Source organism: Nocardia sp. CWNU-33 (genome assembly GCF_046764895.1).
GTDB lineage: Bacteria > Actinomycetota > Actinomycetes > Mycobacteriales > Mycobacteriaceae > Nocardia.
Genome location: NZ_JBKOQN010000001.1, coordinates 576,715 through 627,226 on the forward strand (window position 1 = coordinate 576,715; position 50,512 = coordinate 627,226).

Annotated in this window: 49 protein-coding genes and 1 tRNA gene (1 of these 50 cut by a window edge); 24 read left to right on the forward strand and 26 right to left on the reverse strand. The window is 65.7% G+C overall.

What is annotated here, in order from left to right:
* A protein-coding gene (locus ACLMAL_RS02030) for a M23 family metallopeptidase (RefSeq protein WP_411997490.1) crosses the window boundary here: on the forward strand, nt 1-818 show its 3' portion. It extends 145 nt beyond the left edge of the window; 818 of the gene's 963 nt are visible here — the last part of the coding sequence; the start codon falls outside the window, past its left edge; its stop codon occupies nt 816-818.
* Between the two features lie 6 nt (nt 819-824).
* Here the strand turns inward: ACLMAL_RS02030 and purD are convergent, their stop codons facing one another.
* The gene (gene purD / locus ACLMAL_RS02035; protein ID WP_411997535.1) at nt 825-2,093 is read right to left on the reverse strand and encodes a phosphoribosylamine--glycine ligase; all 1,269 of its coding nucleotides are present in this window, start codon (nt 2,091-2,093) and stop codon (nt 825-827) included.
* A 182-nt stretch (nt 2,094-2,275) separates the two neighbouring features.
* On the opposite strand from purD, the gene ACLMAL_RS02040 reads away from it, so the two are divergent.
* Nucleotides 2,276-2,653, forward strand: coding sequence for a PH domain-containing protein (locus ACLMAL_RS02040; protein WP_328408737.1), 378 nt, complete (start codon nt 2,276-2,278; stop codon nt 2,651-2,653).
* A gap of 29 nt (nt 2,654-2,682) precedes the next feature.
* On the opposite strand, the gene ACLMAL_RS02045 is transcribed toward ACLMAL_RS02040, so the two are convergent.
* Nucleotides 2,683-3,768 (reverse strand): alpha/beta fold hydrolase, encoded by a 1,086-nt coding sequence (locus ACLMAL_RS02045; protein ID WP_411997491.1) that lies wholly within the window; start codon nt 3,766-3,768, stop codon nt 2,683-2,685.
* Between the two features lie 119 nt (nt 3,769-3,887).
* Here ACLMAL_RS02045 and ACLMAL_RS02050 point away from each other — a divergent pair, with 119 nt between their 5' ends.
* On the forward strand, nt 3,888-4,313 hold the full coding sequence (locus tag ACLMAL_RS02050; RefSeq protein ID WP_406235860.1) for an HIT family protein: 426 nt from the start codon (nt 3,888-3,890) through the stop codon (nt 4,311-4,313).
* 309 nt (nt 4,314-4,622) lie between these two features.
* Here the strand turns inward: ACLMAL_RS02050 and ACLMAL_RS02055 are convergent.
* From ACLMAL_RS02055 to ACLMAL_RS02065, 3 genes are all read right to left on the reverse strand, one after another.
* A tRNA-Thr gene (locus ACLMAL_RS02055) sits at nt 4,623-4,694 on the reverse strand.
* 109 nt (nt 4,695-4,803) lie between these two features.
* Nucleotides 4,804-5,046, reverse strand: a complete 243-nt coding sequence (locus ACLMAL_RS02060) for an MbtH family protein (protein WP_011207082.1) — start codon at nt 5,044-5,046, stop codon at nt 4,804-4,806.
* A gap of 131 nt (nt 5,047-5,177) precedes the next feature.
* Complete coding sequence (locus tag ACLMAL_RS02065) at nt 5,178-6,011, reverse strand: alpha/beta fold hydrolase (protein ID WP_411997492.1); 834 nt, start codon at nt 6,009-6,011, stop codon at nt 5,178-5,180.
* Nucleotides 6,012-6,176: 165 nt separating this feature from the next.
* Between ACLMAL_RS02065 and ACLMAL_RS02070 the strand changes: the two genes are divergently transcribed.
* From ACLMAL_RS02070 to ACLMAL_RS02100, 7 genes are all read left to right on the forward strand, one after another.
* On the forward strand, nt 6,177-6,347 hold the full coding sequence (locus ACLMAL_RS02070; RefSeq protein WP_328408728.1) for a hypothetical protein: 171 nt from the start codon (nt 6,177-6,179) through the stop codon (nt 6,345-6,347).
* Nucleotides 6,348-6,448: 101 nt separating this feature from the next.
* The gene (locus ACLMAL_RS02075; protein WP_411997536.1) at nt 6,449-8,017 is read left to right on the forward strand and encodes an alpha,alpha-trehalose-phosphate synthase (UDP-forming); all 1,569 of its coding nucleotides are present in this window, start codon (nt 6,449-6,451) and stop codon (nt 8,015-8,017) included.
* Between the two features lie 434 nt (nt 8,018-8,451).
* A complete protein-coding gene (locus tag ACLMAL_RS02080; RefSeq protein ID WP_328408727.1) occupies nt 8,452-9,186 on the forward strand; it encodes a response regulator transcription factor in 735 nt (244 codons plus the stop codon).
* A gap of 53 nt (nt 9,187-9,239) precedes the next feature.
* Entirely contained in the window at nt 9,240-10,688 is a 1,449-nt protein-coding gene (locus tag ACLMAL_RS02085; RefSeq protein ID WP_411997537.1) for a sensor histidine kinase, read from the forward strand.
* 533 nt (nt 10,689-11,221) lie between these two features.
* Nucleotides 11,222-12,730: an acyl-CoA synthetase gene (locus tag ACLMAL_RS02090; RefSeq protein WP_411997493.1), complete on the forward strand. Its 1,509-nt coding sequence runs from the start codon at nt 11,222-11,224 to the stop codon at nt 12,728-12,730.
* Between the two features lie 33 nt (nt 12,731-12,763).
* The gene (locus tag ACLMAL_RS02095; RefSeq protein WP_411997494.1) at nt 12,764-14,713 is read left to right on the forward strand and encodes an SDR family NAD(P)-dependent oxidoreductase; all 1,950 of its coding nucleotides are present in this window, start codon (nt 12,764-12,766) and stop codon (nt 14,711-14,713) included.
* Between the two features lie 42 nt (nt 14,714-14,755).
* Nucleotides 14,756-15,706, forward strand: a complete 951-nt coding sequence (locus ACLMAL_RS02100) for an SDR family NAD(P)-dependent oxidoreductase (RefSeq protein ID WP_411997495.1) — start codon at nt 14,756-14,758, stop codon at nt 15,704-15,706.
* Nucleotides 15,707-15,745: 39 nt separating this feature from the next.
* Here the strand turns inward: ACLMAL_RS02100 and ACLMAL_RS02105 are convergent, their stop codons facing one another.
* From ACLMAL_RS02105 to ACLMAL_RS02160, 12 genes are all read right to left on the reverse strand, one after another.
* Entirely contained in the window at nt 15,746-16,234 is a 489-nt protein-coding gene (locus ACLMAL_RS02105) for a h domain protein (protein WP_328408720.1), read from the reverse strand.
* Nucleotides 16,231-17,064, reverse strand: a complete 834-nt coding sequence (locus ACLMAL_RS02110; protein WP_411997496.1) for a hypothetical protein — start codon at nt 17,062-17,064, stop codon at nt 16,231-16,233. The genes ACLMAL_RS02105 and ACLMAL_RS02110 overlap by 4 nt, the downstream gene beginning before the upstream one ends.
* Nucleotides 17,061-18,488 (reverse strand): MCE family protein, encoded by a 1,428-nt coding sequence (locus tag ACLMAL_RS02115; protein ID WP_411997497.1) that lies wholly within the window; start codon nt 18,486-18,488, stop codon nt 17,061-17,063. The genes ACLMAL_RS02110 and ACLMAL_RS02115 overlap by 4 nt, the downstream gene beginning before the upstream one ends.
* The gene (locus ACLMAL_RS02120; RefSeq protein WP_411997498.1) at nt 18,485-19,735 is read right to left on the reverse strand and encodes an MCE family protein; all 1,251 of its coding nucleotides are present in this window, start codon (nt 19,733-19,735) and stop codon (nt 18,485-18,487) included. Before ACLMAL_RS02120 ends, ACLMAL_RS02115 begins: the two co-directional genes overlap by 4 nt.
* A complete protein-coding gene (locus ACLMAL_RS02125) occupies nt 19,732-20,994 on the reverse strand; it encodes an MCE family protein (RefSeq protein ID WP_411997499.1) in 1,263 nt (420 codons plus the stop codon). The genes ACLMAL_RS02120 and ACLMAL_RS02125 overlap by 4 nt, the downstream gene beginning before the upstream one ends.
* Nucleotides 20,991-22,055, reverse strand: coding sequence for an MCE family protein (locus tag ACLMAL_RS02130; RefSeq protein WP_411997500.1), 1,065 nt, complete (start codon nt 22,053-22,055; stop codon nt 20,991-20,993). The genes ACLMAL_RS02125 and ACLMAL_RS02130 overlap by 4 nt, the downstream gene beginning before the upstream one ends.
* Nucleotides 22,052-23,080 (reverse strand): MCE family protein, encoded by a 1,029-nt coding sequence (locus tag ACLMAL_RS02135; RefSeq protein WP_411997501.1) that lies wholly within the window; start codon nt 23,078-23,080, stop codon nt 22,052-22,054. The genes ACLMAL_RS02130 and ACLMAL_RS02135 overlap by 4 nt, the downstream gene beginning before the upstream one ends.
* Nucleotides 23,077-24,297 carry an MCE family protein gene (locus ACLMAL_RS02140; RefSeq protein ID WP_411997502.1) on the reverse strand — a complete coding sequence of 407 codons (1,221 nt, stop codon included), beginning with the start codon at nt 24,295-24,297 and terminating at the stop codon, nt 23,077-23,079. The genes ACLMAL_RS02135 and ACLMAL_RS02140 overlap by 4 nt, the downstream gene beginning before the upstream one ends.
* A gap of 6 nt (nt 24,298-24,303) precedes the next feature.
* Complete coding sequence (locus ACLMAL_RS02145) at nt 24,304-25,155, reverse strand: MlaE family ABC transporter permease (RefSeq protein WP_411997503.1); 852 nt, start codon at nt 25,153-25,155, stop codon at nt 24,304-24,306.
* Between the two features lie 4 nt (nt 25,156-25,159).
* Nucleotides 25,160-25,924, reverse strand: a complete 765-nt coding sequence (locus ACLMAL_RS02150) for an ABC transporter permease (RefSeq protein WP_328408710.1) — start codon at nt 25,922-25,924, stop codon at nt 25,160-25,162.
* Between the two features lie 301 nt (nt 25,925-26,225).
* Nucleotides 26,226-27,125, reverse strand: coding sequence for a 3-oxoacyl-ACP reductase (locus ACLMAL_RS02155; RefSeq protein ID WP_411997538.1), 900 nt, complete (start codon nt 27,123-27,125; stop codon nt 26,226-26,228).
* Nucleotides 27,126-27,266: 141 nt separating this feature from the next.
* Entirely contained in the window at nt 27,267-27,455 is a 189-nt protein-coding gene (locus tag ACLMAL_RS02160; protein WP_328408708.1) for a ferredoxin, read from the reverse strand.
* Between the two features lie 156 nt (nt 27,456-27,611).
* Between ACLMAL_RS02160 and ACLMAL_RS02165 the strand changes: the two genes are divergently transcribed.
* Both ACLMAL_RS02165 and ACLMAL_RS02170 read left to right on the forward strand, forming a co-directional pair.
* Nucleotides 27,612-28,805, forward strand: a complete 1,194-nt coding sequence (locus ACLMAL_RS02165; RefSeq protein ID WP_411997504.1) for an acyl-CoA dehydrogenase family protein — start codon at nt 27,612-27,614, stop codon at nt 28,803-28,805.
* Nucleotides 28,806-28,834: 29 nt separating this feature from the next.
* Nucleotides 28,835-29,944, forward strand: a complete 1,110-nt coding sequence (locus ACLMAL_RS02170; protein ID WP_411997505.1) for an acyl-CoA dehydrogenase family protein — start codon at nt 28,835-28,837, stop codon at nt 29,942-29,944.
* Between the two features lie 147 nt (nt 29,945-30,091).
* Here ACLMAL_RS02170 and ACLMAL_RS02175 read toward each other — a convergent pair whose 3' ends face one another.
* Together ACLMAL_RS02175 and ACLMAL_RS02180 are read right to left on the reverse strand one after the other, a co-directional pair.
* Nucleotides 30,092-30,295 (reverse strand): DUF397 domain-containing protein, encoded by a 204-nt coding sequence (locus ACLMAL_RS02175; protein WP_411997506.1) that lies wholly within the window; start codon nt 30,293-30,295, stop codon nt 30,092-30,094.
* A complete protein-coding gene (locus ACLMAL_RS02180; RefSeq protein WP_411997507.1) occupies nt 30,292-30,579 on the reverse strand; it encodes a Scr1 family TA system antitoxin-like transcriptional regulator in 288 nt (95 codons plus the stop codon). The genes ACLMAL_RS02175 and ACLMAL_RS02180 overlap by 4 nt, the downstream gene beginning before the upstream one ends.
* Before the next feature lie 111 nt (nt 30,580-30,690).
* Between ACLMAL_RS02180 and ACLMAL_RS02185 the strand changes: the two genes are divergently transcribed.
* Entirely contained in the window at nt 30,691-30,951 is a 261-nt protein-coding gene (locus ACLMAL_RS02185) for an AbrB/MazE/SpoVT family DNA-binding domain-containing protein (protein ID WP_406235833.1), read from the forward strand.
* The gene (locus tag ACLMAL_RS02190) at nt 30,941-31,378 is read left to right on the forward strand and encodes a type II toxin-antitoxin system VapC family toxin (protein WP_411997508.1); all 438 of its coding nucleotides are present in this window, start codon (nt 30,941-30,943) and stop codon (nt 31,376-31,378) included. The genes ACLMAL_RS02185 and ACLMAL_RS02190 overlap by 11 nt, the downstream gene beginning before the upstream one ends.
* 13 nt (nt 31,379-31,391) lie before the next feature.
* Here ACLMAL_RS02190 and ACLMAL_RS02195 read toward each other — a convergent pair whose 3' ends face one another.
* Nucleotides 31,392-32,063 (reverse strand): TetR/AcrR family transcriptional regulator, encoded by a 672-nt coding sequence (locus tag ACLMAL_RS02195; protein WP_411997509.1) that lies wholly within the window; start codon nt 32,061-32,063, stop codon nt 31,392-31,394.
* 100 nt (nt 32,064-32,163) lie between these two features.
* Here ACLMAL_RS02195 and ACLMAL_RS02200 point away from each other — a divergent pair, with 100 nt between their 5' ends.
* A complete protein-coding gene (locus ACLMAL_RS02200; RefSeq protein WP_411997510.1) occupies nt 32,164-33,354 on the forward strand; it encodes an FAD-dependent oxidoreductase in 1,191 nt (396 codons plus the stop codon).
* A 61-nt stretch (nt 33,355-33,415) separates the two neighbouring features.
* On the opposite strand, the gene ACLMAL_RS02205 is transcribed toward ACLMAL_RS02200, so the two are convergent.
* The gene (locus ACLMAL_RS02205; protein ID WP_411997511.1) at nt 33,416-34,246 is read right to left on the reverse strand and encodes a thioesterase family protein; all 831 of its coding nucleotides are present in this window, start codon (nt 34,244-34,246) and stop codon (nt 33,416-33,418) included.
* Nucleotides 34,247-34,375: 129 nt separating this feature from the next.
* The gene (locus tag ACLMAL_RS02210) at nt 34,376-36,025 is read right to left on the reverse strand and encodes an acyl-CoA synthetase (protein ID WP_411997539.1); all 1,650 of its coding nucleotides are present in this window, start codon (nt 36,023-36,025) and stop codon (nt 34,376-34,378) included.
* 61 nt (nt 36,026-36,086) lie between these two features.
* Between ACLMAL_RS02210 and ACLMAL_RS02215 the strand changes: the two genes are divergently transcribed.
* Entirely contained in the window at nt 36,087-36,869 is a 783-nt protein-coding gene (locus ACLMAL_RS02215; protein ID WP_328408695.1) for a crotonase/enoyl-CoA hydratase family protein, read from the forward strand.
* 58 nt (nt 36,870-36,927) lie between these two features.
* On the opposite strand, the gene ACLMAL_RS02220 is transcribed toward ACLMAL_RS02215, so the two are convergent.
* The gene (locus ACLMAL_RS02220; protein ID WP_411997512.1) at nt 36,928-37,347 is read right to left on the reverse strand and encodes a VOC family protein; all 420 of its coding nucleotides are present in this window, start codon (nt 37,345-37,347) and stop codon (nt 36,928-36,930) included.
* Between the two features lie 217 nt (nt 37,348-37,564).
* Between ACLMAL_RS02220 and ACLMAL_RS02225 the strand changes: the two genes are divergently transcribed.
* Entirely contained in the window at nt 37,565-38,563 is a 999-nt protein-coding gene (locus tag ACLMAL_RS02225; protein WP_411997513.1) for a sigma-70 family RNA polymerase sigma factor, read from the forward strand.
* 68 nt (nt 38,564-38,631) lie between these two features.
* Here the strand turns inward: ACLMAL_RS02225 and ACLMAL_RS02230 are convergent, their stop codons facing one another.
* Together ACLMAL_RS02230 and ACLMAL_RS02235 are read right to left on the reverse strand one after the other, a co-directional pair.
* The gene (locus tag ACLMAL_RS02230; protein ID WP_411997514.1) at nt 38,632-40,188 is read right to left on the reverse strand and encodes an acyl-CoA synthetase; all 1,557 of its coding nucleotides are present in this window, start codon (nt 40,186-40,188) and stop codon (nt 38,632-38,634) included.
* A gap of 21 nt (nt 40,189-40,209) precedes the next feature.
* Nucleotides 40,210-41,247 carry an LLM class F420-dependent oxidoreductase gene (locus ACLMAL_RS02235; protein WP_411997540.1) on the reverse strand — a complete coding sequence of 346 codons (1,038 nt, stop codon included), beginning with the start codon at nt 41,245-41,247 and terminating at the stop codon, nt 40,210-40,212.
* A 142-nt stretch (nt 41,248-41,389) separates the two neighbouring features.
* On the opposite strand from ACLMAL_RS02235, the gene ACLMAL_RS02240 reads away from it, so the two are divergent.
* The 5 genes from ACLMAL_RS02240 to ACLMAL_RS02260 are packed head-to-tail and all read left to right on the forward strand — an operon-like array spanning nt 41,390 to nt 45,887.
* Nucleotides 41,390-42,367 carry a Zn-ribbon domain-containing OB-fold protein gene (locus ACLMAL_RS02240; protein ID WP_411997541.1) on the forward strand — a complete coding sequence of 326 codons (978 nt, stop codon included), beginning with the start codon at nt 41,390-41,392 and terminating at the stop codon, nt 42,365-42,367.
* 10 nt (nt 42,368-42,377) lie between these two features.
* Nucleotides 42,378-43,409, forward strand: coding sequence for a thiolase domain-containing protein (locus tag ACLMAL_RS02245; RefSeq protein ID WP_328408687.1), 1,032 nt, complete (start codon nt 42,378-42,380; stop codon nt 43,407-43,409).
* Nucleotides 43,406-44,572 (forward strand): thiolase domain-containing protein, encoded by a 1,167-nt coding sequence (locus ACLMAL_RS02250; RefSeq protein WP_328408685.1) that lies wholly within the window; start codon nt 43,406-43,408, stop codon nt 44,570-44,572. Before ACLMAL_RS02245 ends, ACLMAL_RS02250 begins: the two co-directional genes overlap by 4 nt.
* A gap of 11 nt (nt 44,573-44,583) precedes the next feature.
* The gene (locus ACLMAL_RS02255) at nt 44,584-45,474 is read left to right on the forward strand and encodes a TIGR03619 family F420-dependent LLM class oxidoreductase (RefSeq protein ID WP_411997542.1); all 891 of its coding nucleotides are present in this window, start codon (nt 44,584-44,586) and stop codon (nt 45,472-45,474) included.
* The gene (locus tag ACLMAL_RS02260; RefSeq protein ID WP_406235816.1) at nt 45,471-45,887 is read left to right on the forward strand and encodes a nuclear transport factor 2 family protein; all 417 of its coding nucleotides are present in this window, start codon (nt 45,471-45,473) and stop codon (nt 45,885-45,887) included. Before ACLMAL_RS02255 ends, ACLMAL_RS02260 begins: the two co-directional genes overlap by 4 nt.
* An 81-nt stretch (nt 45,888-45,968) precedes the next feature.
* Here the strand turns inward: ACLMAL_RS02260 and ACLMAL_RS02265 are convergent, their stop codons facing one another.
* Nucleotides 45,969-47,279 carry a cytochrome P450 gene (locus ACLMAL_RS02265; RefSeq protein WP_411997515.1) on the reverse strand — a complete coding sequence of 437 codons (1,311 nt, stop codon included), beginning with the start codon at nt 47,277-47,279 and terminating at the stop codon, nt 45,969-45,971.
* 99 nt (nt 47,280-47,378) lie between these two features.
* Here ACLMAL_RS02265 and ACLMAL_RS02270 point away from each other — a divergent pair, with 99 nt between their 5' ends.
* Nucleotides 47,379-48,542 (forward strand): steroid 3-ketoacyl-CoA thiolase, encoded by a 1,164-nt coding sequence (locus ACLMAL_RS02270; protein ID WP_328408679.1) that lies wholly within the window; start codon nt 47,379-47,381, stop codon nt 48,540-48,542.
* A gap of 363 nt (nt 48,543-48,905) precedes the next feature.
* Complete coding sequence (locus tag ACLMAL_RS02275; protein ID WP_011207048.1) at nt 48,906-49,322, forward strand: helix-turn-helix domain-containing protein; 417 nt, start codon at nt 48,906-48,908, stop codon at nt 49,320-49,322.
* Nucleotides 49,323-50,512 lie beyond the last annotated feature (1,190 nt).

Here is a 50,512-nt window from a genome sequence, read left to right on the forward strand (position 1 = left end):
TGCACAACCTGCGGCAGCGACCGCGGCCCGACCCGCGCAAGCTCTGGCAGCGGCGACTGGAGCCCGACTACCGCGCGCTCTTGCGCAAGCATCGGATCCTGATCGCCGGTCTCTGCGCGACGGCGCTGTTCGCCGCCGCCGATTCGTCGTTCACCTGGGGGGTCACCGACCGGGTTCCCGGTCCGGGCGAAGCCCAACGCGTTGCCTTCGCCTATCCGCAGCAGATGCAGTCGACCCCGCCGTCGGCGCGCAGGTACCTCAACGCGATCGCCAACGGCGAGCTACTCCGCGAGCAGGCGGTGGTCGCCGCCGCCGCGCGCAGCACCCTCGAACGCGCCAAGGCCGAGGCCGCCGCCGCGGTGGCCGGGGAACGGCAGCCGTGGATGACCGGCAGCGCACCGGTGTACCCCGGCTCGATCGTGCCGGACGGCACCGGCTTCGTGTTGCCGACCCGAGGCATCTTCACCTCTGGATTCGGTTCCCGGTGGGGCACCTTCCACAACGGCATCGATATTGCGGGACCGATCGGCACGCCGATCTACGCCGTCGCCAACGGCACCGTCATCGACGCTGGCCCGGCCCAGGGCTTCGGGCTATGGGTGCGCATCCGGCACGACGACGGCACCATCACGGTCTACGGGCACATGTACGACTTCTTCGTGTCCGTCGGCGAGCGCGTCCCGGCGGGCATGCAGATCGCGCGCATGGGCAACCGCGGCGATTCTTCTGGTCCGCACCTGCACTTCGAGGTCATCGCCGGCGGCCAGCACGTGGACCCCCAGCAATGGCTGGCGGTCCACGGCCTCACCTTCGGATAACTCGCCTCAGACCGTGATCCGGTCCTCGACCGCAGCGAGGCCGATGTCGGTGCGGTAGTGACTGCCGGGGAGTTTGATCGAGGCGACGCGCTCGTAGGCGTGTGCGCGGGCCTCCGACAGGTCCGCGCCGACGCCGACGATGCTGAGGACCCGGCCGCCCGCGGAGACCAGGGCACCGTCCTCGCGCTGCGCGGTGCCCGCGTGCAGGACCGTGGAGTCCTCGCGCGGGCCGTCTCCCGTGCCGGTGATGACGTCCCCGATGCGCGGGCGGCCCGGGTAGTTTTCGGCGGCGACCACCACGGTGATGGCGGAGCCGTCCCGCCAGCGCGGTGCGGCGACATCGGCAAGGGTGCCGGTGGCGGTGGCGTTCAGCAGCTCGGCCAGCGGGCTCTCCAGCAGTGCGAGCACCGCCTGCGTCTCGGGGTCACCGAAGCGGCAGTTGAATTCCACTACGGCGGGGCCTGCCGCGCCGATCGCCAGACCCGCGTAGAGCAGGCCGGAGAACGCGCTGCCGCGCCGCACCAGTTCGGCGGCGACCGGCTTGACCACGTCCTCCACGATCTCGGTGACGGTCTCCGCGGGCAGCCACGGCAACGGCGTGTACGCGCCCATGCCGCCGGTGTTGGGTCCGGTGTCGCCGTCGCCGACGCGCTTGTGATCCTGCGCGGGCAGCAGCGGAACCACGGTTTCACCGTCGACCAGGCAGAACAGCGAAACTTCCGGTCCGTCGAGGAAGGATTCCAGCAGCACCGGATGACCATTTTCGAGCAGTTCGGCGCCGTGGTCGCGGGCCGCGAGCCGGTCCGCGGTCACCACAACGCCCTTGCCCGCGGCCAGTCCATCGTCCTTCACCACCCAGGTGGGGCCGAAGCGGTCGAGCGCGGCGTCGAGTTCGGCCGGGGTGTCCACGATCTCGCTGTGCGCGGTGCGCACCCCCGCCGCCGACATGACGTCCTTGGCGAAGGCCTTGGAGCCTTCGATCCGCGCGGCAGCGGCGGAGGGACCGAAGCAGGCGATACCCGCCGCGCGGACCGCGTCGGCGACACCGAGCACCAGCGGCACCTCGGGGCCGATCACCACGAGATCCGCCGCCAGCTCGGTGGCCAGCGCCACCACCGCCTCAGCCGAGCACGGATCGACGGGGCGGATCTCGGCGTGCTGGGCGATCCCCGCATTGCCTGGCGCCGCGTAGAGCGCGCTCACCGCGGAGTCCCGGCGCAGCGCAAGGACGAGGGCATGTTCACGGGCTCCGGAACCGATGACGAGTACTCGCACGGCCATCAGCTTAAAGTGTGCCGATTCCCGCGCGCCCGGTAGTCGGCGGAGTGAACATACGACATCAGTTGTCGCCTTCCCCGCCGCCGGTGAAACAGACAGGGATGATGGTTGGAGAGAACCGGTGTGGGCCCGGTTGTGCCCGCATCTCGCACCCAGACTGCGCAAAGGACGTGCTTACGATGGGTCTGATCGACGGACTGATGGGCAATGCCGGGCGTATCGATCCCGGCCAGGCACAGACGGAGTACGCGAAACTTCTCGGCAACGGTGAACAGATCTATGCCGCGTATCTGCTTGTCCGCGATGCCATCCTGTTCACCAACCGACGCTTGATCCTCGTCGACAAACAGGGTCTCTCGGGCCGGAAGGTCAGCTACCACAGCGTCCCCTACCGGGCGATCACCCACTTCTCGGTGGAAACCGCGGGCACCTTCGACCTGGATGCCGAACTCGCCATTTGGATCTCCGGCTCGCACGAGCCGATCCAGAAGCGGTTCAACCGCCAGGTCGATATCTATGAGGTGCAGGGCATCCTGTCGCATTTCGTCGCGGTGTAGGTCGCACGCGCCCTACACCACTGAAAGGCCTACGCGGGCAGCCGCGTCTGATCACCGGTCACCACCGGACGCACCCGGGTCAGCAGCAGCTCGAGGAATTGCGCGGGCTGCCAGCACGACGCGAAGTGGGTGGCGTCGGTGATCAGCGCGAACTCCTTGTGCGGGGCCTGCACGTCGTCGAAGTAGCGGCGGGCCCGATCGGCGGGCATCAGGGTGTCGTGTTCGCCCTGGAAGATGAAGAACGGGAGCTCGAATCGCGTTCCGTCGCGCCAGGAATCGAAGTGCACGGACTCGACGCCGAGCTGCTCGGAGAACTTCATGCCACTCGCGCCGTCTTTGAGATCGCGCAGCCCATGCTGGGGTGAGAACCACATCGACGGGAGGATCAGCTTCTTCAGCATCTCGACCAGGAACGGGTCGGAGCTGGTCTTCAGTTTGGCGTGCAGGCCCCAGTCCGCCGCCGACCACTTGGTTTCGTCCGGGCCGATCTGCTCCAGCTTCGCTGCGTCGGAACGCTTTCCGTTGTCGCGCAGTCGCTGCACGGTCGCATAGAACACGCTGTCGTCGCGCTCGCCGCCGAGGATGTTCTGGTCGGTACCGACGTATGCCGAGTACAGCTCGGGGTGGTTTCGCGCGAGGCGAAGTCCGAGCACCGATCCGAAGGAGTTGCCGAGCAGCACCACCTTGCCGGTGCGCAGCCTGCGCTGTACGTACCGGGTGACCTCCAGCGCGTCGGTGCACAACTGCTGAAAGCTCATCTCACCCTGGTCGCCGCGACCGAAGGTCTTGCCGGTGCCGCGCTGGTCCCAGCGGACGATGGTGAAGTGCCGCTCCCACTCCCGGGTCCGGTTGGCGAAGTAGATGTTCGTGGCGCCGGGACCGCCGTGCAGGTCGAGCAGGACCGGGTTGGCCAGGTCCTCGCCGCGGATCTCGATCCACTGGTCGATGCCGCCGATGCGCACGAAGCCGGCTTCGGAGATGCCGTTCGGGGTGTCGATACGCAGCGCCTTCGCGTTGCTTCGGCGACGCAGTTGGCGGTGACCGAGCAGGCCGGCGGGGGCGGCGGAGATTGCGGCGGCAGTGGCGGCAGTGGCGGCGAGCGCGATGGTGATCATGTCGTTCCTAAATTGTGTCCGTCGGAAACTGATATGTGTATGTTAGACACAGTTTCAAGGCAGTGTCAACCTCCAGCTGCCGCCGCACCGACCCGAGGGCCTGCGCGTAGCCTGCGGGCATGGCTTCTGTTTTCAGTGCGATCATCGACGGTCAGCTGCCTGGCCGATTCGTTTGGGAGGACGAGGAATTCGTCGGTTTCCTCACCATCGCCCCGATCACCCCCGGTCACACCCTCGTGGTGCCCCGCAAGGAAATCGACCAGTGGCAGGACGTCGACGCCGAGATCTTCGCCCGGCTCAACGGCGTCGCCCAGAAGATCGGGCAAGCAGTCCGCCAGGCTTGGGACGCGCCGCGCGCCGGCCTGCTCATCGCCGGCCTCGAGGTGCCACACCTGCACGTGCACGTTTTTCCGGCATTCACCATGGGCAACTTCGACATCTCCGGCGCCGACCACCACCCTTCCCCCGAGTCACTCGACGAGGCCCAGGCCAGGATCAAGCAGGCGCTGCGCGACCTCGGCCACGGCGCACACGTCCCGGACTGAGCTCGTCGTTCACGAAAAACGCCGAAGGGCGGTCACACGCAAAGATGCGCAGTGACCGCCCTTTTTCGTTGAAGCGGCTGGAAGAGTGGCCGAGCCTCTACCACTGAGCTCAGCCGCGCAGCGGCTGGAAGAGCCCCCTGTCAGGATTGAACTGACGACCTTTCGCTTACAACAACGGCCGAGCCTCTACCACTGAGCTCAGCCGCGCAGCGGCTGGAAGAGCCCCCTGTCAGGATTGAACTGACGACCTTTCGCTTACAACAACGGCCGAGCCTCTACCACTGAGCTCAGCCGCGCAGCGGCTGGAAGAGCCCCCTGTCAGGATTGAACTGACGACCTTTCGCTTACAAGGCGAGTGCTCTACCACTGAGCTAAGGAGGCGGGAAAACGGTGACCATCATAACCGGGCGCGCCGACTGCGTGACACCGGATTACGGTGTCACGCAGCGGCAGTTCTATCGAACGTCCCGGCGCAGTATCTAGCCGCGGGTCAGGACTGGGCGCCCTGTCGGGCCGCATCGTCGGCGGCCATCGCGTCACGCAGGCTCTTCGGACGCATATCCGTCCAATTCTTTTCGACGTATTCGACGCAGGCAGCGCGGCTGTCCTCGCCGAAAACGACTCGCCATCCGGCCGGAACCTCCGCGAAGGCCGGCCACAGCGAATGCTGCTCTTCGTCGTTGACCAGGACGAAGAAGCGGCCGTCTTCGTCATCGAAGGGGTTGGTGCTCAATTTCACCTCACTGGATACTGGCGCATGTACGGGATCGACTCTTGGACCCATCCGCCGCTACTGGAGCGTCGGAAGATCCCCGAGCGTTGTGTCGACCCTAGCAAGGTAGACGTTACGTGTTGGCAGTTACCTCAGGCCCCGAAGAAATCGAGCAGGATCTTGTTGACCGCCTCGGGCCGCTCGAGGTAGCCGTAATGGCCCGCATCGGGAATCTCCTGGTAGCGCGCGCCCGGAATCACGTCGGCGACCTCGCGTGACAGATAGGGCGGAATCATCCGATCATCGGCGAATCCGATGGACAGACACGGCACCTTGATCCCTCGATAGGCCTGCACCCTGTCGAAGTCGTGGTCCATCCGGCGCTGCGCGCGGATACCCGGCGTCACCGGGCCACCGGTGAACTCGAACAGGTCGAGCCAGTCGCGGGCAGCGTTCGGATCGGCGAGGGTCGCGGGCGACAGGTTCATCACCGCGGTCACCGCGGCTTCATATTTCGCGGGCAGCTGCACACCGCTGGCGTCGAGGTCGTGCTCGCCGAGCGAGAGCGTCTTCTGAAATTGGTCGAGGCGGCCGTGACCGGCCATGAACACGGCCTTGCGCACCAAATCGGGACGGGCGAGCGCCAATTCCTGGGCCACCCGCGACCCCATCGAGGTGCCGACGACCAGCGCGGGACCCTCGCCGAGCAGTTCGATGAGTCCCGCGGTGTCGGCGGCCAGCTCGTCGATGGTCATGCCGTTGGCGGCCTCGAAGGACGGCGCGATGCCGCGATTGTCGAAGGTGCACACCCGATATCCCGCGGCGACCAACGCGGGAACCTGATGCAGTTCCCAGACTCGTCCCGGGCTGCCCGTCCCCATGATCATCACGACCAGCGGCGCCGATCCCGGCGTGTCTGTTCCCTTGGTTCGGTCGCCCTTGACCTGGTAGTTGAGGGAAATTCCGTTCACCGTGGCCAACGGCATCTTCGAACCCTTTCGTGGAGTTGTGCTGGGCCCCCACGGTATAGGGACCGACGTGGCGGCGCACCGACCGGGCGAACAGGTATCCGGGTGCGGCGCGCGCGCACCAGGTCCGGATACCATTGACTACTCGCACGTACGAGCGTACCGAGCCGGGAGGACAAGAAGATGGCCGCGAAGGGCAGCGCGAACGACATCGCGGACGACGATCTGGAACCACTTGCCGATGAGACCGCCCGCCAAGCGCAGCGCGTCGTCGCCGCGTACGCGGAGGACGCGGACGAGTGCCGGATGCTGTTGTCGATGCTCGGCATCGGACCCGGCGGCCGAGGCGAGTAGCGACCGAGTCGACCAACTCGAGCTCGACGACAACGGCGCCGTCGATAGACCGATAACCACAGCGGGAAAATCGACGCGCAAAGGATGCGTGAGTGGACCAGATGACTGACCAGCCGTCCGACGACTCCGAGCACGCCCTTCCAGACCCATCGCCCGATGGTGCCGTGTTCACCGCAGCGACAACCGATCGCGCCGAGACGAACGGCGCCGGTTCCGGCTTCGTCGTCGTCGCCAATCGACTTCCTGTCGACCTGGAGCGACTGCCCGACGGCTCCACCCGCTGGAAACGCAGCCCCGGTGGCCTCGTCACCGCATTGGAGCCGGTGCTGCGCAACAACAAGGGGGCGTGGGTCGGCTGGGCGGGCGTGCCCGACATCGATGTCGAGCCGATCATCGAGGACGGGCTCGAGCTGCACCCGGTGCCGCTGACCGCCCAGGAGGTCTCCGACTACTACGAAGGCTTCTCCAATGGCACGCTGTGGCCGCTCTACCACGATGTGATCGTGCGGCCGGTCTACGACCGCAGCTGGTGGACCGCGTACGTGCAGGTGAACCGTCGTTTCGCCGAGGCGACCGCGAAGGTGGCCGCCGAGGGCGCAACCGTGTGGGTGCAGGACTACCAGCTGCAGCTGGTGCCCAAGATGCTGCGCATGCTGCGCCCCGATCTGACCATCGGCTTCTTCCTGCACATCCCGTTCCCGCCGGTCGAGTTGTTCATGCAGATGCCGTGGCGGGCCGAGATCATCGACGGACTGCTCGGCGCGGATCTGATCGGGTTCCACCTGCCCGGTGGCGCGCAGAACTTCCTGTACCTGGCCAGGCGGCTGGCCGGACAGCCGACGTCCCGAGGGACCGTCGGCGTGCGTTCCAAGCTCGGTGTCGTGCAGGTCGGGTTCCGTACGGTCCGGGTCGGCGCGTTCCCGATTTCGATCGCCTCCGCCGAACTCGACGAACATTCCCGGCGCAGGTCGGTGCGGGAACGTGCCGCGAAGATCCGCGCCGAGCTCGGCAACCCGAAGAACATTCTGCTCGGCGTCGACCGGCTCGACTACACCAAGGGCATCGATATCCGGCTGGGGGCGCTGGAGGAACTGCTGGTGGAGGGCCGGATCGATCCGGCGGAGACGGTCATGGTGCAGCTGGCGACACCGAGCCGGGAGCGGGTGGAGAGCTACATCCAGATGCGTGGCGACATCGAGCGCCAGGTCGGCCGGATCAACGGCGAGTTCTCCCAGGTCGGCCACCCGGTGGTGCACTATCTGCACCGCCCCATCCCACGCGACGAACTCCTCGCCTTCTTCGTGGCCGCCGACGTCATGCTGGTGACCCCGCTGCGTGACGGCATGAACCTGGTAGCCAAGGAGTACGTGGCCTGCCACAGCGGCCTCAACGGCGCCCTCGTGCTGAGCGAATTCACCGGCGCCGCAGCCGAATTGCGTCAGTCCTACCTGTGCAACCCGCACGACCTGGATAGCGTGAAGGACGCCATCAGCTCCGCACTGGAGGACGACCGCGACACCAAACGCCGCCGCATGCGCTCACTGCGCCGCCAGGTCCTCGCCCACGACGTAGACCGCTGGGCCCGCTCCTTCCTCGACGCCCTGGCCCAAGACCAGGTCGCAGGCAGCGCCCTGCTCACCGACGACGACGTATACCCGGAATCCCGCTAGTTTTTTGGCAGCGCCTGTGTTTTTTGGCAGCGCCTTCGGCGCTGCGTGTTCGCGGCCCCCTTGGTCTCGCTTCGCTCGGAAGGTGTCATCGTGCCGAGTGGGGGCGTTGGTAGTTGAGCTTGCGACTTTGGTGGTTGTGCTGCGTGCTGTTGTGAGGGTGGGGACGGGCTGCGAGGTCTGGGGCTGGGTCTGGCGTCGCGCGGGGGGTGTCATCGTGCCGAGTGGGTGTGTTGATAGTTGTGCTTGCGACTTTGGTGGAAGCGCTTCGGCTGGTGCGGAAGAGGGACGGGCTGGTGCTGGGTCTCGCTTCACTGGGAAGCCGTCATCGTGCCGAGTGGGGGCGTCAGCAGGGATTGTCGCGACCTTGTTGGATACACAGGAATCACCCAGTAAAGGTCCAGCGAGTTCCCAGGCAGGTGTCGGACGATGAAACAATGAGCGCGCCTGCGGAGAGCACACCCGAGGCCCGGGTCCTTGTGGTGGACGACGAGCCGATGATTGTGGAACTGCTGTCGGTGAGTCTGCGCTACCAGGGTTTCGAGGTCGATACCGCGGCTGACGGCGCGCAGGCGTTGGACAAGGCGCGCAGCTTCCGGCCGCAGGCCTTGATCGTCGATGTGATGATGCCCGGCATGGATGGCTTCGGGCTGCTGCGCAGGCTGCGCGCCGACGGCATCGACGCGCCGGTGCTGTTCCTCACCGCACGTGACGAAGTGCAGGACAAGGTCGCCGGACTCACTCTCGGCGCGGACGACTACATCACCAAGCCGTTCAGCCTGGAGGAAGTTGTTGCGCGGCTGCGGGTGGTGCTGCGCAGGTCCGGTCACCACGCGCCGGTGCGGGAGAGTTCGCGCATTCGGTTCGAGGACATCGAACTCGATGACGACACCCACGAGGTGTGGAAGGCGGGCGAGCCGGTTCCGCTGTCCCCCACCGAATTCACGTTGCTGCGCTACTTCATGGTGAACGCGGGCACCGTGCTGAGCAAGCCGCGCATTCTGGATCACGTGTGGCGCTACGACTTCGGGGGTGAGGTCGGTGTGGTGGAGACCTATGTGTCGTATCTGCGCAAGAAGGTCGATACGGGAAACGAGCGTCTGATCCACACGCTGCGAGGTGTCGGCTATGTGATGCGCGCGCCTAATCGCGCGCGACAGGCCGAGAAGTGACGGACGCGCGCCGTCGGAAAGTCCGCAGCAGGCTCTCACGGAGGTGGTCGGCGATCCCACTCCGGGTGACATTGGTGCTCGCCCTTGTTGTCCTGGCCGGGCTCGGTCTGCTGGCTTCCGGAATGGTGGTCACCTCCGTCTTGGAAGATTCGCTGATGCGCCGCACCGATCAGCAATTGCGGGACGCCTCGACGGCGTGGATGCGGCCACCACGGCCTGCACCACCCGGCCCACCGCATTTGCCGAGCGTCTTCTACATCCGGTCCGAACCGAGCGCGGGCAACGGCATCCGGCTCGAGACCCCTTCGTTCATTGCGGATGCCGAACCTGCGCTGCCGGATCCGCCGCCGTGGCGGACCGACCGCGATCCCCCGCCGGGGATTGTCGCCATCACCAAGCCCACCACGGTCGGTTCCAAGAACGGCGCGTCGGTTCAGTGGCGGGCCATTACCGTGCGAACACCGGACGCCACCACGACGGTGGCGGTGCCGCTCACTCAGAACATCGAGACCGTCCGCCGGCTGATCATGCTCCAACTGATCGTCGGCGCCGCGGTCCTCGCCGCACTCGCGGTGGCCGCCTACTTCGTGATCCGGCGCAGCCTGCGGCCGCTGCGCGGGGTCGAGAAGATCGCCGCCGCGATCGCCGCGGGGGATCTGACTCGCCGAGTTCCGGTGCGCGGCACCAATACCGAGGTCGATCGACTGTCGCAATCACTCAACGGCATGCTCGCCCAGATCCAGAGCGCCTTCGCGGCGACCGAGGCGTCGGAGTCCGCGGCACGCCGCTCCGAGGCGAAGATGCGTCGCTTCGTCGCCGACGCGAGCCACGAACTGCGTACACCGCTGACCACGATCCGCGGCTTCGCCGAGCTCTACCGCCAGGGTGCTACCACTGACCCGGCCCTGTTCATGGACCGGATCGAACGCGAGGCCCAACGCATGGGCCTGCTGGTCGAGGATCTACTGATGCTGGCCCGACTCGACGCGCAGCGCCCGCTGGAGCAGGGCCCCGTCGATCTGCTCGCCGTCGCAAGCGATGCCGTGCACAACGCCAGGGCGATGGCGGCCGCCGACGGCTCGGACGGCCCGCATCGTTCCATCGAACTGGAAATATGTTCCGGCGAAGGCACATTGGAGGTGAACGGCGACGAAGAGCGACTGCGCCAGGTGCTGGCCAATCTGCTGAACAACGCACTCACCCACACCCCGCCGGATGCCTCGGTAAAAGTACGCCTGACGCCCGAGCTCGACGAGATCCTGCTCGAAGTCGCCGACACCGGCCCCGGCTTGCCCGCCGACGAGGCCGAGCGCATCTTCGAACGCTTCTACCGCACCGACAACTCCCGGACGCGCGCCAGCGGCGGCACCGGCCTCGGGCTATCGATAGTCCAAGCCCTGGTAGCCGCCCATGGCGGAACGGTTACCGCAGACAGCGTGCCAGGATCGGGCACCACTTTCACGGTGCATCTTCCGCGATCGACGCGACGAGCGGGCGCGTAGGACTGCCACATCTCGTAATCGACTGCCAGACTTCGTATTCGACGTGATCCGTGGCGCTCGGTCTTGTTACGTCGAAATGGAAACAGCCGGGTAAGCCCCCGCCGTGCCACCAACTCCGGAACCGTGTGCACGACAAGCACTTTCATGATCACTTCGCGGCCCGCCACAGAACCACCCCGCGAGCAGATGACACAGGCCGCAGGCAATTGAATGAAACCTGTACTAGTTCTAGTTCACAAATTCTCGCCCCACATCATCAGCCTCCACATATTCACTGGTAAAGCCCGTGTCCGCGCCGATACTCCCTAAAGTATTGACGGTAGAACATGTTCTAGGTAAATATGGACCACGGGACCGGCGCCCTCCGCTGATACAGCGACGGCGCCGAACGAAGGGGATTTGCCGCACCGTCGCAGCACTATCGATGCACGCCGCGATCGGTCCGCTCGGCCGCACGAAAGGCACTGCGCACCAACGGATCAACGGATCAACGGATCAACGATGCCTGGTCGCTGACCACAGGGGGTTACCGCATGTACTCGACGCACGCACTGCACCGTGCACTCCAGCAGACGCCGGACCTCCCGATGACCGTTTCGGGGAGCCGCACACGCACCGTCCGGGAGTCGTTCGAGCGGATCTCCCGTCTGGCAGGCGCCTTCCGGGAGCTCGGCGTCCGGCCGGGAGATCGGGTGGCGATTCTCGCGCTCAACTCCGACCGGTACCACGAGATCTTTTTCGCGACATGGTGGTGCGGCGCTGTGGTGAATCCGATCAATATTCGATGGAGCCCGGCCGAAATCACCGGCGCACTGCGGGATGCGCAACCCAGCCTGCTGCTGGCCGACGACAGCCGGTTGTCGCTCGTCACCGAGCTGACCGCAGGCGCACTCATCGGTGTCTACTGCGGTGACGGATCGCCCCCTGACGACATGCTCGGCTATGAGGACCTGGTGGCGAACACGAAACCGGTGCCGGATCTGCGTACGGGTGAGGACGCGCCCGCGTCGCTGCTGTACACCGGCGGCACCACCGGGTCGGCCAAAGGCGTTCTCATGACACACCGCAACCTGATGACCTCCGCGGTGAGCCACGAAACCGCGCAGGCGGGGGGCGTCTCGCTGCTGACGGCGCCGATGTTCCACATCGCGGCCCTATCGTGCTGGCTCACCCAGAATTACCACGGCGGCACCGTTGTCTTCCTCCCCTCCTTCGAGCCGGGATCGGTGCTGGCTGCCATCGAGAAATACCGGGTGACCAGCGTGACGCTGGTGCCGACCATGATCGGCATGCTGCTCGACCACCCGGACCTGGGAAGCTTCGACACCAGCAGCCTGTGGGCGCTCGGCTACGGCGCGGCGCCCATGCCCGCGACGCTCCTGGAGAGGGCCCGCCGTGCCCTGCCCGGCGCGGGCTTCGTGCAGGGATATGGCACCACGGAGACCGCCATCGTCACCGCGCTGACGCGCAAGGATCACGAAGTAGGCGGAACAAGGCTGCGCTCGGCGGGCCGGGTGGCAGCGCACTGTGAAGTGCGGATCGCGACCGGAGACGGGAGCGAAGCACCCCGCGGCGAGGTCGGCGAACTGCTGGTACGCGGCGACGGCTGTATGCGCGAATATTGGCGACAGCCGGAACAGACCGCCGCGGTGCTGCGCGATGGCTGGTTGCACACCGGCGACGCCGCATACATGGACGACGACGGCTTCGTCTACATCGTGGACCGGCTCGCGGACATGATCATCACCGGCGGCGAGAACGTCTACTCCAGCGAGGTAGAGAACGCCCTGGCCACACATCCGGCGGTGGCGGCGTGCGCGGTGATCGGCCTGCCCGACCAGCGGTGGGGCGAGCGGGTGCACGCGGTGGTGGTGCTGGCACCCGGCGCGCGGGCCACCGAGGCCGAATTACGCACGCACGCAGCCGCTTCGATTGCCCGATACAAGGTGCCGCGCGCCATCGACTTCGTCGCCGCGATGCCGCTCTCGGCCGCGGGGAAGGTGCTCAAAAGTCTGCTGCGCGACCAACTGGTCACGGGTTGACCGATTTTCGTTTTCAGAAGGGTAGGGGAATCAATGCACTCGACGATCGACACTGCGCGACCCGGCCGGCGGGCCAAACTGCGAGCCGGACTGGAGAACGGATTCGAGGTGCTCAGGCACGGCCGCCTCCGGGGCGGGAACGAGCCGTTGCCGTTCGACATTGCCGAGCAGCGGGCGATGTACCGACTGCGCCGCTATCAACCGCCGGAATCGGCTGGGGGCAGCAATCCCCCGGTGGTCCTCATGATTCCGACGCTCATGCTGTCGGCCGATCTCTACGACCTCGATGCACACCACGGCGCAGTGGCCACGCTGCGGCAGGCGGGCGTACATCCGTGGGTCATCGACTTCGGTTCGCCCGCCGAGGAAGAACACGGCTGGCAGCGCACGATCGCCGATCACGTGATCGCAGTGAGCGATGCGATCGCCACCATGCACCGTGACACCGGCCGTGACGTCCACCTGCTCGGTTTCTCCCAGGGCGGTATGTTCGCCTACCAGGCCGCCGCGTACCGACGCGGTACACACGTGGCGAGCATCATCACCTGTGGCAGCCCGGTGGACACCGAAACCGCCGCGCTGCCCTTCGGCCTGCCACCGGAGATCATGGCGAATGCGGCAGACTTCTTGGCCGACAATGTGATCGGCAGGATGCGCATCACCGAGGGCATGCTGCGCACCTGGTTCAAGATGCTCGATCCGATGAACACCGTGCGCCGTCGCCGGGCGTTCCTGCGGCAACTCCACGACCGCGAGGCGCTGCTGCCCGACGAGCGCAGGCGGCGCTTCCTCGCCAAGGACGGGTGGGTCGGTTATCCGGGCCCGGCGGCCGCGGATCTGGTGCGCGAGTTCATCGGCAGGAATAGACTGCTTTCCGGCAGCATCGTCATCGGCGACCGGCTGGCGACACTGGCCGAAATCACCTGCCCCATACTCGCTTTCGCCGGCAAGTACGACACCATCGCGACACCGGCGGCGGTGCGCGCGGTAGGCCGCGCCGCGCCGAAAGCCGCCGCATACGAGGTCTGCGCCGTGGCGAGCCACTTCGGTCTGGTCGCGGGTAGCGGAGCAACCGGAGTGACCTGGCCGACCACGGCGCGGTGGATCACCTGGCTGGAGAACGGCGGACCACGCCCGGAGCTGGTCCAGGAAATCGAGGGGGCGCAACCAGCATCCGATGCCGAAGGTCGGCCGCAACCACCGGCCGGGGCGTTGGCGGACCGTCAGGTCTTGATCACCGGGGCCACCTCCGGAATCGGACGGGCCGCCGCCCTCGCGGTCGCCGCGGAGGGCGGCACCGTGCTGCTGATCGGCAGGCGCGGCCCCGAACTCACGCAGGTGGTCGAGGACATCCGAACCGGCGGCGGCAGCGCGTACGGATACCAGTGCGACATCACCGATGCCGCGGCCACCGGGCAGATCGTCGAGCAGATCCTCGAAAACCACGGCCACGTGGACATGCTGGTGAACAATGCGGGCCGCTCCATCCGGCGCTCACTCGGGCAGTCCACCGACCGCTTGCACGACTTCGAACGCACCATGGCGGTCAACTACTTCGGCGCGCTGCGGCTGACGCTGGCCTTGCTGCCACAGATGCGGGAACGCAAGTTCGGCCATATCGTGAACATCAGTACCGGAGCCGTCCAAGTGAGCGCACCGCGATTCGCGGCCTATCTGGCCAGCAAGGCGGCGCTGAACAAATTTACCGATGTCGCCGCCGCCGAAACCTCCAGCGACTGCGTCACTTTCACCACGATCCACTTGCCGCTGGTGCGCACACCGATGATCGCGCCCGGCGACTACCGGGCCTTCAAGGTCCGCACACCCGAATGGGCGGCGGGTCTCATTGTGAAAGCACTTGTCAAGCGCCCCAAGCGAATAGTGATGGCCAAGGCCGCGCTGTGGGAAGCCTGGGGATTGATCGCGCCACGGCACAAGGACCGCGTCATGCACCAGCGCTACCTGGCCACCGCCGAGCGCTGACCCATCCCGTGATCCGGAAACTCGAGAGCTGAGGACAGCGCATTGAACCTCGACAGATACCGCACCTTGATGGCCGATGTCGAAGCGGGTAAGAACGGCAAGGTCGGCAAGGCCATCCAGGCCGGAACCATCCGATGGTTGCTGCAACCGATGGCCAAGGGCGGTCGATCACCTGGTGGCGCGAGACCATCCGGCGCGAACTTCACCGGACTGCGAATCCTGGTGACCGGCGGCTCGTCCGGAATCGGCAGGGCCGCGGCGCACCGGTTCGCCGGACTCGGCGCGGAGGTCGTTGTCGTGGCGCGCCGGATCGCGGAATTGGACCGGCTCTGCGCCGAGATCACCGAGTCGGGCGGCATGGCGCACGCGATCGCCTGCGATCTCACCGACCCCGAGTCGGTCACCGCGCTCGCCGCGGAGGTGCGTACCCGGTGGAGCGGCATGGACGTCCTGGTCAACAATGCCGGCCGATCGATCCGGCGCAGCATCACCGACTCCTTACAGCGCTACGAGCAGGGCGAGCCGGGCGACCGGCGGATCCTGCACGACTTCGAGCGCACCATGGCGATCAACTACTTCGGCGCTGTCGCGCTGACCATGCAACTGCTGCCCGCCATGCTCGAGCGCGGCACCGGCCACATCATCAATGTCGGTACCGCGGGCGCGCACATGGGCAGCATGCCGAGGTACTCCGCCTATGGTGGTTCCAAAACGGCGCTGACCGCCTTCGGCCGCAGCCTCGGTGCGGAGCTGAGCAGCCGGGGCATCGCCGCGACAACGGTTCAGTTTCCGCTGGTGCAGACGCCCATGATCGATGAAACCGAGGATTACCGTGGTGTTCCGACTCTCGCCCCGGAGGCCGCGGCGGAATGGCTGGTGCGGGCAATCCGCACCAGACCGATCGCGCTGTATCCACGCTTCGCCGCACTGATGCGGGCCTACAGCGCGCTGTTTCCGACCGCAGCCGACCGCGCCCTGCTCATGGCATCGTGAACTGCTGCCGGTGCACCGACAACAGGGTGGTGCACCGGCTCAGATCGGCGTGACCTGCGAAACCAGCCAGTGGTCGTCGCTCTTGTCCAGGGTGACCCGGACCCGGCTGCCGGTGGAAGTGCCCTGCGGGGATTCCTGACTGGTGGTGACCTGGTTGAGGAAGATCAGGACAACCGCACGCGAGCGATCGGCCGAAACCACGCCGCGCGCCTCGGTGGTCGCCTTGACGCTGAGCTGTTTCTCCTTGGCACCCGGCGCGATGGCCTGCTTGATCAATTTCAGGTAGTCGTCGCGGAAGCTCGCCGAGAGCTGATCGGCCGCCTTCGGCAGCTCGGTGTCCACGGTCTTGTAGTCGTAGGTGAACATCGCCGACACCGTGCGGTCGGCCGCGTCGACCGCTTCGGTGCGTGACTGCTCCGATCGCCGATCATCCCAGTACCGATATCCGTTGATACCGGCCACGATTCCCGCCACGACCACGATCACGGCCGTGACGAGCAGCAGGATCTTGCCTCGTAGTCCACTCATCCCACGAACTCCACGTTGGACGCGGACAGCCCGGAATCGTTGCGGGTCACGGTGACCCGGAACCGGTAGAACCGCGTCTGCGGCTCGGCCTGACCCGCATTGGTCAGTGTCTGTTTTGCGGCGACGAGGATCTTTGCCGAGCCCTCGTCGTCGCTCTCGACCGCGGCCTCCACGATCTCGCCGTTGGAGACGACCTTGGCCTCCTTGACGATGTTGAGGAACGGGTCGACCCGACCGTCGAATTCGGTCTTGAACTGGCCGGAGGCGACCGAAAGGATCCGGTCGATGTCCTCCTTGGCGGAATCGGCCCTGATGGTGGTGAGGTTGAGGATCGCCTGCCTGGCGGTCTGGGTGTACTCGGTGCGGCGGGTATCGCGGTCGTCGACCGACTTCATCGCCATGACCGACCAGCCCGCGCCGATCACCGCGGCGACGGCCAGCAGTGCGCATGCGGCCGCGGCCAGGATGCGGGTGCGTCCCCCGCCTTCCTTCGTTTCCTCGGCCTGCCCGGAGTCGCCGGGCTCGTCGGCGTCCTTCGCGGTTTCCGCCTGTGATTTGCCGAGGTCGACCCGGCTGCCATCGACAGGCGTCGGCTCGGCGTCCGGCACACTCGAGGCGGCCGACGTCGCCGCGGCACCAGCAGTCGCGGTGTCCTCGGGTCCGGCCGCGGCGCCGAGCGCCACTGCGCGCGCCGAGAAGCCCTTCGCGACCCCGGACATCGAGTCTGCGGCAGCCACGGACTCGCCCGTCCCGGCCTCCTCGACCGGAGGCCCCGCCGAACGCACCGCGCGTCGCCGCGCGCGGTGAGTATCTTCGTTGATCTCACTCATCGTTGCTGCTCCTCAAGCATTGCCTGCCAGCTCGACGGTACCGTGCCCGATCCGCCCCGCCCGACGTCGCCTTGTCGGTAGGTGCGTCCGTCCGTACCGATGTATACGCCGGTGCCGGGGTCGTAGGGCTTAGCGGCCGCCGGCGTGCCGCCACCGTAGCTCGCGGGGGCGACGGGCACTGCGGCAGGCGCGATGGGCGCGCTCGCGGGGGCCACCGGCTGCACCGGACCGAACGGCGGGTTGTTCCCCTCCGGCACATACCCGGTGCGGCACAGCTCCGGAGTCGGAGCGCGCACACCCGGCACCTCCATGCAGGGTGTATTGCGGATACCGCGCACCTCGATGGGCGAATCCTGCGGCACCTTGCAGTACAGGCCGGGCGGGGTGCCGATCGAGTCCAGCTCACTCGGCGAGCGGCGCTGATCCGCGGGCAGGAACCCGGTGGTGCACGCGGGCGGATCGTTGACAACAGCCATGAAGTCGACCATCACGCCATATTCCATCGGTCCACGGATGATCGTCTCCAGTGCCGCGATCAACGGCGGGAAAACCACCAGAAGTTGTTCCAGCCCAGCGTGATACGTGACGGCGACCTGTCCGACACTGACCAGATTCCGCAACAACAACGGCAGCGTCGGTCGCAAGTCGTTGAACTGTGCGCTGACCCGCTGCATCGCGGCGGGACCGTCGCGCAGCAGATTGCGCAGCGCGGGATCGTGGGCGCGCAGTTGGTCGGTCACCGTGGCCAGATCGCGTGTCCACGAACGGATGGCCGCATCCGATTGAATTTGGGTGTCAAGCAGCGGCCCGATCTGATCCAGCAGCTTCTTGGTCGGTTCCGCACTGTTCTGCGCCTCCTGCACCAGCAGGGCCGCCGAATCGATGAACCGCTGCAGATCGGGGCCCGCACCGTTGAAAGCTTGGAATGCCTCGTCGATCACCTGACGCAGCCTGGTGTCGGCGACGCTGGACAGCAGCCGGTCGGTCTGGTCCAGCAGCGATCCCACATCCTGTGGCAGCTTGGTGCGATCCACCGGAATCACCGAGCCGGCGGCCAGGTTTCCGCCCTTGGGCTGCTCGACGGGCACCAGATCGACGTACTGCTCACCGATCGCGGAAACGCTGCGGATCCAGGCGTCCACATCGGACGGGATCTTGTAATCGCTGTCGATGGACAGTTCGGCCTCGACACCGTCCTCGGTGAGCCGAACTTCCTTGACCACACCGACATTCGTGCCGCGATACGCGACGTTCGCCGTTTGGTAGAGGCCGCCGGTCGCATCGAGGCGGACGATCACGTCGTAGCGTCCGATGCCGAACATCGCGGGCAGCTGGACATACATACCGCCCATCACCACCAGGCCGATCACTGTGAGCACGGCGAAGATCGACAGCTGGATGCGAACGAATCGGGTGAGCGTCATCGCCCCGGACCCCCTTGTGGCGCAGTGGCTCCCGGCAACGGCACGGTCAGTCCTGGAATGGCGGGCAGCCCCGGTATCGGCGGCAGACCAGGGATGGTCGGCGTTGGCCGGCCTTGGGTGGGCGGCGGTTGCAGTGGCCCGGTCGCCGGGTTCCCGTTCTGAGTGGCCGTATTGGGCGCGAAGCCGCCGAGGACACCTTCGACGCCGCCGAACCGGCCGCCGAGCGGTGTTCCGGTGAGCCAGTTGGTATCCAGCCGTTTCCCGGTCATATCTATGGTGATGTACAGGTTGAGGTAGTCACCCTTGATCGCGTTGTCGAGGTTCTTCATCGGGAACGGGAACGTGAGCAGGATCTTGAGCGACTCGATGAGATTGTCGCCGGTGTCGGCGAGTGTCTGCAGCAGCGGCGCGAGGCTGCGCAGATTCGACTTCAGGTTCTCACCGCCCGCCGCGACGATCCGCTGCGTGACATCGCTCAGCTCACCGAGCGCGGTGATCGCGGCGGTGATGTTCGCGGTGCGATCGGCGAGCACGGTGAGCGCGGGGTGGATCTGCTCTATTCCGGCGGCCAGCACATCACGCTGCTGGACGAGTTGACCGCCGAGGCGATCCAATCCGCTCATGGCCCTGATGATGTCGTTGCGCTGCGCGTCGAGATTGGTAGTGAGTTCGGCCAGCTGCGGCAGCAGATCACGGATGTCGTTCTCGCGACCGTGCAACGCGGCGTTGAGCTCGCGGGTGATCGTCTCCAGCTGCGAAATGCCTCCGCCGTTGAGCACCACCGACAGCGACGAAAGCACCTGCTCGGTGGTCGGGTAAATGCCGGCGCGGTCCAGTGGAATGAGGTCACCAGCGCGCAGTTGCCCCTGCGGTGCGACATCGGTCGGCGGGGCCAGCTCGAGATGGTTGCTGCCGAGCAGGCTGGTCTGACCGATCTTCGCGACCGCGTTGGCCGGCAGCTTCACATCGGGATTGATCGAAACGGTGACCAGCGCATGCCAGCCCTCCACCTCGATCTTGGTCACCGTCCCGACCGGCACGTCGTCGACGCGCACCGGTGAATTCCTGGTCAGCGTTGTCACATTCGGCATCTGGATGCGCACCGCGTAGGAGCCCTTCTCGGTCCCCTGGGTGCCGGGCATCGGCAGCGAATTCAGACCGTCCCACTGGCAGCCGGAGACGCCGAGCGTCACCGCGATGCCAATGGCGAGGGCACCTATCCTGCGCATCGAACGCGGTCGCATCATCGCCCTCCTCCCGGAATGGCCAGTCCCTCTAGCCCACTCGGCACGGTTACCGGCGCCTGCTGCGGTGCCGTCGATGGTGCCCGCGCCGCCAGGCTCGGCGGGCTGTACACCAACTGGTTGGGGAACGCGGTTACGCTGGAGGCCGGATTCAGCAGTATCGGCGCGTAATTCATGGCCAGCGAGCTGATCACGGGTGCAAGGTATTGGGCACACAGATCGGCGGAGCGGTTGGAATCATTGGCCTCCAGCGCCCGGATCGATCCGCACAGGAAGCTGAGCGGATCCGCGGTGTTGTTCAGTGCGATCGCCCCGCTGACCGTACCGGTCGCCGGCTTGTAGATCTGATAGAAGTTCACCAGTGCCGTCGGTCCCGCGTGCAGTACCCGCTCCAGTTCCGGCTGCTTGTCCACCAGCGTCTGCGTGACGTCGGCCAGCCGCTGCACGCCCTCGGTGAGTTCGGCGCCGCTGCCCTCCAGGAATCGCTTCACATCGGCAAGGGCCACATCCAGATTGTCCAGTCCGGCACCGAGATCCGTGGAGACACCGGCCAGCACCGAGGACACCGAGGCGAGCCTGCCGCCGAATTGCACGATCTGTTCGTTGCTCGACGACAGCACCTCGACGAACTTCTGCAGATTCCGGATAGTGCCGAAAAGGTCGGTGCGGCCGTCGGACAGCGTGCTCAAGGTCGCCGACAGCTCCCGCAACGTGTCGCGCAGCTTCTGACCGTTGCCGTCCAAATTATCGGCGGCAGTGTTGATGAAGCGCCCGAACGAACCCTGCGTGTCGTCGCCCACCGGGCCGAGAGTCGTTGCCAGCTTGGACAGCTCGGCCTTGATGTCGTCCCACTCGACGGGCACCGCGGTGCGATCGAGCCCGATCTCCGCGCCGTCGCCCAGCTTCGGGCCACCGGTGTAGGCGGGTGCGAGCTGAATGAACCTGGCCGAAACCAACGACGGCGAAATGATCACCGCGCGGGCGTCGGCAGGAATGTCGACCCCGCGATCGATGGTCATCCGCACCTTCACCCGGTCGCGGCCGGGGTCGATCGCATCGATGCTGCCGACCTTGACGCCGAGCACCCGCACATCGTCACCCGCGTACAAACCCGTCGTCGACGGGAAGTATGCGGTGATCGTGGTCTTCCCGATCCGGAGGATGCCGCTGTACGCGCCGGTCAGCACCAGGGCGGCGACCAGCACTCCCGCGACGGCCAGCACCCAGCGCGGCAGCTTCCGAACAGTGGTCAGCATGCTCATCGCGGCGGCTCCTGGACTGCGGGCCCGATCGAGGGTCCCGGGTTCGTGAAGATATTGCGCAGGTCCTCCGGGAGATGCTGCGGCCATACCAGGGCATCGACAAGCGGCTGCAGTTCGGTGCTCGACGCGTTCACCACGTAGGCGTTGAACCAAGGTCCGTTGCCGACCTGTTCACCGAGCGCCGCCGAATATGGTCCGAGTCCATCGAGCGCCTCGCTGAGGTTCTGCTTATTGCGCTGCAGCAGCGCGAGCACCGAATTCAACTTGTCCAGCGCCGGTTTCAGCTGCGCCTCGTTATCGGCGACAAGTCCGGACAGCTGCTGGGACACACCATTGACGTACACGATCAACTGCGCGATCGCGCCGCGGCGTCGATCCAGCTCGCCGAGCAGGTCGTTGCCGTCCAACAGGAGTGCGTTGATCTGGTTGCTCCGGTCGGCGAGGATCTTCGTGACGCTCTGCGCACGGGTCAGCAGCTCCGACAGCGCCTGATCACGGGCATTGATGCTGCGCGACAACGCGGTCACCCCGTCCAGCGCGGAACGCAGCGGCGCGGGGGTGTCGGCGAAGGTCGCCGACAGTGCGTCGAGGGTCTTGTCGACCTGATCCATATCCAGCCCCTGCACCGTGCGGCCGAGGTCGCCGAGCGCGTCGTTGAGCGAATACGGAGAGGTGGTGCGCTCCAGCGGAATCGTGTCGTCGGCACGCAATGCGCCCGAACCCTCCGGTGTCACCTCGAGCGACTTGCGGCCGAGCACGGTGTTCGTCTTGACCGCGGCAGAGGTCTTCTGTCCCAACACGATCGACTCATCGAGGGTGAACCGGACCAGCACCTTGGCCCCGTCCAGATGGACATCCTCCACCCGGCCCGAGCGCACCCCGGCGACCTGCACCGGGTCGCCGGGCACCAAACCACCCGCGTCGGCGAAGTACGCCGTGAAGGTGGCGCCCCCGCGAATGAACGGCAGCCGGTCGAATTGCAGTGCCGACAGTGCCACCGCGATCGCGACGACAATGCCGACGACGCCGATGGTGATGGCTGGTGATCGCTTCTCGTTCATTTGTTCGGCGCACACCTTCCGGTCGTCTGCTCCCCGGGCAGGTTGACCTGTATCACCTTGCCGTCGGGGCCATCCACGAGCATGTTCGTGCCGCAGATGTAGAGCTGCAGGAACGAGCCGTAGGCGCCGATGCGGATCAGCTGCTTATAGGTGGCGGGCAGGCGTTCGAGCACCCACTGCACGGTGTCGGAACCACCGTCGAGATTGGTGGCCAGGCGCCCGGTCTGCTCGATGGTCGCGCGCAGATCCGGACGCGCCTGACCGAGCAGATCAGTGAGATCGCGCGTGGCTCCGGCGATTCGGGGCAGTGCGTCACCGATCGGATCCCGTTGGGCGGCCAAACCGCTGACCAGGCGCTGCAATTCGTCGAGTGTGGTGGCGAACTGGTCGCCGCGCTGGTCGATGGTCTCCAACACCGTGTTCAGATTGTTGATCACACTGCCGATCAACGCATCGCGGTCGGCGAGGGTCTTGGCGAACGAGCCGCCGCTGTTCAACAGCTGCACCAGCGTGCCACCCTGGCCCTGGAAGATCTGCAGCAGCGCATTGGTCAGATCGTTGACCTGCCCGGGATCGAGGCCACGGATGAGCGGCTTGAAGCCACCGAGCAGCATGTCCAAGTCGAGCGCGGGCGCGGTCTGCTCCTTGCCGATGGTGCCGCCGTCGGCGAGCACATGCGTCGAGCCGGGTCCTTCGAGCAGTTCCATATACCGGTCGCCGACCAGGTTTTCGTACTTGATCGTCGCGCGTGTGCTTGCGAGCAACCGGTACTTGCGGTCGACATCGAACTCGACATGCGCCAGATGGTCCTTGCCCACCTTGATCGAGGTGACCGTGCCGACCGGCACGCCGGCGATGCGCACCTTCGAGCCGGGCAGCATCCCCGACGAGCTGGTGAACACCGCGTGGTATCCGTACTCCCTCGCGAAACGCACCTGGCTGAACACGATCGCGAGCCCGGCGAAGACCAGCGACATCACCAGGGTGAAGATGGCCAACTTGATTGCTGTTCCAGTATTTTTCACGGCGTGGGCACCCCCGGCAGCCCGGCGAACAACAGCTGGAACACCCTGGGCGCCTCGTTCAATCGCGGCGATCCCGTGTTCGGCTGGTACACCGTGCCCTGGCTGGTATCGGTGACGACATAGTCGGCGTGGCTGCCGGGCACTCGGTTCACGACGCCTTCGCAGTGCGGACCGCCGGTGGCGTTCACCTTCGGCAGATCATCCGGATAGGTATAGGGCTTGGCGCCGAACATGAAGTTGGTGTTCATACCGATGCCTGGCTTTATGCCGCCGAACATGGCCTCGGCCGTCGGCATCAGCGGACCGATGCCATTGATGACGCAGCCGAGTGCGGGCGCGTACTCCCTCAGCAGACTGGTCGTCGGCTGCAGCAGATCCAGCGCGGTGACGAGCTGATTCTCGTTCTCCCGCAACACCGAGCCGGTGGTGTCGGCCAGGCCGATGAGGTTCACCAGCACGTTGTCCAGGCCGCTCTGCTCGTCGACGAAGGTGTTGCTCGTCGTGATGAGGTTGTTCACGGTGCGCAGGAGGTCGGGAACGGTGTCGGCGTAGAGCTCGGTGACATCGGCCGTCTTGATCAGATCCTGTTGCAGGGTAGGCAGATACGGGTTGATGTCCTTCAGGTACGCGTCGCTGCGTGCAAGTAGCTCACCCAGCTTCTGACCCCGCCCCTGCAGCGCGGTGCCGAGCGCGGTCATCGTCGCGTTCAGTTTCTCCGGCTCGATCTTGCCGAGCAGGTCCGACAGATGCTGGAACAAGGTGTTGAATTCGACGGTCACCGCGGCGGCGGTCACGGTCGCCCCGGGCTGCAGTGACGTCGACGAGGGCTGCTGCGGCACGGTGAAGTTGATGTACTTCGCGCCGAATACGGTGGTGGAACGGATGTCGACGCCCGCATTCGACGGAACCAGTTTCAGCAGTTCCGGATCCAGCGCGAGCTTCAGCTTCGCACCGTCGCCGGTCTGGTTGATCGCCGAAACACGGCCGATCTCCACCCCACGCACCTTCACCTTGGCGTCGGGGTCCAGGACCAGGCCACTGCGCGGTGCGTCGACCGTGACGGTGACCGTCTTGGTGAAGCCGCCGACGAACATGATCATTGCGACGGCGGCGATGGCGACCAGGGTGAGCACCATCGCGGCGCCCGCCAGTTTCAGGCCGAGCCCACCGCGCATGGCTGCTGCCAGGCCGCGTTCTGCTTGCTTCGATTGCGCCATACCGCTTTACCCGGAGAGATGGAAGTTGCCGGAGGTGCCATAGATGGCCAGCGAGATCAACAGTGTCACCGTGACCACCGCGACCAACGAGGCCCGCACCGCATTACCTACCGCGATTCCCACACCGACCGGCCCGCCCGCGGCGTGATAGCCGTAGTAGGTGTGAATCATCATGACCGCCAAGGCCATGAAGATCGCCTGCGCGAACGACCAGAGGATGTCGCTGGGAATCAGGAACGTCGAGAAGTAGTGGTCGTACACGCCCGCGGATTGCCCGTAGATGACCACCGTCGCGAACCGGCTCGCGATGAACGAACAGATGACCGCCAGCGCGTACAGCGGCACGATCGCGATCATCCCGGCCAGCACTCTGGTGCCGACCAGGTAGGGCACCGGCCGGATCGCCATCGATTCCAGCGCGTCGATCTCCTCGGCCACCCGCATCGCGCCCAACTGCGCGGTCGAGCCCGCACCGATGGTTGCGGCGAGGCCGATGCCCGAAATCACCGGCGCCGCAATGCGTACGTTGATGAACGCCGCGAAGAATCCGGTCAGTGCTTCGACACCGATATTGCCCAGCGAGCTGTAACCCTGAACGGCAATGGTGCCGCCGGTGAACAGGGTGAGAAATCCGACGATGACAACGGTGCCGCCGATAACAGCCAAAGCACCTGTGCCCATGCTGATCTCGGCGATCAATCGGATCGTTTCGGTCCGATAGTGCACCAGCGCACGCGGGATGGATCCCAGCGTCTGCGCATAGAACACCGCATGCTTGCCCATCGAATCGAGTGAGCCAGAAACTCGACGCACTCGCCGCACCATACGCGGGAACCGGGATTCGATCACGAATGCCATGTGATCACCGCGCCGAGAACTTGATACCGACGGCGGTGACCACGACATTCACCACGAACAGGGCCATAAAGGCGAAGACGACGGTCTGATTCACCGCATCACCGACACTCTTGGGACCACCTTTGACATTCAGGCCCAGATAACACGCCACCAGCCCGGCGATCAGTCCGAACAAGCCGGCCTTCACCTCGGAGATGATCAGTTCGGGCAGATGGGTGAGCAGCGTGATGCCGTTGACGAAAGCGCCGGGGTTCACATCCTGCAGCAGCACCGAGAACAGAAAGCCGCCGACGATGCCGATGGTGCAGACCAGGCCGTTGAGCATCAGTGCGACGAAGGTCGAGGCCAGCACGCGCGGCACCACCAGTCGTTGAACCGGGTCGATGCCGAGCACGCGCATCGCGTCGATCTCTTCGCGGATCGTTCGGGCGCCGAGGTCGGCGCAGATCGCGGTGGCGCCTGCGCCTGCCACGATGAGCACGGTGACGATCGGTCCCACCTGGGTGACCGCGCCGAATGCCGCACCGGCGCCGCTGAGGTCGGCGGCGCCGATTTCGCGAAGCAGGATGTTCAGCGTAAAGCTGACCAGCACCGTGAACGGAATGGCGACGAGCAGCGTCGGAACGATCGAGACACGGGCAATGAACCAGGCTTGATCAATGAATTCGCGCCCTTGGAAAGGGCGTCGAATGCTTGCGCGGGCGACGTCGGCGACCAGTTCGAAAAAACCGCCCACCGCACGCAACGGCACAGCGAGGACCTCGTTCATTCGCGATCCTCCTTGATCATCCTGCTTGCACAGCTCACAGCGTGATGCCCCCTCGAGGCGTCGTTGCCTCAACGATTAGAACATGTTCATTTTGTCGTAGGAAGCTTTTCGCCAACTTTGAACTGCACTTCTCTTAGACGCGAGGATCTCAATTTGAAACGTGTGTCAGAAATGCATGACCTGGGCCCTGTGAGCCGTGGCACACCCTTGACTCCCATGTCTACCAAGCGCCAGGCCGGCGATCAACAGTTGGTCACATGATCAGCATGTCGACCGATGGCACCCGCCATCAGCGAGCGAATCAGCCGAGATCGAGTAATGAGGATGCGGAAAATGTACGACCTTCCGCCCGATCGGCGAAGTACCCGCCGAGCGTGGCGGCCAAATCGTTCGCTGACCATTGGTCACCTGCCGCGTCGAACCGCCGCTCGACCGTCGGCGGCGCCATCAGCGCGACCATCGGCCCGTACACCACGAAGACCTGGCCATTGACCGCGTCGGCGGCGGGCGAGGCGAGGTAGGTGACCAGTCTGGCCACATGCTCCGGCGCGAGCGGATCGACGCCACCCTCGGGCGCCGCACTGAACACAGCCTCGGTCATCGCGGTCCGCGCCCGTGGGCAGATGGCGTTGGCCCGCACGCCGAAGCGGGAGAGGCCGCGTGCGGCGGACAACGTCAGCGCGGTGATGCCCGCCTTCGCGGCACCGTAGTTGGCCTGCCCCTCGGGCCCGAGCAGTCCCGCCTCCGACGAGGTATTGACGAGCCTGCCGTAGATCGGCGCGCCCGCTTCCTTGGATTTGGCGCGCCAATAGGCTCCCGCATTGCGGGACAACAGGAAATGGCCGCGCAGATGCACCGCAATCACCGCGTCGAAGTCCTCGTCGGACATGTTGAACAGCATCCGGTCGCGGGTGATGCCCGCATTGTTGACCACGATGTCGACACCGCCGAACGCCTCGTCCGCGGTACGGATGAGCGCATCGGCCGTCGAACGCTCGGCAATGCTGCCCGCGACGAACTCCGCCTTGGCGCCGAGCGCCCTGATCTCGGCGAGGGTGTCGGCGACCGCATCCGACTCCGACAGGTCGTTGACCACCACCGACGCGCCCGCGGCAGCCAGGGCGAGCGCCTCGGCCCGGCCCAGCCCCGCGCCGGACCCGGTCACGATCGCCACCCGCCCGGCGAGGTCTGTGTTGCCCATCACTTCTTCATCGCTCACGGCTGCACCTCGCTAGCGCTCGGCTCCGCCGTGCGCGATGCGCGCCCTGTGTTCTTGGTTCGCTCGCTGCGCTCACTCACGGGCCGACTCTAGAACGTGTTCCTATCTAGAGCAAGGACCGGGCTACTCCAGCCGCAGCGCAGCCTTCGGACACTGCGCCACTGCATCCTCCACATCGGCGAGCCGGTCGGCGGGTACCTCCGCCGCCACAATGTGCAGCACGTCCTCGTCGTCGAGTTCAAAGACGTCGGGGGCGATTCCGACACAGATTCCGTTCGCCTCGCACTGGTCCAGATCGACACTGACCTTCATGGCAACTCCTTTGACAAGACTGTGATCGAAGCCTAACAACCCGAGGTGACGGCGTGTGCCGTCATCAACCGGATTCACCCTCAATACTGGAACATGTTTCAGTTCATATGCAATGATCGGTTGAACCCAATCGAACGAAGGCATGAGGTATTTGCCATGCGCATTGCGTACACGCCGCAGCAGGAACAGCTCCGCGAGGAGCTGCGCGACTACTTCGCGCGGCTGATCACCCCGGAGCGCCGTGCGGCGCTGAGCTCGCAGACCGGCGAGTACGGGCAGGGCAACGTGTACCGCGAGGTCGTGCAGGAAATGGGCCGCGACGGCTGGCTGACCCTGGCTTGGCCGAAGGAGTTCGGCGGCCAGGACCGGCCGACGATGGACCAGCTGATCTTCACCGACGAGGCGGCCATCGCGGGCGCGCCGGTGCCGTTCCTGACCATCAACTCGGTCGCGCCGACGATCATGCACTACGGCAGCGAGGAGCAGAAGAAGTTCTTCCTACCCAAGATCGCGGCGGGCGAACTGCACTTCGCTATCGGCTACTCCGAGCCCGGCGCGGGCACCGACCTGGCCAGCCTGCGCACCTCCGCGGTGCGCGACGGCGACGACTATGTGATCAACGGTCAGAAGATGTGGACCAGCCTGATCGCCTATGCCGATTACATCTGGCTCGCTGTGCGCACCGACCCGACCGCCAAGAAGCACAAGGGCATCAGCATGCTCATCGTGCCGACCACGGCCGAGGGCTTCTCCTGGACACCGGTGCACACCATGGCGGGCCCGGATACCAGCGCCACGTATTACCAGGACGTCCGCGTCCCCGCCAGCTCGCTGGTCGGCCAGGAGAACGGTGGCTGGGCGCTGATCACCAACCAGCTCAACCACGAGCGGGTGGCACTCACCTCGGCAGGACCGCTCGGCCTCGCGCTGAGCCAGACCGTGGAGTGGGCACGCAACACCAAATCGGCCGACGGCCAGCGGGTGATCGACAAGGAGTGGGTGCAGCTCAACCTCGCCAGAGTGCACGCCAAAGTCGAGTACCTGAAACTGATGAACTGGGAGATCGCCAGCCGCGCCGATGCGGGCGGCGACGCCGCGCCACGTCCGTGGGATGCCTCCACCTGCAAGGTGTACGGCACCGAACTGGCCACCGAGGCCTACCGGCTGCTGATGGAGATCCTCGGCCCGCAGGCCTACCTGCGGCAGGACTCCCCCGGCTCCGTGCTGCGCGGGCGACTCGAGCGGATGCACAGGGCCGCGCTGATCCTCACCTTCGGTGGCGGCACCAACGAGGTCCAGCGCGACATCATCGCCATGACCGCCCTCGAGCAGCCGGCCTCGGCACGCTGAGCGAGACTTTCGAAAGTAGGTAGATCGCCATGGATTTCACCCCCACCGAGGCCCAGCTCGATCTCGCTCGATTGACCGGCGAGGTGTGCGGCAAGCTGGTCACCGCCGACCGGCTGCGCGAACTCGACAAGACAGCCGTGCGTTTCGACGAACCGCTGTGGGCCTCTCTTGCCGAAACCGGCGTGCTGGCAGCGGCGCTGCCGGAGACGGTTGGCGGCAACGACTTCGGGCCGCTGGAGCAGAACGCCATCCTGCGTGAGCTCGGAAAGTATGTCGCCGCGGTGCCGTACCTGTGGTCGGTTGTGCTGGGTGCCGGCGCGCTGGCCGCGTTCGGCAATGACGCGCAACGCGATTGGGCCACCCAGGCCGGTGCGGGCAGCGCGATCCTCACGGCGGCACTGGCCGAAGAGCAGAACTGGGAGCCGACCAAGCCGACAACCACGGCGGTCGAGGGGGGTGGCGGCTGGCGGGTGACCGGCGCCAAGCTCGCGGTGCCGTTCGCCGCGCAGGCCGCCAGGGTCCTGGTCCCGGCAACGGTTTCCGGCCGTGCCGCGGTGTTCCTCGTCGATCCGTCCGACGCATCGGTCCAGCTTGCCGCCCAGCAGGTGACCGACCTGAGCGCCGAGTACTCGCTCGAATTCACCGACACCCCTGCCGAATTGGTCGGCACCGTCGACAACGGCGCCGAGATCCTGGACTGGCTGCTGACCAGGGCCTGGCTCGGACTGAGCTCCCAGCAACTCGGCACCGTCGAACGCGCACTGGAACTCGTCGCCGACTACGCCCGCGAGCGTGAGCAATTCGGCAAGGCGGTCGGCAGCTTCCAGGCCGTTGCGCAGCGCCTGGCCGACGGCTACATCGACGTACAGGGCCTGCGCCTGGCCGTCACCCAGGCCACCTGGCAGCTGTCGGAGAACCTACCGAGCGCCGCGGCTGTGCACACCGCGAAGTTCTGGGCGGCCGATGCGGGCCACCGCGTCGCGCACACTGTCGTGCACGTGCACGGCGGCGTCGGCATCGACCGCGACCACATCGTGCACAACTACTTCACCGCCGCCAAGCACAACGAATTCGCACTGGGCGCGGCCACCGACCACCTCCGGGCCATCGGCTCTCTCCTCGCGGAAACTCCTGCCTGACCCAGGAACTCCGCACCCGAATCGGCCCGCCGGTCCTGCCCCGGCGGGCCGATTGCTGTGGTAACTCACTGATGACCGCGGCCCTGTCGCGATTATTTCGGCCCTATTCGTTGGACTGCCGGTTGCGAAGGCCTGCGGTGTGAGCAGTCAGCGGTCGAACTCGCCGTGCGCCGCAGCGACTGTGAAGGCCGACCACTCGGCCGAAGTGAACAGCAACGCCGGGCCGGAGGGGTTCTTCGAATCACGAACGCCAACAAGGTTATTCGAGAGGAATGCGACCTCGACACAGTTCCCTACAGCGCCGCTACGACTGCTCTTGAACCATTCGGCACCGGCCAGATCGATGTTCACATGTACTCCTTCGCGACCTGCCGAAGCAGGCTCCGGCCGGCCACCTCATCCAGAGCCTGGTGGCGAATGCTCTCGTACGCCTGATGGTACCGCCGTACGATATCTGCCTTCGTCAGATACAGATCGCCAGCGAAGTTCTCGACATAGACAACAAGAGGCTCGATCGGCTCCCCTTCGCTGTCGACACCGAACTCGAGATTGATGAACGGGCCAACCGCCACCCCCAACGGAAGGCCCGCGCTGAAGGGCAGGATTCGAATGCTGACGTTCGGCCGAGCATCCATATCCGCGGGTGCCCACCGCATCAACCGCTAGCGCCGACGCCGAGCCGACCGTCGATACCACGGCGCTGATCACCCTGTTCTCACTAGTATTACGTAATAAGCGTATTACGGATGCAGCCCGAGGAGGCTACTGTGCTGCTCAACAGCAAAGGCCAGGTAACGATCCCCGCCCAGCTTCGTGCCAAGCACAATCTGCGCGAGGGCGATGACGTAGAGATCGTCGAAGTCGATGGCACGCTCCGGATCGTGCGTACCGAAGGTGCCCCCACCCGAGGCCAACGCCTTGTCCGTCGGCTGCGCGGCACCGCAGCGAGCCGAGATATCGAAGGCATGAGCACCGACGAGATCATGGACCTGCTCCGTGGCGAGTAGTCCGACACCCATCGCCGGACCGGCCACCCTGATCGACTCGTGCGTCCTGCTCGATGTCATGACCGACGACGAGAAATGGGGCGCGTGGTCAGCGGATCGAATCACCGAGGCCCTCGATTCCGGGCGGGTTGTCATCAACCCGATCATCTACGCCGAAGTTTCCGTCGGATACGACACCGTCGAAGATCTGGACGATTTGCTGCCTGCCGATGAGTTCGAGCATGAAGCACTGCCGTTCCGTGCCGGCTTTCTGGCAGGAAAGGCATTTCAGCGCTACCGCCGCAATGGTGGCGAGAAGCGCTCCCCGATGTCCGACTTCTACATAGGCGCGCACGCCGCTGTCGCCGGTTATCGACTGCTGACACGCGATACTGCCCGGTATCGGGGCTACTTCCCGACCGTAGAGCTGATCACGCCCGACTCCTGAACACGCCGCAACATCAGATGGGTCGCTGATCGACTTCGACACTGACCTCCAGTGCATGGTCGGCCGCCGTGAATTTCGTCGAGTGCCGCCCCGAACTGGCTTCGATCGGGCTCGAGGTCAGATACCGCTGCAGCGTCGGTGCGATATCCACGATGATTTGCTCCCGCGAAAGCCCGACCACCGGCGGCAGCCGCAGCACGTAGCGGCACAGGGCAAGCCCGAGCAGTTGGGTCACGATCAATCCGCCGCGGCGCTGCGCATCGGCGGGGTCGCCCAAGCGCAGCACAGCAGGCAACACCTGCTCCGCGAAGACCTGCCGGAAGCGTTCGCTCACTGCTTCGTCGGCGATGGAGGATCGCAGCAAAATCAGCAGGACCTTGTTGTCGGGCTGGTCCTCCCAGATCGCCAGAAAGCGGCGGACCAGCAACTCGCCCACAGCGTCCGGCTCCGCGGACGCCAGATCGGGCAGATTCAGTTCGACGTCGACCGCGGCGGCGAACAGACCGTCCTTGCTGCCGAAGTAGCGCATCACCATGGACGGATCGATCGCAGCGTCAGCCGCGATGGCGCGAATGGTCGCCTTGCGAAAGCCCTCCGCTGCGAAGCGGGCGCGGGCGGCTTCGAGGATCGCCGCCCGGGTGGCATCGGAGCGGCGCGCAGGCTGTTGATCTGGGACGACGGTCATGCCAACAAGTGTATGCCAACAAGTGTTGACTTTCGAGAGCGGGCCGGTCTACCGTTAAGCCAACAAGCGTTGGCCCACAGATGTTGACCAAGGAGTTCCGATGAGCACCACCCCGAGCAACGAACTGCCGGACACCACCTCCGTGGTGATCGTCGGCGCCGGGCCCGCCGGACTGACCGCCGCGATCACGCTGGCCGACGCTGGTATCGACTTCGTGCTGCTGGACCGGCTCGCCGAGGGCGCCAACACCTCTCGCGCCGCCGTGGTGCACGCACGGACCCTCGAGGTACTGCGCGAGCTCGGCATTGCCGATGAACTCATCGCACGCGGCATCGTGGTACCCACCTTCACCGTGCACGACGGCGGGCGGACGCTGGCCACCGTGCGCTTCGACGGACTGCCTACCGAGTACCCCTACACCCTCATGGTTCCGCAGGACACCACCGAGACGGTGCTGCTGGACCGGCTGCGCAAGGCGGGCGGCGAGGTGCGCCGGCCATACCAGGTGACCAAGATCGCCGACGAGAACAACGGCGTCACGGTGGATTACGAAGACGGCGCGGGCGCACCGGGGACCATCAGGGCCGACTACGTGATCGGCGCCGACGGTATGCACAGCGTCGTCAGGGAGCAAGCGGGCATCGGGTTCACCGGCGACACCTACCCGGCCTCCTTCGTGCTCGCCGATGTCAGGATGGACTGGCCGATCGCGCGAAACGAAGTGGCGCTGCACCTTTCCCCCGAGGGCGTCACCGTCGTCGCGCCACTGCCCGACGACGCCGAACCGAACCGCTACCGGGTCGTCGCCACCCTCGACCAAGCCCCCGAACACCCGGACGCCGCCGATATCCAGTCGATCCTCGATGCCCGCGGCCCCGGTGGCGCAGTGAAAGTCCGTGAGGTGCTGTGGAGCTCACGCTTCCGGGTGCACCACCGCGTCGCCGACCACTATCGCGCAGGCCGGGTGCTGCTGGCAGGCGACGCCGCGCACGTGCACAGCCCGGCGGGCGGACAGGGTATGAACACCGGTATTCAGGACGCGGCCTTCCTCGGCCCGTTGCTCGTTCGAGTCATCCAAGGCGAGCCGGCGGCCATCCTGGACGCCTACGAAGCCACCCGGCGCCCAGTGGCACTCGGCGTCGTCGCCTTCACCGACCGGATGACCAAGATGGCCACCCTGCGCCCGCGGCCTGCCCGCCTGCTCCGCAATACCGTCATGTCGCTCGTGATCCGCATCCCCGCGGTCCGCAACAAGCTGGCCTTCCAACTGGCCGAGCTCGCCAACCGCTGAGTCACCGAGACCGAAAAGATCGGCCCGCCAGGACAACTGGCGGGCCGATCTGCTGGAATTCCTACTGGATGCCCGCTCGCGCCGCGAATACGGAGCCGTCGGCGAAGTCGACCTGCCGATCGGCGTTCGACAGTGCGGTCACCACGCAGGTCCCGAACGACCCGGAGCGATCGAACAGAGTCGCACTGCCGACAGCAATCCCGTCGGCACTGATGTGACTGTCGGCCTCCAATCCGATCTCCGGCCCGATAGCGGGCCGCGCCAGCGCGAGCGTCAGATCGGTGTTGATGAACCCGATGCCCTCGCTGCCCCAGTTGGTCATCATGCTCGTCGCCTCACCGATCATCGCGGCGCCGGCGAACGGCGAAGACGTCTCCCCCTCGATCACCGACATCGGCACCTGCCAGGTGCGCTTGCGCCCGCCGTTCTGATGCTCGCCGATCCGCGACGACCAGCCATCGGCTCGACCGTCGCTGTTCCACAGCGGCGGGGTCGGTCCGTCGGCGATCGGTACCTCGGGCGGCCGCGGTCCCTCGCCCCTGGTCCAGACCTCTCCCGGCGGCTGCACCGACCGTTTCAAGAAGATCGCCGTCGCGCGAGCCACATCCGCGCCGTCCTGCATCAGCGCGGCATCGGCGACCCGGATCCGCTTCCCCTCCCTGACCAGCTCGGTCACTACAGTGACCGGCTTGTTCAGCGTCGGCCGGAACAGGTCGACCGTCAACCGGGCGGGCGTGAATTCGGCCGAACAATGCTGCAGTTCCAGCGCCCGCGCCAGGAGGCCACAGATCGCAGGCCCATTGATCATCGTCGACGACCACGCGCTGGCAGCGAACGGCAGGGGCTCGAAGCCGTGTCCGGTCGCGGCGAAAAATGCATAGGGCGTTGCCAATTCGATCTCCTGTCTACCGCTCGCGACTGCTGGCAGATCGCTTGGACCAACACCGCAGACGACTGCTGAAACGGCAAAGGCCGCCGCATGTCGCGGCAGCCCTCGCCGGTAGCGCCTCGCCCCTACTTCTTACTTGCTGCTCGCCTCGAGGTGATCATCGGCGGCGCGCACCTCGGTCTGCTCCTTGGCCCAGCGGTAATCCGGCTTGCCTGCGGGCGAGCGCTTGATCTCGTCGACGAACCACAGGCTGCGCGGCTGCTTGTAGGGCGCGATCTCATTGGTCAGCATGGGGCGTAGCTCTTCCAGTGACGGGCGGCTGCCGCCACGGCACTGCACAACAGCGACGACCCGCTGCCCCCAGCGCTCGTCATCGACGCCGACCACCAACGCGTCGAAGATCTCCGGGTGCGACTTGAGCGCACCTTCGACCTCTTCCGGGTAGATCTTCTCGCCACCGCTGTTGATGCTCACCGAACCGCGACCGAGCATCGTCACGGTGCCGTCCTCCTCGACCCGCGCATAGTCGCCCGGGATCGAGTAGCGAACGCCGTTGATCTCCTTGAAGGTTGCCGCCGTCTTCGCCTCGTCCTTGTAGTAGCCGAGCGGAATGTGCCCGCTGCGGGCGAGAATGCCGACCACACCCGAACCCGGCTCCACCGGGTTGCCGTCCTCGCCGAGCACCACGGTGGACGCATCGATCTTCACACGGGGCCCACCGGTGTGCGTCGCCCCCTTGGTGACGATGGACAGTCCACCGAAACCGGTCTCCGAAGAGCCGATGGAGTCCGAGAGCATCCGGTTCGGTAGCAGCTCGAGGAACTGGTCCTTGAGGGCCGGGGAGAACAGCGCCGCACTGCTCGCCATCACGTAGAGGGTCGAAAGATCATAGGGCTTACCGGTTTCCGGGTTGCCCTCGATCAACGCATCCAGCATCGGCCGTGCCATCGCGTCACCGGTGATGAAGATGAGATTGATGCCGTGGCGGTCGATGTGCTGCCACACGCCGTGCCCGCTGAACTCGGGGATCATCACGGCCTTGCCGCCGCCGAACAGGCTGTGGAAGGTGGCCCATTGCGAGCCGCCGTGGATCATCGGCGGAATCGGGAAGCGCACCATCTGCGGGTTGGCCGCGCCGACCTTGGCCAATTCCCATTCGTCGTCGACGTATTCGCCGGTGACGAAGTTGATGCCCGCACCGAGCACCCGCCAGACATCCTCCTGCCGCCACATGACGCCCTTGGGCAGGCCGGTGGTGCCGCCGGTGTAGAGCATGTAGAGGTCGTCCGGGGAGCGATCGCCGAAATTACGCTCTCCGGAGGACTGCTCGAGCACCGTCTCGTATTCCACCGAATCCGCCGCGGTGGGGATTGTGCCGGTCGTATCGTCGTCGACGACGATGACCGTCTTCAGCAGCGGAGTGTTCGGGCGGACACCGGCCACTCTGTCGGTGAAGCGGCGCTCGTGGATCAGCGCGACCATGTCCGAGTTGTCGAAGATGTGCTGTAACTCGTTCTCGACGTATCGGTAGTTCACGTTGATCATCACGGCGCGAGCCTTGAAGATCGCGACCATGGCCTCGACGGCCTCGATCGTGTTGCGCGAGTAGATGCCCACCTTGTCACCCGGTTGGATACCCTGCTCCAGCAGGTAGTTGGCCAGTTTGTTGGCCCGCTCCTCCAGCTGCGCGTAAGTCACCTCACGGCCGTCGTCGGCCAGCGCTACGCGGTCGGGCATGAGATCGATGGCGTGTTCGACCAGGTCGGCTATGTTGTAGCTCACAAACCTAAAAATAGAACGTGTTACTGTTTCTGACAAGGCTTGAAAGTCAGGAGAATCACCAATGCCAGATTGCCTCGTCGAGAAGCGCGATCACGTCCTCATCGTCACCATGAATCGTCCCGAGGCCCGCAACGCGCTGTCGGGCGAGATGATGGCGATCATGCGCGACGCCTGGGATCAGGTGGACAACGATCCCGACATCCGGGTCGCGATCCTGACCGGCGCGGGCGGCGCGTTCTGCGCGGGCGCGGATCTGAAGGCGATGACGACCCAGCACCCGGGCGACTCCTTCAAGGGCGGCGGCTGGGATCTGTCGAAGATCGAGGCGCTGCTCAAGGGCCGGCGACTCACCAAGCCGCTGATCGCGGCGGTCGAGGGTCCTGCCATCGCCGGTGGCACCGAGATCCTGCAGGGCACCGATATCCGGGTTGCCGGCGAGAGCGCGAAATTCGGTGTGTCCGAGGCACGTTGGGGCCTGTTCCCGCTGGGCGGCTCGGCGGTCCGGCTGGTGCGCCAGATTCCCTACACCGTGGCCGCGGACATCCTGCTCACCGGTCGGCACGTCACCGCGGCCGAGGCCAAGGAAATCGGCTTGATCGGGCATGTGGTGCCGGACGGCACCGCGCTGGACAAGGCGCTCGAACTGGCCGCGCAGATCGCGGCCAACGGCCCGCTCGCGGTCCAGGCCATCCTGCGCACCATCCGCGACACCGAGGGCATGCACGAGGAAGAGGCCTTCAAGATCGACGCCGAACTGGGCACGGCGGTCTTCAAGTCGGCCGACGCCAAGGAGGGCCCGAAGGCCTTCGCAGAAAAGCGCAAGCCCACATTCACCGGCAGCTGAACAACGAAAGCAAGCGACCCCCTGCGCATTCCGCGCCGGGGGTCGTTTTCGTTATGGCTCAGTTGCTGCCTGGGTAGTCCATCCAGAACGGCTCCCACTGGTGGCCGTCGGGGTCGATGAACGTGCGGCCGTGCATGCCGACCTGCGCCTCCTGCGCGCGCTTGTCCTCGTTGACCTCCTCGCCGGCCCCGGCGCCCAGTGCCGCGGCGGTGAGCGTGTCGACCTCTTCAGCACTGGACAGTGCGATCGCATACGCGGCGCCGATGGTCGAGATGGTGTCCGAGAGCGGGCGGCTGCTGAAGGTCGGGAAGAACTCCTTGGTCAGCAGCATCAGGCAGATGTTGTCGTCGACCACGATGCAGGCGGCGTTCTCATCGGTGAAGTCCTGGTTCACCTTCCAGCCGAGAGCCTCGTAGAAGTTCTTCGACCGGCCCAGATCGGTGACCGGTAGGTTGATGAAGATCATCTTGCTGCTCAAGTTCGGCGTCCTTTTCCTCGGTCCATGCGTGAGCCGTTTTTTCGGTTCACCAGTAGAGACGGGCCGTCGGCCGAGAACTCATCGCTGCCGGGAGTAGTGCGGCCCGCCAACCGGCGTCGACGTGGCTCCACAACTAGTGATGATGATCTTGATTCGGCAGGCAGACGACGTTTATAGGGTCTGTGATGTGTCGGTGGGCTGTGGCATGGTGACTTCCATGACCGACTTGTCCGGCAATACCGCCGGCCTCGCCCCCGATGTGCTCTCCTCGTTCGAGGGGCACCGGCGGGAGCTGTGCGCATATGCCTACCGAATGCTCGGCTCGTCCTTCGAGGCAGAAGACGCGGTGCAGGAGACCTTCACCCGCGCATGGAAGTCCTACGACTCGTTCGAAGGCCGTGCCAGCCTACGGTCCTGGCTGTATCGGATCGCCACCAATGTCTGCCTGGACATGATCGACGGTCCGCAGCGCCGTGCGCGGCCGATGGATCTGTCCGGCCCGTCGCGGCCGGACACCCCGCTGCCCATGGCGCAGCCCGACTACGTCTGGATCGAACCGATCCCCAATGCCCTCGCCTTCGGGTCGGACCCGGCCGAGCACGCGAGCGCGAAGGACACACTGCGGCTGGCGTTCGTCGCCGCCTGTCAGCATCTGCCGGCCACCCAGCGCGCCATCCTGATCATGCGCGAGGTGCTGCGCTTCTCGGCCAGCGAGACCGCCGAGGCCCTCACCATGTCGCCCGCGTCGGTGAACAGCGCGCTGCAGCGCGCACGGGCGACCATGTCGAAGGTGCAGCCAACAACCACCGACACCTACGACGAGACCAATGAGGACCAGCGCAAACTGGTCGACAACTTCGTCAAGGCGTTCGAGGCCTACGACATGGACACGCTGACCACCCTGCTGAAAGCGGATGTCGCACTGTCCATGCCCCCGATCGAGCTGTGGATCTCCGGCCCGGAGAACGTGGCCGCGTTCATGCTCGGCACCGGCCAAACCTGCCGCAATGCCAGGATGGTTCGACTCGAGGGCGCGAACGGCCTCCCTGCCTTCGGCCACTACAAGCCGAGCGAGGAGCCCGGCGTCTGGATGCCGTGGTCGATCACCGTCCTGGAACTCGACGGCGCCGCCATCGCCGGCCTCAACTTCTTCCTCGACACCGAAAAGCTGTTCCCCCTCTTCGGCCTGCCTCCCGAACTACGCGAAGAAATCTGACGAACGTAGTCGAATGGTGGTTGCGGACCACCTTCACAGCCACCATTCGACTACGGTGCGAAGGGTGGCTAAGACGCAGCCAGATAGCTTTCCTTGAGCTTGCGCTTGTATAGCTTGCCGTTGGGGTCGCGGGGGAGTTCGGGGAGGTAGTCGATCGAGCGTGGCATCTTGTACTTTGCCAATTGTGTTGCGGCGAAGGCGAGTAGCTCGGCGGTGAGGTTGTCGTCGCCCTCGAACCCGTTGGCGGGCTGGACTACGGCTTTCACTTCCTGGCCCCAATCGGCATGCGGCAGACCGAAAACCGCCACATCAGCGACCTTCGGGTGGGTGACCAGCACGCTTTCGATTTCGGCGGGATAGATGTTCACGCCGCCGGAGAGAATCAGATCGGATCGGCGATCGTGCAGGTAGAGATAGCCGTCCTCATCGAGATGGCCGATGTCGCCGACGGTGAAGAGATCACCGACTCTCGACTCCTCGGTCTTCTCCTTGGCATGGTGGTACTCGAAGCTCGATGCACCCATCTTCATGTAAACCAGCCCGGTCTCGCCGGCGGGCACTTCGGAGCCGTCTTCCTCGCTGAGCACCTTGATCACCGACCATGGCCAGGCCTTGCCGACCGAGCCGGGCTTGAGCAGCCACTCGGTGCCATTGATCACCGTGCCGCCGCCCTCGGTGGCCGCGTAGTACTCGGTGACCGTCGGGCCCCACCACGCCAGCATCTGCCGCTTGGTCTCCTGCGGACACGGCGCCGCACCGTGCACCATGCTGCGCAGCGAAGACACGTCGTATTTGGCGCGCACCTCCTCCGGGAGTGCGAGCAGCCGGTGGAACTGGGTCGGCACCATGTGGCTGTGGGTCACCCGATGCTTCTCGATGAGCCGCAACATCTCCTCGGCGTCCCAACGATCCATCAGAACAACCTTGTGTCCCAGCTGAATCGAGATGGTCGCCCAGTTCAGCACCGCGGTGTGATAGAGCGGCGAGCCGCAGATGTGCACGTGGTTGTCGTAGGGCGCGAGTTCGAACAGCCCGAAGAACGCATTCGTGTGCGGTGGAACGACATCCGGATCGGCGCCGGTCAAAGGGCGGCGAACGCCCTTGGGACGCCCCGTTGTTCCCGAGGTGTAGAGCATCGGCGCACCGGTGGTCCGGTTGTCGGGCCTGCCGGTGTCGGCCGCGCCGAGCCAGGCCACCGACTTGAAGCCCTCGATCTCGCCCACCGCGAAGCGTGCCGACGCCGGCAGCCCGGCCTCGTCGGCCGCGGCGATCGCGGCCGCGGCGAACCGGTCGCTGGCGATGAACGCCTTGGCCTCGCTGTCGGAGAGGATGTAGGCGACCTCGGGTCCGGTCAGGTGCCAGTTCACCGCCACGATGTACAGCCCGGCCTGGTACGCCGCGAAGTAGGCGGCGACCGCCTCGACGCAGTTGTGCACCATGCTGACGAGCACGTCGCCGGGCTGTAGGCCCAGCGCCCGCAGGCCGGTGCCGTATCGATTGGCCAGCGTGGCCAATTCGCGATACGTCACCTCGCGGCCGACCGGGTCGACCAAGGCGATCCGATCGGGTTCCGCTTTCGCGATATTCCAGAGACCGAGAATTTCTACTGACTCCTGCGTCGTCACCCTACGAATCTAGAACGTGTTCTACATCTGTACAAGGGGTGCGAGCCGATGCAATTGCTCGATATCTGGAACAGACACCAGCATCTCGGTGACACCGGCCGCTTCCCACACCCCGAGTTGCTTGCGAACATGCTCCTCGTCGCCGATGATCGCGGTGTCCAGAATCAGCTCGTCCGGGACCAACGCCGCCGCCTCCGCCTTCTTGCCCGCCTGGAAGAGCCTGCCGATCTCGTCGACCTCGCGTTCGTACCCCATCCGCCGGTACACCTGCGCGTGGAAGTTCATCTCCGGCGCGCCCATTCCGCCGATGTAGAGCGCCATGATCCAGCGCATCCGCTCGATCTCGCTCTTGGCATCGTCGGTCAGCACCACCTGACAGCTCGCGGCGATCTCGAAGTCCGCCCGCGAACGCCGCGCGCCCGCCCTGGCGAAACCCTCGTCGAGCCAGTCGTTGTACATCCCGGCCAGCCGCGGTGCGTAGTAGATCGCCAGCCAGCCGTCGGCGATCTCGGCCGTCAGCGCCACATTCTTCGGGCCTTCCGCGCCGAGCCAGATCGGCAAATCCGCTCGTAGCGGATGCACGATCGGTTTGAGCGGCTTGCCGAGCCCGGTCGAACCCGGGCCCGTGTACGGCAGCGGGTACTGCGGTCCAGCATTGGTGACCGGGGCCTGCCGCGCCAGCACCTGACGAACGATCCCGACGTACTCCCTAGTGCGCTGCAACGGCTTGGCGAACGACTGGCCGTACCAACCCTCCACCACCTGCGGACCGGAGACGCCGAGGCCGAGGATCGCCCTGCCGCCGCTGAGATGGTCCAGTGTCAGCGCATGCATGGCGGTCGCGGCGGGCGTACGCGCCGACATCTGCACCACGGAGGTGCCCAGGCGCACCCGCTGCGTCGAGGATCCCCACCACATCAGCGGGCCGAAGGCGTCCGACCCCCAGGATTCGGCGGCGAATACGGCGTCGAACCCGGCCGCCTCGGCGGCCACCACCAACTCACCGGCATTCTGCGGTGGTTGTGCCATCCAGTACCCGAGTTGCAATCCGAACTTCACCATCGACCTCTTTCCAGCCAACTTCTTGCCAGCAGAATAAGAACCTGTTCTACTCGACATTGTGACTCAGGGGAATATTGCATCCGGCACAATCGCGAATGAGAGAGGGTCGGAATTGAACACTGCGTCGCGCAGCGACTCCATCGAGGGTAGCGGTGGGCACACCGTGCCCGACGTACTCAGCGCGCCCCTGCGGGTGCGATTCGACTACACCCGATCGGTCGGACCGATGATCGGCAACTTCCTGACCAAGCTGCGCAGCCGCAAGATCGTCGGCGTACGCGGTTCGGACGGGCGGGTGCTCGTGCCGCCACCGGAATACGATCCGATCACCTCCGCGCCGCTCACCGGGTTCGTCGATGTGGCCGACACCGGCACTGTCGAATCGTGGACCTGGGTGCACGATCCACTGCCCGGACAACCCTTCGATCGCCCCTTCGCGTGGGCGCTGATCAAACTCGACGGCGCGGACACCACCCTGCTGCACGCCGTCGACGTGGCCGAGCCCGGTGCCATCCACACCGGCCAGCGCGTCGTCGCCAGGTGGGCGACCGAGACCGCGGGCAGCATCAAGGACATCGCTTGCTTCGAGCCGGGCGAAACATCGCACGCGCCGGCGGAAGCCGTCGACGATGGCGAGCCGATCACGGTGATCACCACTCCCGTGGACCTGGATTACAAACACACCGCCTCGCCGCAGGAAACCATCTACCTGCGCGGGCTGGCCGAAGGCAAGCTGCTCGGCGGGCGGACCGACGCCGCGGGCAAGGTGTACTTCCCGCCGCGCGGCGCCAACCCGACCGACGGCAGGCCGACCGACGACATCGTCGAGCTGCCCGACCGTGGCACCGTCACCACCTTCTGCATCGTGAACGTGCCGTTCCTCGGTCAGCGGATCAAGCCGCCGTACGTGGCGGCCTATGTGCTGCTCGACGGCGCCGACATCCCGGTCCTGCACCTCGTCCTCGGCTGCGAGGCCAGCGAAGTGCGGATGGGCATGCGGGTGGAGGCCGTGTGGAAGCCGCGCGAGGAATGGGGCTACGGGCTGGAGAACGTGGACCACTTCCGTCCCACCGGCGAGCCGGACGCCGAATACGACACCTACTCCCATCACCTCTAGAGAGGCCCACGTGACCGACAACGCCACCGACATCGCGGTCGTGGGATTCGCCCACGCACCGCACGTGCCGGAAACCTTCGGCACCACCAACGGTGTCGAGATGCTGGTGCCGATTTTCCAGCAGCTCTACTCCGACCTCGGCATCACCAAGTCCGATATCGACTTCTGGTGCTCCGGCTCCTCCGATTATCTGGCCGGACGGGCCTTCTCGTTCATTTCGGCGATCGACGCCATCGGCGCGGTGCCGCCGATCAACGAATCCCATGTCGAGATGGACGCCGCATGGGCGCTCTACGAGGCGTTCGTGAAACTGCGCTCGGGGCAGGCGAAGACCGCACTGGTGTACGGCTTCGGCAAGTCTTCGGCGGGCACGCTGCGGCAGATCCTCACCATGCAGCTCGATCCCTATCTGGTCGCCCCGCTGTGGCCGGACTCGCTGTCCATCGCGGGCCTACAGGCGCGCGCCGGACTCGATGCCGGTCGCTGGACCGAGCGCGATATGGCCGCCGTGGCGGCGGGCGCTGCCGGCGACATCGAAAGTCTGCTCGACACACCGTATGTCGCAGACCCGCTGCGCGCACATGACGTCGCGCCCATCACCGACGGTGCGGCGGCGATCGTGCTCGCCGTCGGTGACCGCGCCCGCGAGCTCTGCGCGCGTCCGGCCTGGATCTCCGGCATGGCGCACCGCGTCGACACGCCTCAGCTCGGCGCCCGCGATCTGACCGTCTCCCCCTCGACTTCGGCTGCCGCCCACGCGGTAACCGGCGGTGACACCAGCGGCTTCGACATTGCCGAGCTGCATGCGCCGTTCAGTCACCAGCAGCTGATCCTCGCCGAGGCGATCGGCCTGAAGCCCGAGACCACGGTGAACCCCTCGGGTGGCGCATTGGCGGCCAACCCGATGTTCGCCGCAGGCCTGGAGCGGATCGGCTTCGCGGCCGAGGCCATCATGGCGGGCACCGCGAATCGCGCACTCGCCCACGCCACCAGCGGCCCCGTGCTGCAGCAGAATCTTGTGACCGTTTTGGAGACTCGATGACACTCCCCGCTGCGGTGCTCGGCACCGGACAAACCCATCACGTGACAAAACGGACCGACGTGTCCATGGCGGGCATGTGTCGCGAGGCAATCGATCGCGCGCTCGAGGATTCGGGCCTCACCATCGCCGATATCGATGCGGTCGTGGTCGGCAAGGCACCCGATCTGTTCGAGGGCGTCATGATGCCCGAGCTGTATCTCGCGGATGCGTTGGGCGCCACCGGAAAACCACTGCTGCGCGTGCACACCGCAGGCTCGGTCGGCGGCTCGACCGGCGTGGTCGCCGCGAACCTCGTGCAGGCCGGCGTGCACAAGCGCGTGCTCGCGATCGCCTGGGAGAAGCAGTCGGAATCGAATGCCATGTGGGCGTTGTCGATTCCGGTCCCGTTCACCATGCCGGTCGGTGCGGGTGCGGGCGGGTATTTCGCGCCGCACGTCCGTTCCTACATTCGCCGTTCGAACGCGCCTGGACACATCGGCGCGATGGTCGCAGTGAAGGATCGCCGCAACGGCGCGAAGAATCCGCTCGCGCACCTGCATCAGCCGGATATCACGCTGGAGAAGGTGCTCGCATCGCAAATGCTGTGGGACCCTATCCGCTTCGACGAAACCTGCCCGTCGTCGGATGGCGCCTGCGCGGTGGTGATCGGCGACGAGGAAGCAGCGACCGCCGTCGAAGCCACGGGCAAGAAGGTGGCATGGGTGCACGGCACCGCGATGCGCACCGAACCGACCACCTTCGCCGGGCGCGATCAGGTGAACCCGCAGGCAGGCCAGGACGCGGCCGCCGCGCTGTGGAAGGCGGCAGGCATCACCGACCCGCTCGCCGAGATCGATGTCGCCGAAATCTATGTGCCCTTCTCGTGGTTCGAGCCGATGTGGCTGGAGAACCTCGGCTTCGTGCCGCCGGGCGACGGCTGGAAGCTCACCGACAAGGGTGAGACCGAAATCGGCGGCACACTGCCGGTCAACCCCTCCGGTGGGGTGCTCTCCTCGAATCCGATCGGCGCGTCCGGGCTCATCCGCTTCGCCGAGGCCGCCAAGCAGGTGATGGGCCGGGCCGGGGCCTATCAAGTGGACAATGCCAAGAAGGCGCTGGGCCACGCGTACGGCGGTGGCTCGCAGTACTTCTCGATGTGGGTGGTCGGGTCGGAGCGCCGATGAGCACTGCACCGATGAAATTCACCCTCGGCATCGCATTGAGTCCGCTGGAGCAGCTGCCCGAACTGGCGAAGACGGCGGAAGAATGCGGCTTCGCCTCGATCGCCCTGCCCGACTCGCTGTTCTACATGAAGTCCGCGTCGGCGAAGTACCCCTACACCGCCGACGGCAGTCGCTTCTGGGGACCGGAGACGCCCTGGGTCGATCCGCTCATCGGTGCGACTGCGATGGCGGCGGTGACCAGCCGGATCCGCTTCTACACCAACGTGCTCAAGCTGGGTTCACGCAACCCGCTGCTGCTGGCCAGGCAGGTCGGCTCGGTGGCCAACCTGTCGGGCAATCGGTTCGGTTTCGGCGTCGGGATCGGTTGGGCGCCAGAGGAATTCGAGTGGTGCGGGGTGCCTTACGCCCGCCGCGGCGCGCGGGTGGACGAGATGATCGAGGTCATCAAGCTGGTCCTCGGCGGCGGCATGGTCGAATTCCACGGCGAGTTCTTCGACTTCGATCCACTACAGATCAGCCCGGCGCCGACCGAGCCGGTGCCGTTCTACATCGGTGGACACACCGAACCCGCGCTGCGACGGGCCGCCCGGGTCGGCGACGGCTGGACCTCGGCCATGATGACCTACGACGAGCTGTGCCTGACCATCGGCAAGCTCGAAGCGCTGCGTGCCGAATTCGGCCGTGCGGCAGAGCCGTTCGAGATCCAAGCGGTATGCATCGACCGATACGGGCGCACCGGGTACCAGGATCTGGCCGATGCCGGGGTCACCGACGCGATCGTCGTTCCGTGGCTGGCCGACGGCATCGGCTTCGACGGCGAACTCGCGGCCAAGCAGGACTCGTTGCGCCGCTTCGCCGCGAAGAATATCGAGGAACCCATCGTCGCGAAGGCAGGCGTATGACCACTACCGAACATCCAGCACGGGCCGCCGGACTCGCCTCGCAAGCCGCGGTGCGAGCCAGGGACAAGCAGGCGTGGGTCGCGCTGTTCGCCGAGGACGGCATCGTCGAAGATCCGGTCGGTCCTTCGGGTTTCGATCCCGAGGGCAAGGGCCACCGAGGTAAGGAAGCCATCGCGGCGTTCTGGGACATGGCGATCGCGAAGACCGATTCCATCGAGTTTCTGTTCGGCGATTCTTTCGCCTGCGGCAACGAGATCGCCTTCACCGGCACCATTCGCTCCACGCTCGGTGGCCATCACATCGATGCCGAAGGCGTGTTCACCTACAAGGTGGACGGAACGGGCAAAATCGCTGCGCTGCGGGCTTTCTGGGAGGTCGACCGCGCTATGGCGACCGCAAAGCCCGTCGGCTGAGTTCGCTGCCCCTCGGAGCAGCACGACAAAGGGCCCTCGCACCGGCACAGGAACTGCGGTTGCGAGGGCCCTTTGTCGTCGTCAGTGCGCGACCGGGCAGCCGCCCGAGGTCTTGTAGTCGACCGTGAACTCCTTGACACCGTTGAGCCAGCCGGAACGCAGGCGCTTCGGGTCACCCAGCTTGGTGATGTCGGGCATGTAGTCGGCAATGGCGTTGAAGATCAGATCGACCTCCATCCGCGCGAGGTTCGCGCCGACGCAGAAGTGCGCGCCGGTGCCACCGAAAGACAAGTGCTGGTTGTTCTTTCGGGTGATATCGAACTTCTCCGGGTGCTCGAACACATCCTCGTCGAAGTTGGCCGAGCGGTAGAGCATGACCACCCGCTGGCCCTTCTTGATCTGCACTCCCCCGAGTTCGGTGTCCTCGAGCGCGGTCCGCTGGAACGAGGTGACCGGTGTCGCCCACCGGATGATCTCGTCGGCGGCGGTGGCCGGGCGCTCTTTCTTGAACAGCTCCCACTGGTCCGGGTTCTCCAGGAAGGCCGCCATGCCGTGGGTGATCGCGTTACGGGTCGTCTCATTGCCTGCCACGGCCAGCATGATCACGAAGAAGCCGAACTCCTCCGGCGTCAGTTCGTCGCCGTCGACATCCGCCTCGATCAATTTGGTGACGATGTCGTCGGCCGGACATTCTTTGCGAGCCGCGGCCATCTGGTAGGCGTAGCCGAGCACCTCGGTGGACGCCGCGACCGGGTCGGCCTCGTTCTCCGGATCGTCGTACCCGGTCATATCGTTCGACCAGGTGAACACCTTCATGCGGTCTTCCTGCGGGATGCCGATGAGCTCGGCGATGGCCTGCAGCGGCAGTTCGGAGGCGACCTGGGTGACGAAGTCGCCGGATCCGGACGCCACCGCCGCCTGCACGATCGACTCGGCCCTGGCCTTGAGTTCCGCGCGCAGCCCGTTGATCACGCGCGGGGTGAAGCCACGCGAGATGATCTTGCGGAGTTTGGTGTGCTGCGGCGCGTCCATATTGAGCATGACGAACCGCTGCAGTTCGATCGCCTCGCGGGTGATCTCGTCATTGAAGCGCGGGATCGCGGTGTTCTCGAACGAGGAGAACACATCGCTGCGCCGCGAGACTTCCTTGACTTCGGCGTGCTTGCTGACGACCCAGAAGCCGTCGTCATGGAATCCACCCTTCTCGGGTGATTTCGGATTCCACCAGACCGGGGCGGTCCGGCGCAGTTCCGCGTACTCCTCGACCGGAACACGCTCGGCGTAAATGTCCGGGTCTGTGACGTCGAACCCGTCCGGCAGATTGGGCCGGGCATTCCGAGGGTCAACCACCAGATGTCTCCTTCGACAAACTGAAACACGTTCTACAATCATTGAAGCATAGGCTGGATATCGAGGGAAGAACTGGAGAGATCCACCTATCGCTAACGTGGACACACGTTTCAGTTTTCTGTCCCAACGGAAAGGTTGGTCATGGGCACACCAGTAATCGTCGAGGCCGCTCGCACCCCGATCGGCAAGCGCGGCGGCTGGCTCGCGGGCCTGCACGCCGCCGAACTGCTCGGCCTCGCGCAGCGCGGGCTGCTCGAGAAGGCGCACCTGGACCCCGCCCTTGTCGAGCAGGTCATCGGCGGCTGCGTCACGCAGGCGGGCGAGCAGTCCAACAACATCACCCGGGTCGCCTGGCTGCATGCCGGCCTGCCGTGGCAGGTCGGGGCCACCACCATCGATACGCAGTGCGGTTCGGCCCAGCAGGCCAATCATCTGATCGCCGGGCTCATCGCGACCGATGCCATCGACATCGGCATGGCCTGCGGCGTGGAAGCCATGAGCCGAGTTCCCTTGGGCGCCAACGTCGGCACGAACGCGGGCCCACGCAGGCCCGCATCATGGAGCATCGATCTGCCCAACCAGTTCGAGGCGGCCGAGCGTATTGCCAAGCGGCGCGGCATCACTCGCGACGATGTCGACGCGCTCGGCGTCCGCTCGCAGCAGCGCGCCGCACAGGCCTGGGCCGAGGGCCGCTTCGACCGCGAGGTGCTTTCGGTGGCCGCACCCGCCGTCGACAAGGAAGGCAACCTCACCGGCGAGAAGCTCGAGGTGACCAAGGACCAGGGCCTGCGCGACACCAACCTGGAAAGCCTCGCCAAGCTGAAGCCGGTGCTCGAAGGCGGCATCCACACTGCAGGTACGTCGTCACAGATCTCCGACGGCGCGGCCGCGGTGCTGCTGATGGACGAAAAGGCCGCGCAGCGAGCGGGATTGCGGCCGCGCGCCCGGATTGTCACGCAAGTCGTGGTCGGCGCCGAGCCCGAGTTCCATCTCGACGGCCCCGTTCAGGCCTGCACCCGGCTGCTCGAGCGGTCGGGCATGAATATCGGTGACATCGATCTATTCGAGATCAATGAAGCATTCGCGTCGGTCGCACTTTCGTGGGCATCTGTACACAATCCGGACATGGACCGGGTTAATGTCAACGGCGGCGCGATCGCACTGGGGCACCCGGTCGGCTCCACCGGATCTCGGCTCATCACAACGGCTTTGCATGAACTGGAGCGCACCGGGGGTAGTACGGCGATGGTGCTCATGTGCGCGGGTGGCGCACTGGCGACAGGCACGATCATCGAGCGGTTGTAGAAGTCGTCAACCAATTCCCCGCGATTGGTTGAACGTTCATCCCAGAGCCACCAAAACGTGTCGTACGCCACACAAAGATCACTGCGGTCAAGTAGATGAGACGTCAGCTATCTTTAGGCTATCATCGATCTGCGGGGCGAGACCCCTGCGACGGGCCAGAACCGGAGAACACCACCCCTTCACAAGAGCCGTTGGGGTGACCCGCAAACGCAACGGTCGCAGTCACTTCGCCGCAGCTGGACCTAGAAGCTTCAAGGAAATCCTGAATCAGGCGTAGGTTTTCAGTTACTGAGCCGCTAATATCAATGATACGTATCCGAGATAACGACTGTTAGTACAGCGAAGGGAATTGGGCGGCTCACAATGGCTGATTTCGCGGCGCGGCTGAACAAGCTGTTCGAAACCGTGCATCCCCCGGGGCGCAAGCCGCACACCAACGCGGAGGTTGCGGCTGCGCTGACAGCCTCCGGGCATCCGATCTCGAAACCGTACCTCTCGCAGTTGCGGTCGGGTCAGCGGACGAACCCGTCGGACGAAACGGTGGCTGCACTGGCCAAGTTCTTCAAGGTCAAGCCGGACTACTTCTTCAACGACATCTATGCCGCCAAGATCGATCACGATCTGGAGTTGTTGTCCCAGCTGCAGGGCTACGGACTGCGGCGGTTGTCGAGTAGAGCGTTCGACCTGTCCGAAGAATCACAGAACCTCCTCACCTCCATGGCGGAGAAGTTGCGAGCAAGCGAAGGCTTGCCCGAAATTCCTCCGGACGGTACCGAATAGGTTCTCCTAGAGTGCAGTACGGTGCGACCTTCGGGTCGCACCGTACTGCGTCATGGGTCAGGTGCCCCAAAAGTTATGGGCTGGCGGAGAGCGCGGGGGTGAGTTATCGGCGTCCCCGCGACTTACCCATGCGTGTACGAAAACAGTTGATCGGATACCGAGTGGGCATACACGAATCCGGCTCGGCGATCGCCGAGCCGGATTCGTTGTTGTGTCAGGAGATTCAATACGGGGTGTTCACGAAGAATGCCTCGAGATGATCAGTATTGCGGCCAGTCGATCAATTCCGGGCGTGGACGGGAGTTGACGCCTCATAGGCGCGAGCGATGGTCTGGACCCAACCGCGCGGACTGATTCCCTCGGGCGGAGCAATCCACCGCGCGTCTACTGCTACCTCGCCCAATGATTCGCTCACTCATCAGTCGCCCCTCACGGCCGCGGTCCGAAGAACTCGGCACGTGCCGCATCGATGCGGGCCGGTGCGGCCGAAGCGCTCTGGAAACTCACTGCGCCGGAACCGGTTCCGACCAATGCCATCGCGATGAGACCACCTATCACCGACAACAGCTTCGGCTCTGGTAGTCCGTTGTTCGCGCTGGTCGGACGAACGTCCGGGTTCAGCTCGGCGGGCGCAGCGGGCGGGGTTGCGGCTGGAGGTGCGGGCGAGGGTGGGGGCGGCGGAGGTGCGTCCGCCGAGTGCCGAACCCGTGCCGAGGACCGCAGAACCGGTGCCTACCGCGGCCGAATCGACTGCCGCAGAACCGGTTCCGACAGCAGCCGAACCGGTGCCGAGCGCGGCGGAGCCGGTCCCAACAACAGCGGAACCGGTGGCGACGGCTGCGGCACCGAGAGCGGCCGAACCGGCGCCGAGCGCAAGGCTGAGTCCTGCCGAACCCGAACCGAGCAGCGCACCGAGAATAACCGAAGTCGCCGTCGCCGATCCGGGCCCGAGCGGGGTGCGTTCCGGGAACGAACCCACCACGATGCCGTCCCGGAAAGGTGTGCCTGCCCGGGGTTTTACCGGGCAGTGCTGGGCGCGTCGGGTGCCGTCCCCGGCTTACCTTCCGCGGCCAGGTGCGCGGTGTCGAGTTCCGGCGTGGTCATCTGGCTGTGGTGCTGTTCTCGAGAACCCCTTCTCGAGCGAGGGTAGTGAAAGGGTGGCTGCGGGTGGGGGTTGGAACCACCATTTC

What these genes read in the sequence shown, in the direction of transcription:
- ACLMAL_RS02275 (WP_011207048.1), top strand. Translation starts at nt 48,906, where the DNA reads ATGGCTGATTTCGCGGCGCGGCTGAACAAGCTGTTCGAAACCGTGCAT.
- ACLMAL_RS02215 (WP_328408695.1), top strand. Translation starts at nt 36,087, where the DNA reads ATGCCAGATTGCCTCGTCGAGAAGCGCGATCACGTCCTCATCGTCACC.
- ACLMAL_RS02145 (WP_411997503.1), bottom strand. Translation starts at nt 25,155, where the DNA reads ATGGCATTCGTGATCGAATCCCGGTTCCCGCGTATGGTGCGGCGAGTG.
- ACLMAL_RS02250 (WP_328408685.1), top strand. Translation starts at nt 43,406, where the DNA reads ATGACACTCCCCGCTGCGGTGCTCGGCACCGGACAAACCCATCACGTG.
- ACLMAL_RS02130 (WP_411997500.1), bottom strand. Translation starts at nt 22,055, where the DNA reads ATGAACGAGAAGCGATCACCAGCCATCACCATCGGCGTCGTCGGCATT.
- ACLMAL_RS02155 (WP_411997538.1), bottom strand. Translation starts at nt 27,125, where the DNA reads ATGGGCAACACAGACCTCGCCGGGCGGGTGGCGATCGTGACCGGGTCC.
- ACLMAL_RS02150 (WP_328408710.1), bottom strand. Translation starts at nt 25,924, where the DNA reads ATGAACGAGGTCCTCGCTGTGCCGTTGCGTGCGGTGGGCGGTTTTTTC.
- ACLMAL_RS02165 (WP_411997504.1), top strand. Translation starts at nt 27,612, where the DNA reads ATGCGCATTGCGTACACGCCGCAGCAGGAACAGCTCCGCGAGGAGCTG.
- ACLMAL_RS02080 (WP_328408727.1), top strand. Translation starts at nt 8,452, where the DNA reads ATGAGCGCGCCTGCGGAGAGCACACCCGAGGCCCGGGTCCTTGTGGTG.
- ACLMAL_RS02170 (WP_411997505.1), top strand. Translation starts at nt 28,835, where the DNA reads ATGGATTTCACCCCCACCGAGGCCCAGCTCGATCTCGCTCGATTGACC.
- ACLMAL_RS02120 (WP_411997498.1), bottom strand. Translation starts at nt 19,735, where the DNA reads ATGATGCGACCGCGTTCGATGCGCAGGATAGGTGCCCTCGCCATTGGC.
- ACLMAL_RS02075 (WP_411997536.1), top strand. Translation starts at nt 6,449, where the DNA reads ATGACTGACCAGCCGTCCGACGACTCCGAGCACGCCCTTCCAGACCCA.
- ACLMAL_RS02070 (WP_328408728.1), top strand. Translation starts at nt 6,177, where the DNA reads ATGGCCGCGAAGGGCAGCGCGAACGACATCGCGGACGACGATCTGGAA.
- ACLMAL_RS02195 (WP_411997509.1), bottom strand. Translation starts at nt 32,063, where the DNA reads ATGACCGTCGTCCCAGATCAACAGCCTGCGCGCCGCTCCGATGCCACC.
- ACLMAL_RS02185 (WP_406235833.1), top strand. Translation starts at nt 30,691, where the DNA reads ATGCAGCCCGAGGAGGCTACTGTGCTGCTCAACAGCAAAGGCCAGGTA.
- ACLMAL_RS02050 (WP_406235860.1), top strand. Translation starts at nt 3,888, where the DNA reads ATGGCTTCTGTTTTCAGTGCGATCATCGACGGTCAGCTGCCTGGCCGA.
- ACLMAL_RS02255 (WP_411997542.1), top strand. Translation starts at nt 44,584, where the DNA reads ATGAAATTCACCCTCGGCATCGCATTGAGTCCGCTGGAGCAGCTGCCC.
- ACLMAL_RS02225 (WP_411997513.1), top strand. Translation starts at nt 37,565, where the DNA reads ATGACCGACTTGTCCGGCAATACCGCCGGCCTCGCCCCCGATGTGCTC.
- ACLMAL_RS02160 (WP_328408708.1), bottom strand. Translation starts at nt 27,455, where the DNA reads ATGAAGGTCAGTGTCGATCTGGACCAGTGCGAGGCGAACGGAATCTGT.
- ACLMAL_RS02110 (WP_411997496.1), bottom strand. Translation starts at nt 17,064, where the DNA reads ATGAGTGAGATCAACGAAGATACTCACCGCGCGCGGCGACGCGCGGTG.
- ACLMAL_RS02180 (WP_411997507.1), bottom strand. Translation starts at nt 30,579, where the DNA reads ATGGATGCTCGGCCGAACGTCAGCATTCGAATCCTGCCCTTCAGCGCG.
- ACLMAL_RS02200 (WP_411997510.1), top strand. Translation starts at nt 32,164, where the DNA reads ATGAGCACCACCCCGAGCAACGAACTGCCGGACACCACCTCCGTGGTG.
- ACLMAL_RS02270 (WP_328408679.1), top strand. Translation starts at nt 47,379, where the DNA reads ATGGGCACACCAGTAATCGTCGAGGCCGCTCGCACCCCGATCGGCAAG.
- ACLMAL_RS02040 (WP_328408737.1), top strand. Translation starts at nt 2,276, where the DNA reads ATGGGTCTGATCGACGGACTGATGGGCAATGCCGGGCGTATCGATCCC.
- ACLMAL_RS02045 (WP_411997491.1), bottom strand. Translation starts at nt 3,768, where the DNA reads ATGATCACCATCGCGCTCGCCGCCACTGCCGCCACTGCCGCCGCAATC.
- ACLMAL_RS02265 (WP_411997515.1), bottom strand. Translation starts at nt 47,279, where the DNA reads ATGATTGTAGAACGTGTTTCAGTTTGTCGAAGGAGACATCTGGTGGTT.
- ACLMAL_RS02125 (WP_411997499.1), bottom strand. Translation starts at nt 20,994, where the DNA reads ATGAGCATGCTGACCACTGTTCGGAAGCTGCCGCGCTGGGTGCTGGCC.
- ACLMAL_RS02065 (WP_411997492.1), bottom strand. Translation starts at nt 6,011, where the DNA reads ATGCCGTTGGCCACGGTGAACGGAATTTCCCTCAACTACCAGGTCAAG.
- ACLMAL_RS02260 (WP_406235816.1), top strand. Translation starts at nt 45,471, where the DNA reads ATGACCACTACCGAACATCCAGCACGGGCCGCCGGACTCGCCTCGCAA.
- ACLMAL_RS02090 (WP_411997493.1), top strand. Translation starts at nt 11,222, where the DNA reads ATGTACTCGACGCACGCACTGCACCGTGCACTCCAGCAGACGCCGGAC.
- ACLMAL_RS02105 (WP_328408720.1), bottom strand. Translation starts at nt 16,234, where the DNA reads ATGAGTGGACTACGAGGCAAGATCCTGCTGCTCGTCACGGCCGTGATC.
- ACLMAL_RS02095 (WP_411997494.1), top strand. Translation starts at nt 12,764, where the DNA reads ATGCACTCGACGATCGACACTGCGCGACCCGGCCGGCGGGCCAAACTG.
- ACLMAL_RS02115 (WP_411997497.1), bottom strand. Translation starts at nt 18,488, where the DNA reads ATGACGCTCACCCGATTCGTTCGCATCCAGCTGTCGATCTTCGCCGTG.
- ACLMAL_RS02140 (WP_411997502.1), bottom strand. Translation starts at nt 24,297, where the DNA reads ATGGCGCAATCGAAGCAAGCAGAACGCGGCCTGGCAGCAGCCATGCGC.